Source organism: Umezawaea endophytica, from assembly GCF_025061645.1.
Lineage (GTDB): Bacteria > Actinomycetota > Actinomycetes > Mycobacteriales > Pseudonocardiaceae > Umezawaea > Umezawaea endophytica.
Genome location: NZ_JANYMP010000028.1, coordinates 1 through 55,928 on the forward strand (window position 1 = coordinate 1; position 55,928 = coordinate 55,928).

63 protein-coding genes (1 of these 63 running past the window's edge) are annotated in these 55,928 nt (G+C 69.8%); 12 read left to right on the plus strand and 51 right to left on the minus strand.

Going from position 1 to position 55,928, the window contains the following annotated elements; translation table 11 throughout:
- Positions 1-137: 137 nt before the first annotated feature.
- Together NZH93_RS39545 and NZH93_RS39550 are read right to left on the minus strand one after the other, a co-directional pair.
- A complete protein-coding gene (locus tag NZH93_RS39545; protein ID WP_308214295.1) occupies positions 138-395 on the minus strand; it encodes a DUF4229 domain-containing protein in 258 nt (85 codons plus the stop codon).
- 11 nt (positions 396-406) lie between these two features.
- Positions 407-883: an Lrp/AsnC family transcriptional regulator gene (locus NZH93_RS39550; protein ID WP_259628445.1), complete on the minus strand. Its 477-nt coding sequence runs from the start codon at positions 881-883 to the stop codon at positions 407-409.
- A 156-nt stretch (positions 884-1,039) separates the two neighbouring features.
- Between NZH93_RS39550 and NZH93_RS39555 the strand changes: the two genes are divergently transcribed.
- Positions 1,040-1,258: a BldC family transcriptional regulator gene (locus NZH93_RS39555; RefSeq protein WP_259628570.1), complete on the plus strand. Its 219-nt coding sequence runs from the start codon at positions 1,040-1,042 to the stop codon at positions 1,256-1,258.
- Between the two features lie 58 nt (positions 1,259-1,316).
- Positions 1,317-1,502 (plus strand): hypothetical protein, encoded by a 186-nt coding sequence (locus NZH93_RS39560; RefSeq protein ID WP_106187536.1) that lies wholly within the window; start codon positions 1,317-1,319, stop codon positions 1,500-1,502.
- Positions 1,503-1,562: 60 nt separating this feature from the next.
- Here the strand turns inward: NZH93_RS39560 and NZH93_RS39565 are convergent, their stop codons facing one another.
- From NZH93_RS39565 to NZH93_RS39580, 4 genes are all read right to left on the minus strand, one after another.
- Positions 1,563-2,912 carry a MinD/ParA family ATP-binding protein gene (locus NZH93_RS39565; RefSeq protein WP_259628446.1) on the minus strand — a complete coding sequence of 450 codons (1,350 nt, stop codon included), beginning with the start codon at positions 2,910-2,912 and terminating at the stop codon, positions 1,563-1,565.
- A gap of 199 nt (positions 2,913-3,111) precedes the next feature.
- Positions 3,112-4,074 carry a c-type cytochrome biogenesis protein CcsB gene (ccsB, locus tag NZH93_RS39570; protein ID WP_259628447.1) on the minus strand — a complete coding sequence of 321 codons (963 nt, stop codon included), beginning with the start codon at positions 4,072-4,074 and terminating at the stop codon, positions 3,112-3,114.
- On the minus strand, positions 4,074-5,624 hold the full coding sequence (gene resB, locus NZH93_RS39575; protein ID WP_259628448.1) for a cytochrome c biogenesis protein ResB: 1,551 nt from the start codon (positions 5,622-5,624) through the stop codon (positions 4,074-4,076). The genes ccsB and resB overlap by 1 nt, the downstream gene beginning before the upstream one ends.
- A complete protein-coding gene (locus NZH93_RS39580; RefSeq protein WP_259628449.1) occupies positions 5,625-6,404 on the minus strand; it encodes a cytochrome c biogenesis CcdA family protein in 780 nt (259 codons plus the stop codon).
- A gap of 169 nt (positions 6,405-6,573) precedes the next feature.
- Here NZH93_RS39580 and NZH93_RS39585 point away from each other — a divergent pair, with 169 nt between their 5' ends.
- Positions 6,574-7,563, plus strand: a complete 990-nt coding sequence (locus NZH93_RS39585; RefSeq protein ID WP_259628450.1) for a M64 family metallopeptidase — start codon at positions 6,574-6,576, stop codon at positions 7,561-7,563.
- A 47-nt stretch (positions 7,564-7,610) separates the two neighbouring features.
- On the opposite strand, the gene NZH93_RS39590 is transcribed toward NZH93_RS39585, so the two are convergent.
- From NZH93_RS39590 to NZH93_RS39685, 20 genes are all read right to left on the minus strand, one after another.
- The gene (locus NZH93_RS39590) at positions 7,611-8,183 is read right to left on the minus strand and encodes a TlpA family protein disulfide reductase (RefSeq protein ID WP_259628451.1); all 573 of its coding nucleotides are present in this window, start codon (positions 8,181-8,183) and stop codon (positions 7,611-7,613) included.
- Positions 8,180-8,809, minus strand: coding sequence for a histidine phosphatase family protein (locus NZH93_RS39595; RefSeq protein WP_259628452.1), 630 nt, complete (start codon positions 8,807-8,809; stop codon positions 8,180-8,182). Before NZH93_RS39595 ends, NZH93_RS39590 begins: the two co-directional genes overlap by 4 nt.
- Positions 8,806-10,122: a glutamate-1-semialdehyde 2,1-aminomutase gene (gene hemL / locus NZH93_RS39600; RefSeq protein WP_259628453.1), complete on the minus strand. Its 1,317-nt coding sequence runs from the start codon at positions 10,120-10,122 to the stop codon at positions 8,806-8,808. The genes NZH93_RS39595 and hemL overlap by 4 nt, the downstream gene beginning before the upstream one ends.
- Before the next feature lie 11 nt (positions 10,123-10,133).
- Entirely contained in the window at positions 10,134-10,478 is a 345-nt protein-coding gene (locus NZH93_RS39605) for a hypothetical protein (RefSeq protein WP_259628454.1), read from the minus strand.
- A 46-nt stretch (positions 10,479-10,524) separates the two neighbouring features.
- Positions 10,525-10,968: a transport-regulating membrane protein Mce1N gene (mce1N, locus tag NZH93_RS39610; protein ID WP_259628455.1), complete on the minus strand. Its 444-nt coding sequence runs from the start codon at positions 10,966-10,968 to the stop codon at positions 10,525-10,527.
- Complete coding sequence (locus NZH93_RS39615; protein WP_259628456.1) at positions 10,968-11,537, minus strand: hypothetical protein; 570 nt, start codon at positions 11,535-11,537, stop codon at positions 10,968-10,970. Before NZH93_RS39615 ends, mce1N begins: the two co-directional genes overlap by 1 nt.
- Positions 11,534-12,139 carry a hypothetical protein gene (locus tag NZH93_RS39620; RefSeq protein WP_259628457.1) on the minus strand — a complete coding sequence of 202 codons (606 nt, stop codon included), beginning with the start codon at positions 12,137-12,139 and terminating at the stop codon, positions 11,534-11,536. The genes NZH93_RS39615 and NZH93_RS39620 overlap by 4 nt, the downstream gene beginning before the upstream one ends.
- Positions 12,140-12,154: 15 nt before the next feature.
- A complete protein-coding gene (locus NZH93_RS39625; protein ID WP_259628458.1) occupies positions 12,155-12,556 on the minus strand; it encodes a hypothetical protein in 402 nt (133 codons plus the stop codon).
- Positions 12,553-13,137, minus strand: coding sequence for a hypothetical protein (locus NZH93_RS39630; RefSeq protein WP_259628459.1), 585 nt, complete (start codon positions 13,135-13,137; stop codon positions 12,553-12,555). The genes NZH93_RS39625 and NZH93_RS39630 overlap by 4 nt, the downstream gene beginning before the upstream one ends.
- Before the next feature lie 77 nt (positions 13,138-13,214).
- The gene (locus NZH93_RS39635) at positions 13,215-13,808 is read right to left on the minus strand and encodes a hypothetical protein (RefSeq protein WP_259628460.1); all 594 of its coding nucleotides are present in this window, start codon (positions 13,806-13,808) and stop codon (positions 13,215-13,217) included.
- Positions 13,809-13,861: 53 nt separating this feature from the next.
- Positions 13,862-14,392 carry a hypothetical protein gene (locus tag NZH93_RS39640; RefSeq protein WP_259628461.1) on the minus strand — a complete coding sequence of 177 codons (531 nt, stop codon included), beginning with the start codon at positions 14,390-14,392 and terminating at the stop codon, positions 13,862-13,864.
- Complete coding sequence (hemB, locus tag NZH93_RS39645) at positions 14,389-15,366, minus strand: porphobilinogen synthase (RefSeq protein ID WP_259628462.1); 978 nt, start codon at positions 15,364-15,366, stop codon at positions 14,389-14,391. The genes NZH93_RS39640 and hemB overlap by 4 nt, the downstream gene beginning before the upstream one ends.
- A 96-nt stretch (positions 15,367-15,462) precedes the next feature.
- Positions 15,463-16,995 (minus strand): bifunctional uroporphyrinogen-III C-methyltransferase/uroporphyrinogen-III synthase, encoded by a 1,533-nt coding sequence (locus NZH93_RS39650; RefSeq protein WP_106187000.1) that lies wholly within the window; start codon positions 16,993-16,995, stop codon positions 15,463-15,465.
- Positions 16,996-17,010: 15 nt separating this feature from the next.
- The gene (gene hemC, locus NZH93_RS39655) at positions 17,011-17,946 is read right to left on the minus strand and encodes a hydroxymethylbilane synthase (RefSeq protein ID WP_259628463.1); all 936 of its coding nucleotides are present in this window, start codon (positions 17,944-17,946) and stop codon (positions 17,011-17,013) included.
- Positions 17,943-19,328, minus strand: a complete 1,386-nt coding sequence (locus NZH93_RS39660) for a glutamyl-tRNA reductase (protein WP_259628464.1) — start codon at positions 19,326-19,328, stop codon at positions 17,943-17,945. The genes hemC and NZH93_RS39660 overlap by 4 nt, the downstream gene beginning before the upstream one ends.
- A 55-nt stretch (positions 19,329-19,383) precedes the next feature.
- Positions 19,384-20,145, minus strand: coding sequence for a redox-sensing transcriptional repressor Rex (locus NZH93_RS39665; protein WP_259628571.1), 762 nt, complete (start codon positions 20,143-20,145; stop codon positions 19,384-19,386).
- 502 nt (positions 20,146-20,647) lie between these two features.
- Positions 20,648-21,319 (minus strand): fasciclin domain-containing protein, encoded by a 672-nt coding sequence (locus NZH93_RS39670; protein ID WP_259628465.1) that lies wholly within the window; start codon positions 21,317-21,319, stop codon positions 20,648-20,650.
- Between the two features lie 90 nt (positions 21,320-21,409).
- A complete protein-coding gene (locus tag NZH93_RS39675) occupies positions 21,410-22,966 on the minus strand; it encodes a molybdopterin-dependent oxidoreductase (protein WP_259628466.1) in 1,557 nt (518 codons plus the stop codon).
- 84 nt (positions 22,967-23,050) lie between these two features.
- Positions 23,051-23,290 carry a glutaredoxin family protein gene (locus NZH93_RS39680; RefSeq protein ID WP_259628467.1) on the minus strand — a complete coding sequence of 80 codons (240 nt, stop codon included), beginning with the start codon at positions 23,288-23,290 and terminating at the stop codon, positions 23,051-23,053.
- 284 nt (positions 23,291-23,574) lie between these two features.
- Complete coding sequence (locus tag NZH93_RS39685; RefSeq protein ID WP_259628468.1) at positions 23,575-25,050, minus strand: AMP-binding protein; 1,476 nt, start codon at positions 25,048-25,050, stop codon at positions 23,575-23,577.
- A gap of 171 nt (positions 25,051-25,221) precedes the next feature.
- On the opposite strand from NZH93_RS39685, the gene NZH93_RS39690 reads away from it, so the two are divergent.
- From NZH93_RS39690 to NZH93_RS39700, 3 genes are all read left to right on the plus strand, one after another.
- On the plus strand, positions 25,222-25,875 hold the full coding sequence (locus NZH93_RS39690; RefSeq protein ID WP_259628469.1) for a sigma-70 family RNA polymerase sigma factor: 654 nt from the start codon (positions 25,222-25,224) through the stop codon (positions 25,873-25,875).
- A gap of 87 nt (positions 25,876-25,962) precedes the next feature.
- On the plus strand, positions 25,963-27,060 hold the full coding sequence (locus NZH93_RS39695) for a DUF5667 domain-containing protein (protein WP_259628470.1): 1,098 nt from the start codon (positions 25,963-25,965) through the stop codon (positions 27,058-27,060).
- Between the two features lie 48 nt (positions 27,061-27,108).
- Entirely contained in the window at positions 27,109-28,005 is an 897-nt protein-coding gene (locus NZH93_RS39700) for an HAD family hydrolase (RefSeq protein WP_259628471.1), read from the plus strand.
- A 279-nt stretch (positions 28,006-28,284) separates the two neighbouring features.
- Here NZH93_RS39700 and NZH93_RS39705 read toward each other — a convergent pair whose 3' ends face one another.
- The 5 genes from NZH93_RS39705 to proC form a co-directional block, all read right to left on the minus strand.
- On the minus strand, positions 28,285-29,298 hold the full coding sequence (locus tag NZH93_RS39705; protein WP_259628472.1) for a lysophospholipid acyltransferase family protein: 1,014 nt from the start codon (positions 29,296-29,298) through the stop codon (positions 28,285-28,287).
- Positions 29,299-29,317: 19 nt separating this feature from the next.
- Positions 29,318-30,355 (minus strand): NAD-dependent epimerase/dehydratase family protein, encoded by a 1,038-nt coding sequence (locus tag NZH93_RS39710; protein ID WP_259628473.1) that lies wholly within the window; start codon positions 30,353-30,355, stop codon positions 29,318-29,320.
- Between the two features lie 253 nt (positions 30,356-30,608).
- On the minus strand, positions 30,609-30,710 hold the full coding sequence (locus tag NZH93_RS39715) for a 30S ribosomal protein bS22 (RefSeq protein WP_015105422.1): 102 nt from the start codon (positions 30,708-30,710) through the stop codon (positions 30,609-30,611).
- Positions 30,711-30,855: 145 nt separating this feature from the next.
- Positions 30,856-31,068: a helix-turn-helix domain-containing protein gene (locus NZH93_RS39720; protein WP_259628474.1), complete on the minus strand. Its 213-nt coding sequence runs from the start codon at positions 31,066-31,068 to the stop codon at positions 30,856-30,858.
- Positions 31,069-31,199: 131 nt separating this feature from the next.
- Entirely contained in the window at positions 31,200-32,012 is an 813-nt protein-coding gene (gene proC / locus NZH93_RS39725; RefSeq protein ID WP_259628475.1) for a pyrroline-5-carboxylate reductase, read from the minus strand.
- Positions 32,013-32,110: 98 nt separating this feature from the next.
- On the opposite strand from proC, the gene NZH93_RS39730 reads away from it, so the two are divergent.
- Entirely contained in the window at positions 32,111-32,266 is a 156-nt protein-coding gene (locus NZH93_RS39730) for a hypothetical protein (protein WP_259628476.1), read from the plus strand.
- A gap of 90 nt (positions 32,267-32,356) precedes the next feature.
- On the opposite strand, the gene NZH93_RS39735 is transcribed toward NZH93_RS39730, so the two are convergent.
- The 8 genes from NZH93_RS39735 to NZH93_RS39770 form a co-directional block, all read right to left on the minus strand.
- Positions 32,357-33,166, minus strand: a complete 810-nt coding sequence (locus NZH93_RS39735) for a thioesterase family protein (RefSeq protein WP_372506977.1) — start codon at positions 33,164-33,166, stop codon at positions 32,357-32,359.
- A gap of 20 nt (positions 33,167-33,186) precedes the next feature.
- Complete coding sequence (locus NZH93_RS39740) at positions 33,187-34,107, minus strand: proline dehydrogenase family protein (RefSeq protein ID WP_259628478.1); 921 nt, start codon at positions 34,105-34,107, stop codon at positions 33,187-33,189.
- 28 nt (positions 34,108-34,135) lie between these two features.
- A complete protein-coding gene (locus NZH93_RS39745) occupies positions 34,136-34,942 on the minus strand; it encodes a sugar phosphate isomerase/epimerase family protein (protein WP_259628479.1) in 807 nt (268 codons plus the stop codon).
- A complete protein-coding gene (locus NZH93_RS39750; RefSeq protein WP_259628480.1) occupies positions 34,939-36,270 on the minus strand; it encodes an Rv0497 family membrane protein in 1,332 nt (443 codons plus the stop codon). The genes NZH93_RS39745 and NZH93_RS39750 overlap by 4 nt, the downstream gene beginning before the upstream one ends.
- Positions 36,270-37,280, minus strand: a complete 1,011-nt coding sequence (locus NZH93_RS39755; protein WP_259628481.1) for a Ppx/GppA phosphatase family protein — start codon at positions 37,278-37,280, stop codon at positions 36,270-36,272. Before NZH93_RS39755 ends, NZH93_RS39750 begins: the two co-directional genes overlap by 1 nt.
- Before the next feature lie 27 nt (positions 37,281-37,307).
- Positions 37,308-37,988, minus strand: coding sequence for a response regulator (locus NZH93_RS39760; RefSeq protein ID WP_259628482.1), 681 nt, complete (start codon positions 37,986-37,988; stop codon positions 37,308-37,310).
- The gene (locus tag NZH93_RS39765) at positions 37,985-39,160 is read right to left on the minus strand and encodes a sensor histidine kinase (protein WP_259628483.1); all 1,176 of its coding nucleotides are present in this window, start codon (positions 39,158-39,160) and stop codon (positions 37,985-37,987) included. The genes NZH93_RS39760 and NZH93_RS39765 overlap by 4 nt, the downstream gene beginning before the upstream one ends.
- Positions 39,161-39,293: 133 nt before the next feature.
- Positions 39,294-40,094: an oxidoreductase gene (locus NZH93_RS39770; protein ID WP_259628484.1), complete on the minus strand. Its 801-nt coding sequence runs from the start codon at positions 40,092-40,094 to the stop codon at positions 39,294-39,296.
- Between the two features lie 66 nt (positions 40,095-40,160).
- On the opposite strand from NZH93_RS39770, the gene NZH93_RS39775 reads away from it, so the two are divergent.
- Positions 40,161-40,787 (plus strand): helix-turn-helix transcriptional regulator, encoded by a 627-nt coding sequence (locus NZH93_RS39775; RefSeq protein WP_259628485.1) that lies wholly within the window; start codon positions 40,161-40,163, stop codon positions 40,785-40,787.
- 27 nt (positions 40,788-40,814) lie between these two features.
- Here NZH93_RS39775 and NZH93_RS39780 read toward each other — a convergent pair whose 3' ends face one another.
- Entirely contained in the window at positions 40,815-41,561 is a 747-nt protein-coding gene (locus NZH93_RS39780) for a phosphoglyceromutase (protein WP_259628486.1), read from the minus strand.
- A gap of 60 nt (positions 41,562-41,621) precedes the next feature.
- On the minus strand, positions 41,622-43,154 hold the full coding sequence (locus tag NZH93_RS39785; RefSeq protein ID WP_259628487.1) for an MDR family MFS transporter: 1,533 nt from the start codon (positions 43,152-43,154) through the stop codon (positions 41,622-41,624).
- 126 nt (positions 43,155-43,280) lie between these two features.
- Here NZH93_RS39785 and NZH93_RS39790 point away from each other — a divergent pair, with 126 nt between their 5' ends.
- On the plus strand, positions 43,281-43,907 hold the full coding sequence (locus NZH93_RS39790; protein WP_259628488.1) for a TetR/AcrR family transcriptional regulator: 627 nt from the start codon (positions 43,281-43,283) through the stop codon (positions 43,905-43,907).
- Between the two features lie 15 nt (positions 43,908-43,922).
- Here NZH93_RS39790 and NZH93_RS39795 read toward each other — a convergent pair whose 3' ends face one another.
- A complete protein-coding gene (locus NZH93_RS39795) occupies positions 43,923-44,744 on the minus strand; it encodes an NAD(P)H-binding protein (RefSeq protein ID WP_259628489.1) in 822 nt (273 codons plus the stop codon).
- Positions 44,745-44,856: 112 nt separating this feature from the next.
- Positions 44,857-45,840: a TIR domain-containing protein gene (locus NZH93_RS39800; protein WP_259628490.1), complete on the minus strand. Its 984-nt coding sequence runs from the start codon at positions 45,838-45,840 to the stop codon at positions 44,857-44,859.
- Between the two features lie 164 nt (positions 45,841-46,004).
- Here NZH93_RS39800 and NZH93_RS39805 point away from each other — a divergent pair, with 164 nt between their 5' ends.
- On the plus strand, positions 46,005-46,463 hold the full coding sequence (locus NZH93_RS39805) for an SRPBCC family protein (protein ID WP_259628491.1): 459 nt from the start codon (positions 46,005-46,007) through the stop codon (positions 46,461-46,463).
- On the opposite strand, the gene NZH93_RS39810 is transcribed toward NZH93_RS39805, so the two are convergent.
- Together NZH93_RS39810 and NZH93_RS39815 are read right to left on the minus strand one after the other, a co-directional pair.
- The gene (locus tag NZH93_RS39810) at positions 46,460-47,323 is read right to left on the minus strand and encodes an SDR family NAD(P)-dependent oxidoreductase (RefSeq protein WP_259628492.1); all 864 of its coding nucleotides are present in this window, start codon (positions 47,321-47,323) and stop codon (positions 46,460-46,462) included. The genes NZH93_RS39805 and NZH93_RS39810 overlap by 4 nt on opposite strands.
- Entirely contained in the window at positions 47,320-48,045 is a 726-nt protein-coding gene (locus tag NZH93_RS39815) for a dioxygenase family protein (RefSeq protein WP_259628493.1), read from the minus strand. The genes NZH93_RS39810 and NZH93_RS39815 overlap by 4 nt, the downstream gene beginning before the upstream one ends.
- Before the next feature lie 90 nt (positions 48,046-48,135).
- On the opposite strand from NZH93_RS39815, the gene NZH93_RS39820 reads away from it, so the two are divergent.
- Complete coding sequence (locus NZH93_RS39820) at positions 48,136-48,690, plus strand: TetR/AcrR family transcriptional regulator (RefSeq protein ID WP_259628494.1); 555 nt, start codon at positions 48,136-48,138, stop codon at positions 48,688-48,690.
- A 66-nt stretch (positions 48,691-48,756) separates the two neighbouring features.
- Here the strand turns inward: NZH93_RS39820 and NZH93_RS39825 are convergent, their stop codons facing one another.
- The 6 genes from NZH93_RS39825 to NZH93_RS39850 all read right to left on the minus strand — a co-directional run bounded on the left by NZH93_RS39825 (position 48,757) and on the right by NZH93_RS39850 (position 55,730).
- A complete protein-coding gene (locus tag NZH93_RS39825) occupies positions 48,757-50,334 on the minus strand; it encodes an AMP-binding protein (RefSeq protein ID WP_259628495.1) in 1,578 nt (525 codons plus the stop codon).
- Positions 50,335-50,731: 397 nt separating this feature from the next.
- Complete coding sequence (locus tag NZH93_RS39830; protein WP_259628496.1) at positions 50,732-51,598, minus strand: DUF4349 domain-containing protein; 867 nt, start codon at positions 51,596-51,598, stop codon at positions 50,732-50,734.
- Positions 51,599-51,679: 81 nt separating this feature from the next.
- Positions 51,680-52,159 carry a type III secretion system chaperone family protein gene (locus tag NZH93_RS39835; protein ID WP_259628497.1) on the minus strand — a complete coding sequence of 160 codons (480 nt, stop codon included), beginning with the start codon at positions 52,157-52,159 and terminating at the stop codon, positions 51,680-51,682.
- Positions 52,156-53,409 (minus strand): D-inositol-3-phosphate glycosyltransferase, encoded by a 1,254-nt coding sequence (mshA, locus tag NZH93_RS39840; protein WP_259628498.1) that lies wholly within the window; start codon positions 53,407-53,409, stop codon positions 52,156-52,158. Before mshA ends, NZH93_RS39835 begins: the two co-directional genes overlap by 4 nt.
- Positions 53,406-54,425, minus strand: coding sequence for an alpha/beta fold hydrolase (locus NZH93_RS39845; RefSeq protein WP_276024953.1), 1,020 nt, complete (start codon positions 54,423-54,425; stop codon positions 53,406-53,408). Before NZH93_RS39845 ends, mshA begins: the two co-directional genes overlap by 4 nt.
- Before the next feature lie 165 nt (positions 54,426-54,590).
- Complete coding sequence (locus tag NZH93_RS39850) at positions 54,591-55,730, minus strand: L,D-transpeptidase (protein ID WP_259628500.1); 1,140 nt, start codon at positions 55,728-55,730, stop codon at positions 54,591-54,593.
- A 107-nt stretch (positions 55,731-55,837) separates the two neighbouring features.
- Between NZH93_RS39850 and NZH93_RS39855 the strand changes: the two genes are divergently transcribed.
- Positions 55,838-55,928, plus strand: the 5' portion of a protein-coding gene (locus NZH93_RS39855) for an SDR family NAD(P)-dependent oxidoreductase (protein WP_259628501.1). Its footprint extends 698 nt past the window's final position; the window shows 91 of its 789 coding nt (coding positions 1-91); it begins with the start codon at positions 55,838-55,840; its stop codon lies beyond the right edge, outside the window.

Below are 55,928 nucleotides of genomic sequence, written 5' to 3' on the forward strand. Positions count from 1 at the left end.
GGCCACGGTTGCGTAGGGCGCGCTGGGTTTGCAGTGGGTCGGCTGTTACTGCTGCTTGTGGCGGGTCGGCTGTTCCGCTGTTTGCGGTGGGTCGGCTGTTGCTGCTGTTTGTGGCGCTGGTCCGGCGTGTTGCTGTTTTAAGCCGTTTCGCCTCTTAGTTGGGCGCGTAGGCGGTCGCGTTCTGCTTTTCGCGCTTCGCCGCGTTCGTTTAGGCCTGCTGCTACGCGTGCTCTCATGCCGCGGAACAGGAATAGTGACAGTGGTAGGGCTACGACCACGCCTACTGCCATGGCTACCAGCAGTGGGACGTTGACCAGCATGAGCAGTGCCATGACTGCCGCGACCATGCCCAGTCGCGCCAGCACGTACAGCGTCACATCTCTACCCAGGTGCACGGTTCCCCAGGTTACGCGCTTGGGTCTCCTGGTTCGAACGCCGCGTCCGAGGTGTTGGGGCGGCCCTCGAAGCGGGTGGAGAGGACCACGGTGGTTCTGGTCCTCGCTACGCCCGCGATGCGGCGTAGGCGGCCCAGGGCGCGTTCCAGGTCGTCTACGGTGGCTACGCGGACCTTCACTATGAACGACTCGTCGCCCGCTACGCGGTAGCAGGATTCGACCTCGATCAGTCCGGCCAGCTCCAGGGCGACGTCGTCGTCGTCCGCGGTGTCTGTTGGGTGGATGCCCACCAAGGCCGTTACGCCCAGGCCTACGGCGCTGGGGTCGACCACGGCGTGGTAGCCGACGATGACGCCGGTGGCTTCCAGCTTGCCGACTCGCTCGTGCACGGCCGACGCGGAGAGGCCTACCTTGCGGCCCAGGTCGGCGTACGTCGCCCGGCCGTTCTCGCGCAGGGCGGCGATGATTTGTCGATCAAGAGCGTCCACTGGACCAGGGTAGGCCCTACCTGCGTGATGTCCGAACCGCGAACTTCGTCCCTTACTCCCTCTTTACCATCACCCAAGTGTTCGAGTACCTGACGGGTGAGATGCCACGATGCGGGCGGTAAGTCTGATCTGAGGAGGACGATCGTGACCGCGTCCATGCAGGTAAGTCGTCAAAGCGGGCCGGAACGGCTGCTCACGCCGGGTGAAGTGGCCAACCTGTTCCGCGTCGACCCCAAAACGGTGACCCGCTGGGCCACCGCGGGCCGGATCGGGTCGATCCGCACGCCCGGTGGCCACCGGCGGTTCCGGGAGTCCGAGGTCCAGGCGTTGCTGTCCGAGCTCACCACCGAGGCCACCGAACCGGTGCGCCACTGAACGCGTCCCGTACGTACTCCTAGTCACGAGTAATGTCGTGGCAAAGGAGGTGGCGACCATGCTGTACGTGCTCGCGGCGATCGGTGCGCTCACCGTGTTCATGCTGCTCTGGAAGGCGTTCGGGCCCGGTCGGCTCGAAACCGCTCCTCGTGGTCGGGTCATCGCGCCCGATGACGACCCGGACTTCCTCCGGAAGCTCGGTGAGCAGACGAAACGCCGCCCTGAAGAGGGCAAAGACTCCTGAGACGAGTGCGGGCCCCCGACGGGAAGTCGTCGGGGGCCCGCACTCGTACTGGAATTCCTGCTAGCTGGGGAAGTCGTCCGCCACGGTGGCGGCGAGCTCCAGCAGCGCGAGTCGGGTGGCCGGCTCCAGTTTGTCGAGCTCGATTTCAGCACCCTCTTCGAGGTGCGGGTCGAACGGGATCATCACGACGGACCGGCAGCGGGACGCGAAGTGGGCCGCCAAGCGGTCCAGGTCGACCTTGCCCGAGCCCGGTCGGACCGAGTTGATGACCGCGATCGACCTGGCCACGAGGTCGCGGTAGCCGTGCGCGTCCAGCCAGTCGAGGGTGGCCGCCGAGGTCTGGGCGCCGTCGACCGAGCCGGACGAGACGAGGACCAGCGAGTCGGCCTGGTCGAGCACGCCCTTCATCGCCGAGTGCATGAGGCCGGTGCCGCAGTCGGTGAGCAGGATGTTGTAGAAGTGCTCCAGCAGCGCGACCGTGCGCAGGTAGTCCTGGTCGCTGAACGCCTCGGACACGGCCGGGTCCTGCTCGCTGGCGAGGACCTCCAGCCTGCTCGGGCTCTGCGACGTGTAGGCGCGGACGTCGCTGTACTTGGTGATCCTCGCCACATCGCGCAGCAGGTGCCGCACGGTCGCGGTGGTCTCCCTCGGCACCTTGAGCGCGAGTGTGCCCCGGTCCGGGTTGGCGTCGACCGCGATGACCCGGTCGCCGCGCAGCGACGAGAACGTCGAGCCGAGCGACGCGGTGGTCGTGGTCTTGCCGACGCCGCCCTTGAGGCTGAGCATCGCGATCTTGTAGCACCCGCGCAGCGGCTGGTTGATCCGCGTGATCAGCTCACGGCGCTTGATGTCCGCCGGGCTCTCGCCCAGGTTGACCAGGCCGCCGCTCATCGAGTGCACCGCCTTGCGCCAGCCGGACTGCGGTGGGCGCTTCTCCTGCTTGATGAGGCGCTGCGACGACATGTCGTGCGCGGACATCCGCTGGTTCTGCTGCTGCGGTGGCTGCTGCTGCGGCAGCGACTGGGGGAAGTTGTTCGGGAACGCGCCCTGGCCCTGGTACTGCTGCTGGGACGGGTCCACGTAGTGCGCGCCGGACTGGCCGCCGCCCACCTGGTACGGGCCCGAGGGGCCGCCGCCGACGGGGTAACGGCCGGACTGGCCGCCCTGCTGGACGGGGTGCTGGCCGGACGGGCCACCGCCGACGGAGTGCTGCCCGGAGGGGCCGCCGCCGACGGAGTGCTGGCCCGACGGACCGCCGCCGACCTGGTACGCGCCGGACGAGCCGCCACCCACCTGGTACGCGCCGGACTGGCCGCCGCCGACGGTGTGCTGACCCGAGGAGCCACCACCCACCTGCTGGGCCGGGTCGACGGGGTGTTGGCCCGACTGCGTCGGGTTGGTTTGGTTCATGTGGCCCTCCGCGCCCGTGGGCTGCGGCTGCCATGACACGTTGTGCCGCGGCTCAGGCTCCTCGTAGCGACCAGTCACCGCTGGGGTCCTCCCCTGAGCAAGCGGATCGAGACCTCCCCGACCCCCACTTGGGACGGTAGTCGGCGACAACAGGTTCCACTAACGGGGGTGGGCATCCCACCTGGGGTGATGCCGGGGGTCAGCCGACTCCCGCATAGGAATGCAACCCGGTCGTCACCAAGTTGATGAAGAAGAGGTTGAACACGGTCAGCAAGAACCCGACGGTGTTGATCCACGCGGCGTTCGCGCCGCGCCACCCGGCGGTCGCGCGGGCGTGCAGGTAGGCCGCGTAGACGACCCACGACACGAACGCGACGGTCTCCTTGGGGTCCCAGCCCCAGAAGCGGCCCCAGGCGGCCTCGGCCCAGATGGCGCCGAACATGATGCCGATGGTGAACAGCGGGAACGCCAGCACGGTGCTGCGGTACGCGAGCCGGTCCAGGGTGTCGGCCGACGGCAGCCTGCCCGCGAACTTCGCGAACTTCTCCGGCTTGCGGTCGTTGGCCGCCTTCACCAGGTAGAGCAGGCTCGCGACGCCGGGGACCAGCAGCATGCCGGTGGAGATCGAGATGACCGAGACGTGGATGACCAGCCAGTACGACTGGAGCGCGGGCTGGACGGGCGCGGCGGGCGCGTAGAGCGCGGTGCCGCCGAGGAACATCAGGATCACGACCGGGACCAGCACGAACCCGCCGAGCCTGCGGATCGGGAACGACCGCATCAGCACGACGAAGGTCACCACGGCCGCCAACGTCAGCAGCGCGCCGTACTCGTACATGTTGCCCCACGGGGCGCGGCCGGTCGCGACCCCGCGCAGGACCAGCGCGGCCACGTGGAACAGGACGCCCAGCAGCGTCAGCGCCACGGCCATGCGGCCGAACCGCTCGGCCCGCGACCGCTCCGGCTTGGTCGGCACGACCAGGCCGGGCTTCCACTGGTCGCCGGTGCCGCCCGCGACGACGAGGTCGCGTTCCTTGGCCTTGACCGGGGCACGGCCGAAGGCCTGCTCGTAGACGTAGAGGAACGTCGCGAGGAGGTAGACGCCGACCGCGCTGTTGTACATCCAGTCGCTGTAGGTCGCCAGAGTCGCGTTGACCGGCATCAGCTCTCCTTGTCCTGCTCGGCCGAGAGGAGGTCGCGGGACAACCCGGTGAACTCCCCGCCGTAGCCCGCCTGGTCGGTGCGGGCGAGCCCACCGACCTCGATGAAAGTACGCCCGTCCTGCTGAGGGACCGCCCGCACCCAGACGCGGCGGCGGCGGATCGCGAGCGAGACGCCCAGACCGGCCACCATCAGCATCGAGAACACCAGCACGTAGACCTGCGCCGGGTCGTGGGAGACCTGGAGCGACACCCAGTCGGTCACGCCGTCGAAGCGGATCACCGTGCCGTCGTCGAGCTTGATCTCCTGCCCCACCTCGAGGTTCTGCCGCGCGACCTTCGCCAGCCGCCCCTTGTCCACCATGGACTGGTCGATCGAGAAGATCGACTGGCCGCGGCCGGAGTCGGTGCCGAGGTCGCCGCGGAACACGTCGACAGCCACGGCGGGCTTGCGCGCCTCGGGGAAGTTGCTGCTCATCAGGGTGCCGTCGAACACCGCGCTCGGCGCCAGCAGGCCGGTGACGGCCAACTGGTTCTTGCGGCGCTCCTCGGAGTCGGTGATCTGCGGCGGGTCGAACTTCGTCGCGCCCTCGGAGAGCAGCGTGATCGGGTCGACGGGCCGCCACTGCACCTCGGCGGACCTGGTGGCGCCGTTGGGGAACGTGACGGTGAACTTGGGGGTGTAGCCGTGGCCCAGCAGGTAGAGCCGGTCGCCCGCGGTGCGCAGCGGGTGGTTGACCTCCAGCGGGTACGGCTTCCAGGTGCCGGTGTCGAGGTCCTCGCCGGACTGGTAGTCGATGTTCGCCAGGAAGCTCTCCGCCTGCCCGTTGTGCAGGTAGGTGGCGTGGAAGTCGTTGACCCGCACGCAGAACGGCGTGAGCTGGGTGCCGTCGACCCTCAGGCCCGGCCGGAACGAGTCGAAGTTGAAGACGCCGGAGTTGCAGAACTGCTTGCCGGTCGCCTGGACGATGACCTGGCCCTCGTAGCCGAACATCTTGCCAAGCGCGAACGCCACGAGCAGACCCAGCAGCGCGAAGTGGAAGACCAGGTTGCCGGTCTCGCGCAGGTAGCCGCGTTCGGCGCTGATCGTGCGGGCGCCGTCCGCCTCCTCGCGCTCGACCGTGCGCCAGCCCTTGAGCCGGGCGCGGGCGGCGGTGATGACGTCGTCCACGGCCCGGTCGGTGTGCGCTTCGGCGTGGTGCGGCATCCGGGCGAGGTTGCGCGGCGTCAGCACCGGCTTGGCGCGCATCTGGCTGAAGTACTCCCACAGCCGCGGCAGCAGGCAGCCGACCAGCGACACGAACAGCAGCACGTAGATCGCGGAGAACCAGAAGCTGCCGTAGACGGCGTAGAAGCCGCCCTTGTCCAGCAGTCGGCCCCACCAGCCGTTGTCGGTGATGAACTCGTCCACCTTCAGCGAGTTCAGCGACCGCTGCGGCAGCAGCGCGCCGGGCAGCGCGCCCAGCGCGAGCAGGAACAGCAGCGTGAGGGCCGTGCGCATGGCCGTGAGACCGCGCCACGTGTTGCGCAGGAAGGCGAGTGCGTTCTTCATCTACAGCGGCAGCTTCAGGTCGTTGACCGCGGTGACGCGCAGCCAGCCGACGAAGTCGCCCCACAGGCCCGTGACGAGCGCGATGCCGACCATGATCAGCAGCACGCCGCCGAAGACCTGCACGCCGCGCACGTGGGTGCGCAGCCAGCCGGTGACGCGGACCGCCCAGCGGGCGCCGATGGCGATCAGCACGAACGGCAGGCCGAGGCCGAGGCAGTAGGCGAGCACGAGGACCGCGCCGCGGGCCGTGGACGAGCCGACCTCCGTGCCGCGGGCGAGCGCGAGTACGCCGGCGAGCGTCGGGCCGATGCACGGGGTCCAGCCGAGCGCGAAGACGCCGCCGAGCAGCGGGGCGCCGATGAGGCCCGCGCGCGGGCGCTTGTGCAGCCGGACGTCGCGCTGGAGCGCGGGGACGAGGCCGATGAACACCAGGCCCATCGCGATGGTGATGACGCCGCCGATGCGCTGGAGCATGTCCTCGTTGAGCCACAACGTGTCCACGAGCCCGAGTACGGCGAACGAGGTCAGCGAGAACACGACGGTGAAGCCGAGGACGAACAGCAGCGCGGCTCCGGTGACGCGCCAGCGGCCCGCCTTCGGCGACTCGCCGTCCTGCACGGCCGGGGCTTCGGCGCCGACCAGGCCCGCGAGGTAAGCGAGGTAGCCGGGAACGAGCGGCACGACGCACGGGGACGCGAACGAGATCGCGCCCGCCAGGAGTGCGACACCGGTGGCCAGCAGCAGCGGCCCCGAGGTGGCCAGCTCCGTCCAGTGGTTCACGGGCTCCAGAGTAGGTACTGCCCCAGGTGGGGGCGGCACCGGAACCCATTAGCGGAGGCCCAGGTCACACCCATTCACCGTCACTTGGCATTACGAACAGTAATCACAAATGGGAAATAGTTGTGAAAGCACCCTTGTGGGTGACAACTGGGGTACTTAACGTTCCTCCATGCGCTCAACTCGGCTGATCTTGCCCGCGCTCACGATGGGTTTCGTGGTGGTCGCCGCCCCGCTGCCCCACAGCGCGGCACCCGCGGAGGCCGCGCCCGCCCCGGTCGCCTCCCAGATCGTCCGCGAGGTGTTCTCCCCCGACGGCACCATCGAGAAGGTCGTCGCGGCGAACCCCAAGACCCAGCGGACGAAGGCGAACCTGCGGGTCGCCGCGACCGTGGAGACGGTGCAGCAGACCGGGTCCACCGACGCCCGGTTCGACCTGGTGTTCGTCGGCGACGGGTACACCTCCGGCGAGCTGGGCCTCTTCCACGACCACGTGCTGAGCAAGTGGGCCGAGCTGTCGGCGGTCGAGCCGTTCAAGTCGTACAAGGACTACTTCAACGTGTGGCAGGTCAACGCCGTGTCGATCGACTCGGGGGTGGACGACAACCCCCAGGGCACCGACGAGAAGCGCACCGCGCTCGACATGGGCTTCTGGTGCAAGGGCACGACCCCGACCACCGAGCGGCTGCTGTGCTTGAACGAGCAGGAGGCGTACAAGTACGCCGCGCTCGCGCCCGCGTACGACCAGGTCATCGCGCTGGGCAACACCACGAAGTACGGCGGCGCGGGCGGCGGTGTCGCGACCGCGGCGGGCGGCAACGCGAAGGCGGGCCAGATCGTGGTGCACGAGCTGGGCCACTCGATCGGCCACCTCGCCGACGAGTACTTCTCGCCGGGCACCTACACCGGCGACGAGCCGACCGAGATCAACGCGTCCAAGCTCGCCGACGGCTCCAAGTGGGCGAGGTACCTCGGCCAGCCGACGCCGGACGGCGGGGTGGTCGGCGTGTTCGAGGGCTCGAAGTACTACGGCACCGGCCTCTACCGGCCGACCCAGAACTCGATCATGCGCACGCTGGGCAAGCAGTACAGCGTCATCGGCCGCGACGCGATGGTCGAGGCGTTCAAGGCGAAGATCCCGGAGCTCCAGGGCACCCCGTAGTCCTCGGCGCCTGACCGTCCACACCGGACGGTCAGGCGGTCGGGCCGTCAGGCCTCGGCGAGCAGCTCCTCGACCACCGGCGTCAGGTCGGAGGCGAGGACGCCCTCCAGGAAGATCGCGGCGACGCGGTGCCGCTTGTCCAGGATGATCGTCGACGGCACCGCGTTCGGCGGGTAGCCCTTGAACGCGAGCAGCGTGCGCCCCGAGTCGTCGTAGATCGACGGGTACGTCAGCTTCCGGTCCACCGCGAAGTCCCGCGCGGGCTCCGGCGAGTGCTCCTTGACGTCGATGCCGAGCACCTGCACGCCTGCCGGACCGGACTCGTCCTGCACCTTCTGCAACTCGGGCGCCTCGGTGCGGCACGGCGGGCACCACGAACCCCAGATGTTGACCACGAGGACCTTCCCCGCGAAGTCCTCGATGCTGATCGTCTTGCCGTCCTCGAGCAGGCTCGGCCCGGACAGCCCCTTCACGACCTTGCGCTCGTCGCCGCTGTAGCGGATCCGCACCTGGCCGTCCGGGGCGACGAACTGGAACTCCCCGCCCGTCGCGACCGCGTCCTTCCCCGTCGAGCACCCCGCGAGGACCAGGGCCGAAGCCAGCAGAGCCACCGCTTTCACGCCCCGGTCACCCTCGGGTTCGTCGCGCCGACCGGCTCGCTGTAGGACACCCGGACGAGCTGCTCGCCCTCGAAGACCAGGCTCGTCAGCGACGCCAGGGAGCACTCGCGCTTGCGCGGGTCGTGCCACATGCGCTTGCCCTCCAGGAACCGCCGCAGCGTCCAGATCGGCAACTGGTGGGACACGCACACGGCCTCGTGGCCCGACGCGACCACACGGGCGCGCTGAGCCGCCCCGAGCATGCGGTGCGCGATCTTCAGGTAAGGCTCGCCCCAGGACGGCGTGAACGGGTTGACCAGCTTCGGCCAGTGCGCGGGCTGGCGCAGCGCGCCGTCGCCCACCGACACCCGCAGGCCCTCGAACCTGTTGTCCGCCTCGATCAGCCGGTCGTCGGTCGCCAGCTCCAGCCGGTGCGAGTCCGCGATCGGCGCGGCGGTCTGCTGCGCGCGGGTCAGCGGGGACGCGACGACGTGCGCGATGTCGTGGTCCGCGAGGTGCTCGGCGACGGTCAGCGCCTGCCGTTGACCGGTGTCCGACAGCCGGAAACCGGGCAGCCGCCCGTAGAGGATCCCGTCCGGGTTGTGCACCTCGCCGTGCCGGAGGAAGTGCACCACGGTCCGAGTCACTTCTTGGCCTCCTTGGCAGCGGCCGCCGCGTGGGGCAGCGCGTCGGCGATGATCGAGAACTCGTCGTCGCCCATGGCGGCGTTGACGAACCACGCCTCGAACGCGCTGGGCGGCGCGTACACGCCGCGTTCGAGCAGTGCGTGGAAGAACGGCGGGAAGCGCCACGTCTCGGCGGCCTGCGCGCCCGCGTAGTCGACGACCTCGTCCTCGGTGAAGAAGACGCTCACCAGGTTGCCCGCGTACTGCACGCGGTGCGCCACCCCGGCTTCGGCCAGCGCGGAGGTGAACAGCGCGCCGAGGCGCGAGGCGTTGGCGTCCAGCGCGCGGTACACGGCGGCGTCGGCCGCCCGCAGCGTGGCGAGCCCGGAGGCGACCGCGACGGGGTTCCCGGACAGCGTGCCCGCCTGGTAGACGGGCCCCTGCGGGGCGAGCCTCGACATCACGTCGGACCGCCCGCCGAACGCCGCGGCGGGCAGCCCGCCGGACATGACCTTGCCGAACGTGTAGAGGTCGCCCTCGACGCCCTCCAGGCCGTACCAGCCCGCGCGGGACACGCGGAAGCCCGTCATGACCTCGTCCACGACCAGCAGCGCGCCGTCGGCGTGGCACAGCTCGCGCAGCGCGGCGTTGAAACCGGGGCGCGGGGCGACGGCGCCCATGTTGCCCGCGGCGGCCTCGGTGATCACGCAGGCGATCTCGCCGGGGTTCTCCGCGAACGCGGCCCGCACGGCTTCGACGTCGTTGTACGGCAGGACGATCGTGTCCGCGGCCTGCGCGCCCGTCACGCCGGGCGACGTCGGCAGGCCGAGCGTCGCGACACCGGAGCCCGCCTGGGCGAGCAGCGCGTCGACGTGGCCGTGGTAGCAGCCCGCGAACTTGACGACCTTGCGGCGCTCGGTGAACCCGCGGGCCAGCCGGATCGCGCTCATCGTGGCCTCGGTGCCGGAGTTGACCAGCCGCACCTGCCCGACCGGGTCGACGCGGGCGATGATCTCCTCGGCCAGGTCGATCTCGCCCTCGGTGGGCGTGCCGAACGAGAGCCCGTGCACGGCGGCCGAACGGACCGCCTCCACCACCGCGGGGTGCGCGTGGCCCAGGATCATCGGGCCCCACGAGGACACCAGGTCGACGTACCGGTTGCCGTCCGCGTCCCACAGGTGCGGCCCCTCGCCCCTGACCATGAACCTGGGGGTGCCGCCGACCGAGTGGAAGGCCCGCACCGGGGAGTTGACCCCGCCGGGCGTGACGGCCGCCGCTCGCGCGAACAGCTCCTGTGATCGGGTCGTGTCCGTAGCCGTGTTCCTCGTCGTCACGCGTCCCAGTCTCACACGAGCTCGTCAGTGGTCTGCGCCACGTCCTCCGGAGGCCTGCGGTCCCTGGTGCGGACGGCCAGGAGGGTCTGCCGGATCGCGTCCAGCAGCAGGATCCCGGCCACCGTGGCCAGCACGATCGAGCCGCCGATCCAGTTGCCGTGGTACCGCGTCGAGACCAGCGGCGGACGACCCTCGACCGGGTAGGAGAACGTCTGGATGCCGCGCTGCCAGCACCAGTGCGCGGCGAACGCCAGCAGCACGACCAGCACCACCTCGACCACGGCGATCAGCCCGCGCCTCGGCTGGTGCAGGGTCGGCGCGGAAGAGGGCTCGGCGGTCGGCGCTGGCGCGGTCACGGCGACGAGTTTGGCACGCGCGGGATCAGGATGCCGTGAACGCCGCTCAGGTGCGCGTGAGCAGGCGGTGCAGTGCCGCGCGGAGCGCGTCGGGGTCGCGGGCCCAGCCGAGCACCACGGTGCCGTCGAGCAGCCGGATGGGGACGGCGGTCGTGCCCTTGGGGATGGTCCACCCGGTCCCCAGCACGGTCGCGCCCGACCGGGGCTCGACGCCCTCGACGGCGGCCACGTCGGCCATCCGCAGGACATCCCGGCCCTCGCTCAGCGCGGCCGGGGTGAGGCGGACCGAGTACAGCCGCTGCCTGCCCTGCACCCACAGCGCCGTGGGGATCAGCAGTCCGAACGCGACCAGCGACCAGAAGAGCACGCTCACCGGGCCGGTGAGCAGTTCGACCCCGACCCCGAGGACGGCGAACACCGGCCCCCACAGCAGCGGCCACCAGGAGGCGCCCCGCTCCGCGTAGAGGACCGGGCCGGTGTCGTTGTCCACTAGCCGAGGTTAGCGGCGAAGTACTGGCGCGTTCCCGGCAGCAGGCTCACCACGACGGCGACCGGCGGCAGCACCAGCCTGGCCAGCACGACCAGCCAGGCGACCACCTCGGCCGCGCCGGAGTAGTCGGTCGAGCCGGAGAGCGACACCAGCCCGATGATCGCCATGACCTCGACGACCAGCGCGACCCCGCACAGCGCCAGCCGCGCGTGGTAGCTGCCGCGCAGGAACATGATCGCGCCGACCACGCCCGCGATGCCGAGGCACACCAGGAAGAACAGCCCCATCACGACGCCGAACCCGCCGATGGCGGTGCCCGCGACGAGTTCCCGCAGCAGCGTCCCCAGGGGCCACGACAGCGCGGCCACCAGCCACAGGACGAATCCCGCCGTGACCACGCCGGGCCGCGCGTAGACGGCGCTCGTGTTCTGGTCGACGCCGCGCATGGCGCCGGGGAACGGCCGCTGGGGCGGGAAGTTCACCGGTGGGGGCTGCTGCTGACCCGCGGCGGGGTAGTTCACCGGCTGGTACGGCGAGGACCCGTACGGGTCGGGCGGCGGCTGGGTCATCGTCGGCTCCAGCGCACGTAGTCGTTGGACGGGGGCAGGAACATCAGCACGGCCGCGGCGGCCATGGTGGCCAGGAACAGCGCGCCCCAGGCGTAGACCGGGCTCGGGCTGAGCCCCTCGGGGGCGTTCGCGACCACCACCATCGTGACGAGCCAGAACAGCAGGGCGGGGCCGCACAGGACGGCGAGCATGATCCGCGACCACTCCTTGCCGTTGCGGAGGTTGACCAACGCCACCACGTACGGGACGGCCAGCACCGCGAGCGCCAGGGCGAACATCCCCGCCATGGCGAGCGCCGTGGCGTTGGCCACGGCCTCGCTCACCGGCTCGCCGTCGGTCCGCGCCTCCATGACCTGCGCGAACTCCTGGTGCTGGAAGGCGAACACGGTGGGCAGGCCCACCACGGCCAGCACGGTCGCCGCCAGCCAGCACCAGAAGGAGGCGATCAGGGTCGCGGGCCGCCGGAACTCCGCGTCGCCCCACGGCGACGACGGCATGGGCGTGAGCACCGGCGACACCCAGTCCGGGGGCGGCTGCGCCTGCGGCTCACCCGGCAGCCTCACCTGGTGGTAGGGCGATGTGAACGGGTCGTGCTCGGCCATGGTCGTCCCCCCTGGTCACTCCTGTTCCCTCAACCAGTGTGAGGCAGAGGGGCGCCAGGTGAGAACAACCCCGACACCGAGGAGCACCGCGGAGATCAGGCTGGCCAGGCTCGCGCCCGGCAGCACCACCCACACCAGGTGCGCGAACGCGGTGACGGACAGCCCCGTGCGGGACCGGCGGACCCCTCGGCGGAACAGCCACGCGAACAGCCCGTAGCCGGCGGCGAAGATCACGGCGGCGACGGTGAGCGTTCCGAGGGTGCCCGCGACGGTGAGGTTCGGGGGCAGCGCCTCGCGCACCGCGTCCTGGTTGAGCCAGAGGAACGAGACGTTGAACAGGCCGAACACCGCCAGCGCGAGCCACACCCCCACCGCGGCCCGCACGGCGAGCGGCGGGGGCGCGGTCTCGGTCGTCATCTGGCGCGCTGGGCGTTGATGAAGTCGGACGACGGGCGCAGGTTCACCAGCACGATGCCGCCGATGATCAGCAGACCGGTCACGACACCGATGGGGTCGAACCGCGCCTCGAAGAGGAACACGACCGCGCCCAGGATCATCAGCGACGTCCGGGCCCAGCCCTTGCCCGCCCGCAGCTTGACCGCGAACAGCACCAGCAGCGCGGCGAACACGACGTAGATCAGCGAGAAGAAGGCGAGGACGGTCGTCACGCTGGTCTGCAACTGCTCCTCGGTGAGACCGGTGTTCGCCGTGCGCGCGACGTCGATGGCCGCGTCCCGCGAGGCGAACGCGAGCACGGCGGCGACGAGTTGCAGCACCGCCAGCGCGATCCACAGGAAGAACGCGATCCGCAGCTCCTGCGGGGCCTGGCCGACCGGCCCGCCCCCGCCCAGGTCGGCCGCGCTCAACGGCGGCGCGACCACGTTCGGCGGCACCTCGCCCTGGTGGGGGGTCGGCGGCGCCTGCTCGGGCGGCGGCGGTGGCGCGGAGGGGAACGGCGCGGGTTGCTGCCGGTCACCAGGGTCCTGTGGAGTGGTCACACAGCGGAACGCTAGAACCGACCGGGGTCGCTGTCCACCGCGACGAGCGGTGACGACGACCCCGGGGTCCGGATCAACTAGCTGGCCTTGAAGTACTGGTTCGACTCCGGCTTGAACATGAAGACGATGCCGCCGACGATCGCCGCGTAGCCGACCAGCGCGAGCAGGCCCTGGATGATGCCCAGGAAGCCGACGCTGAACAGCACGAAGACGCCGAGGATGCCGAACAGCACGCTGATGGCGCCCAGGACGGTCAGCAGGATGCGGGCCCAGTTGGCGCCCTTGCGCATCTGCATCACCACGACCACCCAGATGGCCGAGATGATCAGCGAGAAGATGATCCCGCCGTAGCTGGGGCCCTGCGCCTCGATCGCGGCGCGGAACTCCGGGCCCAGGTCACCGAGGGTTTGTTCGAGGATGGCCTGCGCCGTGAAGAAGCCGATGATGTTGGCCAGGATCGAGACCCCGGCCGCCACCAGCCACAGGAGGTAGGCGGTGTCGACAGCAGCGGGCTTCACGGCGGCGGCCGTGTCGCTGTGGCCCAGGGGCGGGGGCGGCGGGAAGCCGGGCTGTCCCTGCTGCGGGTAGCCGCCCTGCTGCGGGTACCCGCCAGGCTGCTGCCCCTGCGGGTAGCCGCCTTGCTGTGCGTAAGGATCATTCGGGTTGGTCATGACGCGCACGGTAAGGACCTGCGCATGTGTTTTTCAGGTGAAATCACAATCCGTTAGCTACTAGGGGTGGTGGTGCGCTGACCCACCGGAGCGCCACGGAAGTGACCTGCGACGGAAGGCAGGAACATCAGCACCAGAACCGCGCCGTCCATCGCCATCGTGACCAAGCTGAAAGCGAGGTTGACCGGGTCGACGGTCTGCTCGAAGGCCCCCGCCAGGCCCGACACGACGACCACGAGCCTCATCAGCCCGAAGATGATGCCGCCCGCGCCGATCACCGTGAGGACGATCCGGGCCCAGTTGCGGCCCGCGGCCATCTTGTTGGCGATCTTCGCGTGGACGAGCACCAGCACCACGCACGCCAGCAGGCTGACCATGATGGCGGCGGACATCGCGCCGTCCAGCTCGCTCTGGCCCAGGTTCGGGTCGCGCTTGCGCAGCTCGGTGAGGATCATGTCGCCGCTGGTCAGCTCCAGCAGGAAGGCGGCCGAACCCAGGACCGCGCTGCCGATCCACAGCCAACGCGCGAGGTCGATCAGCTTCGGCGGCGGCGGCCGTTCCGCCTTGGCGGCAGGGGTCGTCATTCCCGGTCCAGCCAGGCGGCGGCCTCGGTGGCCCAGTAGGTGAGCACGACGTCGGCGCCCGCGCGGCGGATCGACGTCAGCGTCTCCAGCACCGTGCGCTCGCGGTCGATCCAGCCGTTCGCGGCGGCGGCCTCGACCATCGCGTACTCGCCGGAGATCTGGTACGCCGCGACCGGCACGTCCACGGCCTCCTTCACCGAGCGCACCACGTCCAGGTAGATCCCGGCGGGCTTCACCATGACCATGTCCGCCCCCTCGGCGAGGTCCAGCGCGACCTCGCGCAGCGCTTCCCGACCGTTGCCGGGGTCCTGCTGGTAGGTCTTGCGGTCGCCCGTGAGCTGCGAGTCCACGGCCTCGCGGAACGGCCCGTACAGCGCGGAGGCGTACTTCGCGGAGTACGCGAGGATCCCGGTGTCGGTGAACCCGGCCTCGTCCAGCGCGGTGCGGATGAACCCGATCTGGCCGTCCATCATCCCGCTCGGCCCGACCAGGTGGGCGCCCGCCACGGCCTGGGCGACGGCCATCTCGCCGTACACCTCCAGCGTGGCGTCGTTGTCGACCGACCCGTCGACCGCCAGCACACCGCAGTGGCCGTGGTCGGTGAACTCGTCGAGGCAGCAGTCCGACATGAGCACGGTGCTGTCGCCCAACTCGGCGCGCAGGTCGTTCAGCGCCACGTTGAGGATGCCGTTCGGGTCGGTCGCACCGGACCCGACCGCGTCCCGCTCGGCCGGGACGCCGAAGATCATCAACCCGCCGACGCCTGCCTGCACGGCCTCCACGGCCGCCTTGACCAGCGATTCACGGGTGTGCTGGAAGACGCCCGGCATGCTGGAGATCGCGACGGGCTGCGCCGCGCCCTCCTTCACGAACATCGGCAGCACGAGCTGCCGCGGCCGGACGGTGGTCTCGCTGACCAGGCGGCGCATCGCGGCCGTGGTCCGCAGTCGGCGGGGGCGGTGTGCTGGGAACACTGGCGGTACTCCCTGGGGGGGTGGGGTTCGGAAACCACTGAGGCCATGTTCAGGACGTGTGTCCCGAGCATGGCCTCAGAGGTGCATCGGTCTGGCTCAGGAGCGGCGCAGGCGCTTGGTCTTGCGCGGCGGCGGCAGCGCGCCCTCGGCACGCAGGCGCGCGGCGTGCTGGGCCAGCGCGTCGACGAGCGCCGGGACGTTCGCCTCCTCCGGCTGCACGTCGACCCGGAGGCCGAACTCGCGGGCCGTCTCGGCGGTCTGCGGGCCGATGCAGGCCACCAGGGTCCGCGCGTGCGGCTTGCCCGCGATGCCGACCAGGTTCCGGACGGTGGACGACGAGGTGAAGCACACCGCGTCGAAACCGCCGGACTTGATCATCTCGCGGGTGTCGGCGGGCGGCGGGGCCGCCCGCACCGTGCGGTACGCCGTGACGTCGTCGATCTCCCAGCCGCGGTCGCGGAGACCGGCGGCGAGGGTTTCGGTGGCGATGTCGGCGCGCGGCAGCAGCACCCGGTCGACCGGGTCCAGGATGTCGTCGTACGGCGGGAAGTCGTTCAGCAGGCCTTCGCTGGACTGCTCCCCCGACGGCACCAGTTCGGGGATGATCCCGAACGAGCGGACCTTCGCGGCCGTGCTCTCGCCGACGCAGGCGATCTTCACGCCGGAGAACGCGCGGGCGTCCAGGCCGAACTCGCGGAACTTCTCCCACACCGCGCGGACGGCGTTGGTCGAGGTGAAGACGACCCACTGGTAGCGGCCGTCGACGAGACCCTTGACCGACCGCTCCATCTGCGCGGGGCTGCGGGGCGGCTCGACCGAGATGGTCGGGACCTCCACCGGGATGGCGCCGTGCGAGTGCAGCCGGTCGCTCATCGCGCCCGCCTGCTCCTTGGTGCGGGGCACCAGCACGCGCCAGCCGTACAGCGCGCGCGACTCCCACCAGGAGAGCCGGGCGCGACCCGCGACGGCCGCGCCGACCGTGACGACGAGCGGACCGGAGAGGTCACCCGCGTCCGAGGCCAGCGAGGCGAGCGTGGTGTCGATGGTGCGTTGGCCGAAGCCGGTGCCGTCGACGGTCACCGCGACCGGGGTCTGCGGTGCGACGCCGTGTTCCACCAGCGACGACGCCGCCTCGGCGAGGTGGCTGCCGCTGGCGTGCAGCACGAGCGTGCCGGGCGCGGCCGCGAGGCCCGCCCAGTCCACCGTGCCGCGGACGTCGACCTCGGTGTGCACGGCGCCGAGCGCGACACCCGCGTAGGCGGGCACCGCGGTGCCGGCGGGAACTCCCGGCACCACGTCGAACGCGATGCTGGTGCGGGAGACGGCCTGCGCCTCCTTCACCACCGAGTCGAGCGTGAGCGGGTCGCCCGCGACGAGCCGGACGACGGTGTGGCCGTTCTTCGCCTCGGCGACGAGGTCCTTCGCCACGTCCGCGGGCTCGCCCACGGCGGGCCTGACCTCGACGCCCTCTGGCACCAGCGCGACGATGTCGCTTGGCACATCGGGGTCCGCGACCACGAGTTCAGCCCTCGCGAGCAGGTCGTGGGCCCGGACGGTGAGCAGCCCGGTGTCGCCGGGGCCGGAGCCCACGAATGCGACTCGGCCGGGGGTCTTGCGTGCGCGGGTCATCAGGGCACTCCCCATCTACGCCTCTGGGCCGCTGAGCACCGCGGCCCCGAGGTCGAGCAACTCGGCGGCCAGCGCGCGGCCGAGTTCCTCTGCTGCGGTCAAGTCACCGGTGGCGGACGCTCGGAGCATGTCGTTCTCCGGAGTCGCCGCGACCCCGCGCAACGACAGGCGGTACACGACCGCGCCGTCATCGTCGAGGTCTTCCACCACATCGGCCAGTGCGCCGACCGGCGCGCTGCAACCAGCTTCGAGCGCGGCCAACATGGCGCGCTCCGCGGTTACCGCGGCCCTACTGGACGAGTCGTCCAACGTGGACTGGAGGAGGTGCTCGGTGTCGACGTCGTCGACCCGGCACTCCACTGCTAGAGCGCCCTGGGCGGGCGCGGGGAGCATCTGGATCGGCTCCAAGGTCTCGGTGATCTCGGCGGAGCGGCCGAGGCGCGCGATCCCCGCACGGGCCAGCACGACGGCGTCGAGCTCGCCGTCCACGACCTTGCGGATGCGGGTGTCGACGTTGCCGCGCAGCGGGACGATGGTGAGTCCCAGGCCGAGCGCTTCGAGCTGCGCGGCCCGCCGCGGCGAGCCGGTGCCGACGGTCGATCCGACGGGCAGCTCCCCGAGGGTGAGGCCGTCACGGGCGACGAGCGCGTCCCGCGGGTCTTCGCGGGGCGGCACGGCGGCGAGCACCAGACGCGGGTCCGGTGCGGTGGGCAGGTCCTTGTACGAGTGCACGGCGATGTCGATCTCGTCCGCCGCCAGCGCGTCGCGCAGCGCGGAGGTGAAGACACCGACGCCGATCTCCGCGATGGGGGCGGAGGAGCGGTCACCGGGGGTGGAGACCACGACGATCGCCACCTTCGCCCCGGCTTTCTCGAGTGCTTCGGCGACGTGGCCCGTCTGCGCGAGTGCCAGTGCACTCCCGCGGGTGCCGATCCTGAGGATGCGGTTCACCGCTTCTCACCTGTATTCGTGCGCGACCCCGCGAGCGGGTCTCCGGTGGCTTGCTCTGAACGGGACTGGCTGACGGCGGCAGGGGTGCTCGGGTCGAGCCCGAACAGCTCGCGCAGCGCTTCGGCGTACCCCGCGCCACCGGGGGCCGACGCCAGTTCCTTCACCCTCACGGTCGGGGTGTGCAGGAGCTTGTCGACGACGCGGCGGACCGTCTTGGCGAGCTCGCCGCGCACGGCGGCGTCCAGTTCCGGCAGCCGCGTGTCCAGGCGCAGCAGCTCGGCGTCGACCACCTCGGCGGCGCGCTTGCGCAGCGCTGTCACGGTCGGGGTCACCTCGGCGGAGCGCTGGCCCGCGAGGTACCCGCGGACCTCCTCGCCGATGATCTCGGTGGCGCGCGCGGCGTCCTGCCCGGTGGGGGCGTCGGTCAGCCTGCGCTGGAGCGTTTCGAGGTCGACCACGGTCACGCCCGCCAGGTCGGCGGCGGCGGGGTCGACGTCCTTGGGCAGACCGAGGTCGCAGATCACCAGCGGGCGGCTCGGGTCGCGGTCGAGCAGTGCGGCGGCCAGCAGGTCGACGCCGACGACGGTGTCCATCGAGCCGGTGCAGGCGAACACCACGTCCGCGTCGGCCAGCTCGGAGCGCAGCTCCACGAGGTCGACGGAGCTGGCGGGCACGCCCTCGGCGACCAGCGACTGGGCCAGCCGGGCGCCGTTGGCGGCCGTGCGGTTGGCGATGACGACCTCGCCGATGCCCGCGCGGCGCAGGTGGGCGGTGGCGAGACCGCCCATCGACCCGGCGCCGACGACCAGGGCGCGGCGGCCCGCGAGGCCCGCCGTGCCGGAGGAGCCGCTGAGCACGGCCTCGGCGTCGGAGAGGGCCTCGGAGACGACGGAGGCGCCCGCGTGGTCGATCCCGGTCTCGGTGTGCACGCGCTTGCCGACGCGCAGCGCGTTCTGCGCCAGCTCGTGCAGCGCGCGGCCGACCGTGCCCGCGGCGTCCGCCGTCGTGTACGACGAGCGGAGCTGGCCGAGGATCTGGGCCTCGCCGACGACCATCGAGTCCAGGCCGCCCGCGACGCGGAACACGTGCTCGACGGCCGCGGCGGCGTAGTGCACGTAGAGGTGCTCGAACAGCTCGGCGGGCTCGGCGCCCGCCTGGGCCGCGAGGACACCCACCACGTCGTTCATGCCGCCGTGGAACGTCTCGACGACGGCGTAGACCTCGACCCGGTTGCAGGTCGAGAGCAGCATCGCCTCGGAGACGCTCGGGCTGCGCAGCAGCTCTTCCAGGACCTTGCCCAGGTCCGGCTCGGAGACGGTGACCCGTTCGAGCACGGGGACGGGGGCGGTGCGGTGCGAGAGACCGACGACAAGCACACTCATGCCGTCACCACGTCTCCGCGAGCTGTTCGGCTCACGGTCGAGCCGATTCGCGCACTCACGGGCGAATCACCACCCTGTCCACGCCCACTCCGTTGATCAAGTCGTTCGCCGCCTGCTCGGCCGAGGCCTCGTCAGCCCGCCGCGCCACGTGGAACGACAGGATCTGCATCTCGACGGCCAGGTCGACCTTGCGCACCTCGACGTCGTCCGGGACCTGGAGGACGACCGGTGCGAAGTTCAGGATGCACTGGACGCCCGCCGATACCAAACGGTCGCAGACGGCCTGCGCGGCCTGCGGCGGTGTCGCGATGACGCCGATCGACACCTCGCGCTCGACGCAGACGGCCGTGATGTCGTCGATGTGGTTGACAGGTATGCCACCCACCGGCACCCCGGTCAGGTCCTCGTCGACGTCGAAGAGCGCGGCGACGGGGAAGCCGCGGCTCTGGAAGCCGCCGTAGTTGGCGAGCGCGTGACCAAGATTACCGATCCCGACCACCGCGACGCTGTGCTTGCGGGTCAGGCCGAGGATGCGCTCTATGTGGCTGACGAGCACCTCGACGTCGTAGCCGACGCCGCGCGTGCCGTACGAGCCGACGTACGAGAGGTCCTTGCGGAGCTTCGCCGAGTTGACCCCGGCGGCCGCGGACAGCTCCTCGCTGGAGATCGTCGTCACGCCCTGGTCGACCATGCCGGACAGCACCCGCAGGTACACCGCGAGGCGGGCGACGGCGGCCTCGGGGATCGCGCGGGCCCGTTCGCGGACGACGACCTCGTCCTGCTCGGGCACGATCGGCGCCCCTTGGACGGCGGGCATCCCCGTGGCGGTGGTCACGACCTCGTCACCCTCGCCCCGCTGAGCCACCACGCTGGAACTCCTCACAACACACGAAAGTCGACGCACGGACCCGTCGGCATCGAGCGGTGAAACCGCTCCGGCATCTGACGGTGTGACACCACCACCGTACCGCTTGTGAAGGCGTGCACAAAGTCGGCGATCTTCGCGTCACGGCGGCAAGCCGCTGGTCACAGGCCGTCACCTGCGGGTCGGACCACGAATCGGGTGACTCTCGTCGCCCTTCCGGCACGGGTGGGAGGGCCTCTACCGATTCAGTTCACGACCGGACGTCCTGTGGTCGGATGAATTCGACACTTTCGCGTGTAAAGAGCGAAACGCACAGCACAGGTCACGCCATTCCGCACAACGAGAACCGCCCGGTCCGCGAAATGCTCGCGGCCGGGCGGAAGAACAGCGGAGCGGTGCCGCACCGGCGATTGTTCGCCGGGCGGCACCGCCCCGTCGTGGAGAATTCGGAGAATTACGCGGCGGGCGGGCTGAGCACCTTGCCGATGACGAACACGGTGGCGTTCTTGGTGGGGATGTTGCCGCACAGCACCGGGGCGCCGTTGACGGTCATCGTGTCGCCGGTGCCCGCGATCGTCAGCTTCTGGCCGGTGAGCGAGTCGACCGTCTTGGCGGCCTCGAGGCCCTTGGCGTCGTAGCGCTTGCCGACGACGTGGTACTGGAGGATCTTGCCGAGGGTCGCCGGGTCGGCGGCCAGCTCCGCGAACTTGGCGTCGCCCAGCTCGGCGAACGCGGGGTCGTACGGCGCGAACACGGTGATCGCGGCCTGCGAGTTCAGGGTGTCGCCGAGGTTGGCCGCGCCGACGGCCGCCACCAGCTTCGTGAGCAGCGGGTTGTTGCTCGCGGCGGTGGCGACCGGGTCGGACACCATGCCCTGGAGCGAGCCCTTGTTCGCCGGGTCCTGCGGGACGGACGCACAGCCCGCGCCGAAGACGTCCGTGGTCTGGGTGACGCCGTCAGCCGCACCGGCCATGGCCGACGAGCTGGTGGGCGCTGCGGTCGTGGTGGTCGCGGCACCGGCGGTGGACGAGCTACCGGAGGAGGCGGTGTCGCCGCTGCCGCAGGCCGCGATCGACAGGGTGGCGGCGGCGATCGCACCGACGATGGCGAGCTGGGTCTTCCTCACGCGGATCACTCCTTGTTGATTTTCTGCTTCGCTAGTCATGGGGACATTCGAAGCGCTCGGCGATCCGGTTCGGCTTTCACCCGATGGAGTTTATTTTTCTACCGTGAAGAAGGCTGAATGCCACCCGGTGGCCCCGTCCGGGATGGGTGCGACACGCGCCTGAGGCTGCACGAATCCCGATTTGTCGGTGGCCCGGCACTCGACCTGGTGACCCCCGGCGGGGAGGTCGAGCTCGACCTTCCACATCCGCCACGAGCTGTCGTTGACGTCCGCGGACAACGTCGCGTCCTGCCACGCCCCGCCGTCGACCCGCACCTCGACCTTCGCGACCCCCTTCGGCTGCGCCCAGGCGACACCCGACACGGTCGTCTTGCCGCCACCGGTCAGCCTGCTCAGGCCCTTCGGCGTGTCGATCCGCGACATCGGCTTGATCGGCCCGAGCCGCCCCCAGCCGCGGTCGATCCAGTACGACTGCTTCGCGTCGAACGTCGTCAGCTCCAGGTCGACCAGCCACTTGGTGGCCGAGATGTACCCGTACAGGCCGGGCACGACCATCCGCACCGGGAACCCGTGCTCCACCGGCAGCGGCTCCCCGTTCATGCCCAGCGCCAGCAGCGCCCCGCGCTCGGCCTCCATGACGACGTCGACCGGCGTCCCAGCGGTCCACCCGTCGGAACTCGTGCCGAAGAGCTGATCGGCACCGGGCTTCACCCCGGCCTCCATCAGCACGTCCCGCAACAGCACCCCGGTGAAGTTCGACGTGGACACGTACGGCCCACCGACCTCGTTGGACACGCACGTCATCGTGATCGTCCGCTCCACCAGTTCCCGCGACCGCAGGTCCTCGTAGCTGAGCGTCAACTCCTTGTCGACCATCCCGTGGATCCGCAACGACCAGTCCTCGGCCCGCAACCGCGGCACGCTCAACGCGGTGTCCACCCGGTAGAAGTCCCCGTTCGGCGTGATGAACGACGGCGTGCCCTGCCCGGAGAAGTCCGCACCAACCGGAATCTCCGGCGCAGGCTTCGAGGGCTTGATCGCCCCAACAGCCGCCCGCGACCCCTCCACGTCGATCCGATTCCCCAGGAACTGCCCCAACACCCCGGCAACCCCGGCCCCGACAGCGGTGGCCCCGAGCGCGATCAACAACTTCCGCCGCCCACCCTCCTGCGGCACCTCCCGCACGGAGAGAGCAGCCCGGTGCAACCACCGGAACACCGCGATCCCAGCGACCAGACTCGCGATCGGCGCCAACACGCTCAACTGCCCGCTGTCAGGCCGCGCCAACACAGCAGCCACCCCGAGCAACCCCAGCGCACCAGCAAGGATCGACCCAGGCAACGAACTACGCCGAGACAACACCCCGGCCACCACAGCCGCACCAAGCAACACCAACGCCATGCCACCCAACAGCACGAGCTTGTCGTAGGTGCCGAACGTGCGAACCGCGAAATCCTTGAGCTGAAGAGGCGTCAGATCGATCGCCGTGTTGCCAACAGCGAGGAACGGCGAAGCCGACGGCCCCACAACCCCAGCGACGAGATGCCCGACAGCAAGCGCCACGGCAACCGCCAACACCCCGATCAACGCCGCGACAGGCACAGCAAGACGAGGCGCTCCAGGCGCCGGCTCTGCGGAAGACTCCATGCTGCACATTCGACGCCCACAGCAAGCCGGTTCGCCGGCGGGGTAGACGGACGTAAGCAGACGGTAACCAGCCGACGAGACCAATCACCCGGTCAACGCAGCCCGAAGCCGCTCCTCCTCCACCTCCCAGTACCCGTGCTCCTCACCATCAACAAGGATCACCGGCACCCGATCCCCATACTCAGCCCGCAACGAACGATCAGAATCAACATCAGAAACCGACCAGCGAACATTCAACTCGCCACAGATACGCGAAACATCAACAACGGCCCGCTCACAAGCATGGCAATCAACACGAGTCAACAACGTCACGTAATGAGTCACACCACCACCATCTCCCACCACCACAAACCCGCACCAACAGCACCCAACCACCAACAAACCGGTGCCACAGCACCCAACCACCTACGACCCGCAACGCCGCCTACGCAGCGTGGCCGATTTTACTTGGGGGATTTGCCCCTTAAACTTGCGTCGGACGGCAGCTTCACCTCTGCCCTTTATTGTCCGACGAAGGGGCAAATCTAGGGGCCCCAAGTCAAATCGGCCACCCCACCAACAGCACCCCCGGTACGCAACCGCACCCACCCGAAAGCCCCCGGCCCCCATCAAACCAACGGAATCCTCAACCGCGACCGAGCCAACTTCCCCGTGGCCGAATGCGGCAACTCCCCCACGAACTCCACCACCACAGGCACCTTGAACTTCGCCAACCGAGCCGCACAATGCCTCACCACGGCATCCTCATCCACCTCAACACCCTCCCGCAGCACCAGAACGGCCTTCACCGCCTCCCCGGTCCGCTCATCGGGCACCCCCACAGCAGCCGCCTCAGCGACCCCTTCCAACTCCCCCAACACCCTCTCCACCTCATGCGGGTAAACATTGAACCCGTTCACAATGATCAGGTCCCCAGCCCGATCCACCAGGTGCAAATCCCCTTCAGCGTCCAAATACCCGACATCCCCGGTCCGGAACCACCCCTCGGCATCCGGCCCATGCCCCCCATCGGGCCAATACCCGCTGAACAAATTAGCCCCGCGCACCGAAACCAACCCGGTCCCCGGCTCATCCTCATCCTGGTCCAACACCCGCCCATCGGTGTCGACCAACCGCAATTCCACCCCAGGCAACGGCCGCCCAACAGACCCGGGCTTCGGATAACCCCCCACCAACGTGGAGGTCAAAACCGGCCCGGTCTCGGTAAGCCCGTACCCCTCATAAACAGGCAGCCCAACAGCACTGCGCATCGCGTCCAGAATCCCCTTGGACAACGGCGCCGCACCGGACGTGAACAACCGCACCGTCGACAGGCTCTCCCCCAACCTCTCCACGGGAAGCGCCAACACCGCCTGGTACATCGGCGGCACACCCACCACGGTCGTGATCCGGTGCTCCCGAACCGCGTCCAACGCAGCCTCGGCGTCAAACCGCTCCAACAGCACCGCGGTAGCCCCGGCCCCGGCCACCTGGAACAACCCCGGCCCCAGCCCGTAGACGTGGAACAACGGCAACGCCAGCAACACCCGGTCCCCGGCGGTCACCGGCGCGGGTCGAAGATCGGCGCACTGCCCCACGTTCGCCAACAGCGCCCGATGGGACAACATCGCGCCGCGGGGCACACCGGACGTGCCGGACGTGTACCCGAGCACGGCCACGTCCTCGCCCCCGCCGACGGGCGCGAACTCCGGCTCGTCGGCGACGACCAGCGCGGGCGGGCCCATCACCGGGATCTCCGCGCCGCCGCCGTCACCCAGGAGCAGGCGGGCGCCGCTGTCGGAGACCAGGCGTTCGAGTTCCCGTAGCGGCTGACCGGGCCCGGCGGGGACGACGACCCCGCCCGCCCTCAGCACGCCGAACACGGCGACGCAGAACTCCGGGCCGGTGGGCAGGCGCACGACGACCCGGTCACCGGGTGCGACACCGGCGTCCACCAGCGCTCGGGCCTGCGCGTTCACCGCCGCGTCCACCTGGCCCCAGGTGTACTGCGCACCGCTCGCCACGTCGATCAACGCCGTGTGCTGCGATCCGCGCAGCGCCGAAGCGCTGACCAGGTCGGCGACGTTGCGGGCAGACTCGGTCAAGGTGACCTCCTGATGAACGCTCTTCACGCTCGTCGCAGTCTGTCACGCATGGCTCCCGTCATGTAGGCATGGCTCGTACGTCGTGAAACCGTGACGACCCACCGCTACCTACTAAGGAGTAACAACACGTATGCTCTCGCCACGGCGATCCTGTGGAGGAGCCGCTACCCGATGATCCCCAGGGGACGCGCGAACAACGCCCGGTCCATCAGGACGTTCCGCTCCGGGCGGAGCGCAGGAGGGCAGTCCACCACGGCCGAGGAGTCCGACATCGACACGGCGCAGACGCCGTGGGACCTGGTCCGCGCCGCCCAGGAGGGCGACACGGCCGCGTTCGGTGTGCTCTACGACCGGTACGTGGACGTCGTCTACCGCTACGTGCTGTTCCGCGTCGGCGACCGCGACCTGGCCGAGGACGTGACGAGCGAGACGTTCCTCCGGGCCCTGCGGAGCATCGGGTCGGTGAGCTACCAGGGCCGCGACGTGGGCGCGTGGTTCGTCACGATCGCCAGGAACATCGTCTACGACCACGTGAAGTCGAGCCGGTACCGCCTGGAGATCACCACCGCCGAGCTCGCGGACAACCGCGAGGTCGCGAGCGGCCCTGAGCAGGAGGTCCTCACCGACGCGACCAACACCGAGCTGCTGCGGTGCGTGGGCCAGCTCGGCGAGGACCAGCGGGAGTGCATCACCCTGAGGTTCATCCAGGGGTTGTCGGTGGCCGAGACGGCCGCCAGGATGGGGCGCAACGAGGGCGCGATCAAGGCGCTTCAGCACCGCGCGGTGCGGCGGTTGGCCACGTTGCTGCCCGCCTGGTTGCGGTGATCACCATCGCAGAGGCCCCGTTCGCGTAACCCCCGCGCACTCCTCGTCGTTGTGCGGGTCAGGTCGTCGAAGTCGAGATGGTGCGGGATGGTGGGCAGAGGTATCACGCCGCTTGGGCGTCGCAGGCAGCACGAGCGGTTCGCTCGTGCCGTCGAGTCGCGCCCGGAGAGCGTCGATCCCGAGCTGGCAGGTGAACTCGCGGTGGTCGACGTGCTGCGGAGGGCCGCCGAGACCAGCGGTCCCGACGCCGCGGCCCGCGAGCGGATGCGCAGGCGGATCCTCGACGCCGACCGCCCCACCGCCGCCGTCACGATCCTCGAGCCCCGCAGGTCGAGCGCTCGCGGCCGGTTAGCCGTCGCTGCGGCGGCAGCGCTCTGCCTGGTGCTCTCGCTGGCCGGGATGAGCCTGCTGCTGAGCCGTGACGCGCTGCCCGGCGACACCCTGTACGGGATGAAGCGGACCGCCGAGTCCGCGTCGCTCGGGTTCACGTTCGGCGACGAGTCGAAGGCGCTGAAGCGGCTGGAGTTCGCCGCCGCGCGGCTCGCCGAGCTGGAGACGCTGGCGGACAAGTACGCCGACGACGGACCGCTCGGCGCGTACCTGACGGCGTTGACGGACTTCGACGCCGACGCCGCGGCGGGCTCGCGGGAACTGGCCGCGATCGGGACGAACTCGGACGAGCGGGTGCTGGCGACGCTGGACGAGTGGACGCGGGTCCAGTACGCCCGGCTGACGGACCTGCGGACACGGCTTCCCGAAGCCGCCGTGACCCGATCGGCTACTTCGCTGAACCTCCTGGCCCGGATCTCGCAGCGGACAGCGGACCTGCGGGCGCGCACCGGCTGCTCCCCGGTGACGTCCGGGACCGCGGACGACGTCGGGCCGCTGCCCGCCACCTCGCCGTGCTCCTCCACCACGCCCGTTCCGGCGCCGCCGTCGTCGTCGACCCCGTCCGTGCTGGTCAGCGCACCCGCGGCCACCGTGACGTCCGCTCCGCTGCCGCCCGCGGCGCCGGTGCCGACCGGGGTTCCCGCCCCGAACCCGACGGTGCCGACGACCGGGTCGGGCCTGCTGCCGCCGATCACGTCGGTGCTCCCGACCGTTCCGTCGATCGGGCTGCCGACGATCACCGTTCCGTTGCCTTTGCCACTCCCTGGACTGCCAGGCGTTGCGTTCGGATCCTGATCGCTACGCTGGTGCGGGAGCTCGCAGGTTGACCAGGAGGCGCTGGCTGTGTCATGGAGGCGTGTAGAGAGCTCGGCCGATCGTGAACGGGCGGCCGCGCTGGCCGGAGAGGCCTCGGCAGAGGCCGCCCTCGCCGCCGCGCTGCCCATGGACGACCCGGCCGAACGGGCCACGGACCTGACCGCCGCCGCGTTCTTCGACGTCGACAACACCATGATGATGGGTGCGTCGATGTTCCACTTCGCGCGGGGGTTGGCCGCTCGGGACTACTTCAACACCTCGGACCTCGCCGGGTTCGTGTGGCAGCAGTTGAAGTTCCGGGTCGGGGGGCGGGAGGACCCGCAGAGCGTGAAGGCGATGCGCGAGCAGGCTTTGTCGTTCGTGGCTGGGCGGTCGGTGGCCGAGCTGATCTCGCTGGGTGAGGAGATCTACGACGAGTTGATGGTGGATCGGATCTGGACCGGTACTCAGGCTTTGGCGCAGAAGCACCTGGATGCTGGGCAGCGGGTTTGGCTTGTTACGGCCACGCCGGTGGAGTTGGCTCAGATCATCGCTCGGCGGTTGGGGTTGACCGGGGCGTTGGGGACCGTGGCCGAGTCGGAGAATTTTGTTTATACCGGGCGGCTTGTGGGGGATTTGCTGCATGGGAAGGCTAAGGCTCAGGCTGTTCGGGCTTTGGCGGCCAAGGAAGGGTTGAACCTTCGGCGGTGTACGGCTTATTCGGATTCGGCTAATGATGTGCCGATGTTGTCTGTTGTGGGGAATGCTGTGGCGGTCAACCCGGATTCCGGGTTGAGGGAGACTGCTCGGCGGCGGGGGTGGGAGGTTCGGGATTTCCGGACTGGGAGGAAGGCGGCGAAAATAGGGGTGCCGTCTGTGTTGGGGGCTGGGGTTTTGGCTGGAGCCGTTGCCGCTGGGGTGGCTTATCGGCGTCGGCATGCTTGAGGGTTGAGGTGGGTGGCGGCTTGTCGCGTTCCAGCGTGGTCGCCGGGTGGTAAGTGCAGGTCCCAGCGTGGTCGGCTGTGGGCGCTGGTTGCAGCGGTGGTGTGGCCGATTTGACTTGGGGCCCCTAGATTTGCCCCTTCGTCGGACAATAAAGGGCAGAGGTGAAGCTGCCGTCCGACGCAAGTTTAAGGGGCAAATCCCCCAAGTAAAATCGGCCACGGTTTTGTGGGGCGTGTTGCGTTTGGTGGGGGCTGGTTTTTAGCCCAGGAAGACGTTTTTTTAGCCCAGGAAGACGTTTCTGCGTTGCGTCAGAAGTCTGTACAGGGTTTGTTGGATGGTTTCTCTCACCTGGTCAGTCAGGTTGAAGACGAGCATCGGGTCGTCTGCTGCGTTTTCGCCGAAGTTGTTGGTGTGGATTGGTTCGCCGAATTCTATGTACCACTTCGACGGTAGTGGAATGGCGCCCAGTGGGCCCAGTAGTGGGAAGGTTGGGGTGATGGGGAAGTAGGGGAAGCCGAAGAGTCTTGCCAGTGCTTTGATGTCGCCGATCATGGGGTAGATCTCTTCGGCTCCTACTATGGAGACGGGGATGATGGGGACGCCGGTGTTCAATGCTGCTGAGACGAAGCCGCCTCTGCCGAATCGTTGTAGCTTGTAGCGGTCTTTGAAGGGTTTGCCGATGCCCTTGAAGCCTTCTGGCCAGACGCCTACTACCTCGCCTGAGCTGAGCAGGCGTTCTGCGTCTGGGTTGCAGGCCAGGGTTTGGCCGGATTTTCTGGCCAGTGCGCCCAACAACGGAGTCTTGAAGACCAGGTCTGCGCCCAGCATGCGCAGGTGGCGTTTGCTGGGGTGTTCGTTTGCTACCGCGTAGGCGGTCATGGTGGCGTCCAGGGGGAGGGTGCCCGAGTGGTTTGCCACCAGGAGGGCGCCGCCCTCTGCTGGGATGTTGTGGATGCCGATGGTTTCCACGCGGAACCACTTCTCGTACAGCGGTTTCAGCGGGGGCATGATGATGTTGTCGGTGAGGTCCGCGTCGAAGCCGAACTCGTCCACCTCGTAGTCGCCCGCCATGCGTCTGCGGACGAAGTCCAGCAGGCCGCCCAGGCGCTGTTCCCAGTCCGAAGGCCTTTCCTGCTGTTCCTGCGGTTCCGGTGCCACGGTCAGCGGGGGGTCCTCTGCCGGGGTCTGGTGGTGCGGGACCGGCCTTGGCCTGCGGGGCCTGGCGGTCGGGGATGCCTGGTTGCGGTCAGCACCGTGCAACGGGATCACGCGTGCTCCTGCCACGGGGTCCATCTCCTCACTCGAAGTGTGACTAGCGGAGCTTGGCGGCCGCGTCGAGGAGTCCGCGCTCGATCGCCTCCACCCGCTCCGTGCCGATGAGCGGGCGCAGATCGCGGCCGCTCACGTAGTCGTCGAAGGCCTGGCGCGTCGTCCAGCGGGGGGTGAAGCCGAACTCGCGCTTGAGCAGGCTGGTGTCGACCACCCGACCCCAGTTGAGGAATCGCATCTGGTCGGGTGAGAAGTCGACCAGTCGGGCGCTGCGGAAGAAGCGGCCGACGCTCGGCACGGCACCGCTCGGGACGGGCAGGGTCAGCCTGCCCGCGCGGCGGATGGCCTGCGAGAGGAGCAGCACGCCTTCGCCGCCGGCGTTGAACACGCCGGGGAGGTCGTGCATCGTGGCGCGCTCCAGGATCGCCAGTGCGTCCTCGGAGTGCAGGAGTTGGACGCGCGCGTCGTAGCCGAGCACCGTGGGCACCACCGGCAGGGCGAAGTACCGGGTGAGCACGGTGTCGATGCGCGGGCCGATGAAGTTGGTGAACCGGAGCGTGGTGACGTCCACGTCCGGGCGGCGGCGGGAGAAGCCGCGGACGTAGCCCTCGACCTCGACGGCGTCCTTGGCGTAGCCGCTGGAGGGCAGGTCCTTGGGGCTCATGCCCTCGGCGAACACGGCGGGGTCGCGGGGGCTGGAGCCGTAGACGGCGCTGGTCGACTTGACGACCAGCTTGCGCACGTGCGGCGACTTCTGGCACGCGGCCAGGAGCTGCATCGTGCCGATGACGTTCATCTCCTTCATGACCGTCCGACCGGTCGGGCCCGCCGGGTTGGCGGTGACCGACGCGTGGACGACCGTGTCGACACCCGCCGTGGCGATGACCTTGGCGATCAGCGGGTTGCGGATGTCGGCGCGCACGAACTCCGCGCGGCCCATCCGGCGCAGCAGGTCCCGCGGGGGCGGCTCGGTGTCGACACCGAGCACGCGCTCGATGTCGGGGTTCGCGGCGAACCGCGCGGCGAGGTTGCCGCCGAGGAAGCGGCTCACTCCGGTGACGAGAACGACCTTCGGCGCCATGCGACTCCATGTCCAGGTGCTGGAACTGGTCAAAGGCTACAAGCAATCGGGGTAACGGCAGTCCGTGTGAACGTTCTCTTGACGCAGGTCACGCAGGCTTTACCGACTAATCACCCGATCGGACCGAGTCCATCTCGTCAGGGTATGTCCTGCTCCCACGCGTTGGGACGTGGGCGGTGCGAACACAACTGCCGCCGACCCCGGAGACCGGGATCGGCGGCAGTCGAGCGCTGATGAAGAACCCGCGCGTGGGCTACTTGCCGCGCTTGCGACGCTGAACGCGAGTCTTGCGAAGCAACTTGCGGTGCTTCTTCTTCGACATGCGCTTGCGGCGCTTCTTGATGACCGAGCCCATGCGGGTTCCTTAGCTACTAGACGTTGGTGGTTCTCCATGCTCCGGTGCAACCTACGGACGTGCGCCCGTCAAGCAGGCGCGCCGACACCAGGCACGAACGGCTGCCCAGTTTACCCCGCGCCGCACACCGGTCTTGACCGGGAGGTCACCCGGCGTCGAAATACGCGTTCTGGAGGTACGCGTGCACGGCCTTCTCGGGCACCCTGAACGACTTGCCCACGCGGACCGCGGGCAGCTCGCCGGAGTGCACCAACCGGTACACCGTCATCTTCGAGACACGCATCATGGAGGCCACCTCGGCCACGGTCAGGAACTGGACCTGAACGAGGCTCGATCGATCGTTCTCCTTCGCAGGCATGGTTATCACCGCGTCCTTCGACACGTGTCGTGCCGTCGGCTTCCCCACCGACGGTTCGACACGCACGTGCTGCTCCCGAGAGTAGCGGGACAGGTGGGGCTACTGCGACGTGCAAAGTCCCCGATCCGCGGTCACCCGTCCTCGTGCGCCCGGCCCAGTTCGGCCGAACGGTCGCGCGCCGCCTCGATGGCCGCGAGGAACGCCGCGCGCACCCCGTGCTTCTCCAGCTCGCGGATGGCCATGATCGTCGTGCCCGCGGGCGAGGTGACGGCCTCGCGCAGGATCACCGGGTGCTGGTCGCCCTGCGCCAGCATCGTCGCCGCCCCGACCGCGGACTGGATGATCAACTGGCCTGCGAGGTCGCGCGGGATGCCGAGCAGGATGCCCGCGTCGATCATCGCCTCGACGAGGTAGAAGAAGTACGCGGGCCCGGAGCCCGACAGCGCCGTCACGGCGTCCTGCTGCGCCTCGGGGACGCGGGCCACCCGGCCGACGGTGGACAGCAGCTCCTCGACCAGGTCGAGGTGCTCGGGCCCCGCGTGCGCACCCGCGGAGATGGCGCTCATCGCCTCTCCGACGAGCATCGGCGTGTTGGGCATGACCCGGACCACGGCGGTGCCTTCGGGCAGCCTGCGTTCGTACAGGGCTGTCGGAAGGCCCGCGCAGAGCGAGACGACCAGCGCGCCGGGCCGGACCACCGGCGCCAGCTCGTCCAGCAGCGGCTCGATGTCCTGCGGCTTCACCGCGACCACGAGCACGTCCGCCCGCGCGGCGGCCTGCGCCACGTCCACAGCGTCCGTGCCGTACTGCTTAGCCAGCTCCTCGGCGCGCAGCGGGTGCTTCTCGGTGAACAGCAGCTCGTGGGGATCCCGGCCACCCTGGAGGAGGCCGGACAGCAGGGCCTCCCCGATCTTGCCCGCGCCCAGCACGGCGATCGTCGTCATGGCGACAAGGGTGCCATGGGGGTGCGAGCGGATTCGGTGAGCGGGCCGGGGCGGCTCAGCCCGGAGCGGGCGCCCGCACGACCGGGTACGTCGGCAGGGTGATCGCGTCGGCCGGCGGGGTGGAGAACCTCGACGCGAGGTCGCCGAAGCGGGTGGCGAGCGGGCCGCGGACGTCGATGTTCTGGCCGTCCTCGCGCGGCTCGTCGAAGCGCTCGACGACGGTGGTCCGCCACCCCCTGGCGTTGAGCCAGTAGGCCAGTGCCGGGCCCTCGATGCTCGCCCCGGAGATCAGGGCGGTGGGTGCGCGCGAGGTCGTGCCCTTCGACTCGGTCGACCAGCGGGCCCTACCCGGCGGGTGTCAGCGCCAACTGGCGCGACTGGCACACCAGGCGCCCGGTCGCGTCGATCACGACGGTGTCCTCGTCGAACCACTGCCCGTGCACCGCGCTGCACGACACCTGCACCCGCAGCCAGCCCGGCGCCGGGTTCGCGCGCGTCAACGCGGTGAGCTGGACCGTCGGCGACCACCCGAACCGGCCGAGGTTGAACGTCACCGGCATCGAGATGTCGCCCGCGACCAGCGCGAAGTACGGGTCGGGGCGTTCGCCCTTCGGCCGGACCCACAGGCGCAGCACGAGCGGGTCGCCGGTGCGGCCCGTCAGGAAGCCCGCGCCCTGCTGGTCGAGCCGCACGTCGCACACGGCGCCGAGCTTGTAGACGCCGCCCGACTCCATCGTGCTGAGGTCGATCGCGTCGGCGGGCGGCTCGGCGGGGATGGTCGGCAGGTTCGAGTAGTCCGGGGCCTGCTCGGGGATGCGGCCGACCGTCACCACCGACTCGACGCAGCTCCGGCCGCGCTGCTCGATGGTCGTCGAGACGACCGTCGCGGTCCGACCGGACTTCCGGATCTCCGTGCGCAGCAGCACGGGACCGACTTCGGGGGCCCGAAGGAACTGCGAGCTGACGGCGAGGGGCGCCAGGCCCTCGGTGCCGGGAACCGCGTCGGTCGCGGTCCTCACGGCGGCTCGGGCGGCGAGCACCAGGAGGAAGCCGCCGTGCGGTTTCGGACCGATGGTCCACTCCGCGGGCAGGCTTGCCGTGTAGGTGCCGTCTCCGAGCGAACGCACTGCACTGGCGGCCGTGAACGTGGGCACCGAGCTCCTCGTACGAGTTGTCATGAGCGGCTGACCAGCGACCGCAGGAAGAAGGTGACGTTGGCCGGGCGTTCCGCCAGCCTCCGCACCAGGTACCCGTACCACTGCTCGCCGTACGGCACGTACACACGGACCACGTTCCCCTCCGAGGCTAGCCGTCGCTGCTCGGCGGGCCGGATCCCGTACAGCATCTGGTACTCGAAACTACCGGGCTTTCGGTCGTGCCAACGCGCCCGTTCGCCGATCACGTCCACCAGTCTCGGGTCGTGGGTGGCGAACATGGGGAACCCGTCGCCCGCGAGGAGGACGTTCACGCACCGGACGTAGTTCAGGTCGACCTCGTGCGGGTCGGTGTAGGCGACGGCGTCCGGCTCGGCGTACGCGCCCTTGCAGAGGCGGACGCGGCTGCCGGAGAGCTCTCGGCAGTCGTCCAGCGTGCGGCGCAGGTACGCCTGGAGGACGGCGCCCACCCACGGCCAGCTCCGGCGCAGCTCGGCGAGCACGCGCATCGTGGAGTCCGTGGTGGTGTGGTCCTCCATGTCGAGCGTGACGGTCGTGCCGCACTGCTCGGCCGCGGCGCAGATGCGCGACGCGTTGGTGAGCGCGAGGTTCTCGCCGAGCGACTGGCCGACGGCGGAGAGCTTGACGCTGACCTCGGCCTTGTCGGCGAGGCCCGTGGCGTGCAGCCGGTCGAGCAGCTCCAGGTAGGCGCGGACGGTGCGCTCGGCCTGCGTGCGGTTGGTGGTGCCCTCGCCGAGGTGGTCGAGGGTGGCGGTGAGCCCGTCGGCCGCGAGCGAGCGGGTGACCTCGACGGCCTCCGCCGTCGACTCGCCCGCGACGAACCGGCGCACGACGTCTCGACTGACGGGGGCGGACGCCACGAGCCCGCGAACGGCGTCGTTGCCCGCCGCCGCGAGGATCAAGGAGCGCAACGGGTTCACGCGACTGACCTTACGGGGTCGGCGGCGTTCAGCGCGCGGCTTGCCAGTCCAGGTGCAGGCGGGCGAACAGCAGGGACTCCGCGAGCATCCGCGACCGTTCGGCGGCGCCCTTGGCGCGCCTGGTGTTGATCTCCAGCACGACCTGGCCCGAGAAGCCGCCGCGGGCGAGGTTCTCGCACACGGTGGCGCACGGCTGGCTGCCGTGGCCGGGCACCATGTGCTCGTCCTTGGCCGCGCCGCTGCCGTCGGCGAGGTGGATGTGGGTGAGGCCGTCGCCCATCCGCTTGGCCAGCTCGACGGCGTCGACGCCCGCCGCGGCGGTGTGCGACAGGTCGAGCGTGTAGTGCCGGTGGCCGACGTCCGTGGGGTCGATGGACGGGGCGAACGCCGTCACCTGCACGGACCGGCCGCGGCCGAGCGCGCGGCGGACGGGGAACATGTTCTCCACCGCGACGTCGACGCCGCTGGAGTCCTCCAGCGACTCGACGAGGTCGGCGAAGCCGTCGGCGTAGCGGCGCTGCCAGCGGAACGGCGGGTGCACCACGACGGTGCGCGCGTCGAGGTCGCCCGCGGCCTCGACGCTGCGGCGCAGCCGTTCGACCGGGTCCGGCGACCAGACCCGCTGGGTGATCAGCAGGCACGGCGCGTGGACGGCCAGCACGGGCACGCCGGTGCGCTGGCTCAGCCGCTCCAGCGCCCGCACGTCCTGGCTGGTCGGGTCGGCCCAGACCATGACCTCGACGCCGTCGTAGCCCAGTTCGGCCGCCAGCTCGAACGCGGCGCCCGCGGGCTGCGGCCAGACCGATGCCGTGGAGAGCCCTACCGGGATGGTCAAGACTTCACCAGCAGCATCGCCGCTGGTGAGACCGTCACGATCAACCCGACGAGCACGGCGAGCAGCGTGGTCTGGAGGTCGTCCGCCTTGCGGATCTTGCGGACCAGCAGCACCAGCCCGACGGTCACGCCGAGCGCGAGCACCAGCGCCGCCGCCGGGATGGCGCGCCACAGGAAGTTGAAGCCGAGCCACAGCGCGGCGCCGCCGAGCACGCCGACCGCGAGCTGGCCGATCATGACCAGCCACTCCTTGACCGGGGAGCGCTCGACGTCGTCGTCGACCTCCTCGGCCAGTTCCTCGACCTCGTCCTCGTCGAGGTCGGCGAGGCCGGCCGGGGCCCTGGCGCTGAAGCGGTCGACGGAGTAGTCGTCCGAGTAGTCGTCCACGAACGGGCCGGGGTGGGCCGCGGTGTGCTCCTGCTCGGAGAACTCCGGGTCGTCGTCGCCGAACCACTCCTCCGGACGGGCGTCCGGGAGCGGGTCGGGCAGCTTCCGCGGCGCGGGCGGCAGTAGCGGGACGGCCTGGGTGATCTGGGTGTCGTCCGGGCCCGCGTCGCCGGGGACGCGCGGGATGACCTCGGTCATCGCCTCGCGGACCGGCGGCGGCGGGGGCACCGGCGGGCGGACGACGCTCGTCCGCGACGGGTCCGGCTTGGGCAGGTTGGCCCGCGACGACTGCTCGGGCTTCGGCAGGTTCGCGCGCGACGACTGCTCCGGCTTGGGCAGGTTCGCCCGCGAGGACTGCTCCGGCTTCGGCAGGTTCGGCCGGGACGGGTGCTCGGGCAGCCCGCCGGGCTTGGGGATCGACGGCAGCGAGTACTCGTCGACGATCGGCGGCACCTGCCGCGTCTCCTCGGCCGGGTCGACCGGGGGCACCGCGCGGCGGGGCTCCGGACGGCGCGGTTCGGGCCGCGCCTTGTCGACCCTCGGCGGCTCCGGGCGCACCGGGGCCGCTCGCGGCGGCTCGACGCGCGGCGGCGGACCGGCCTTCGGCGGCTCCACCCTGGGGGGCGGGCCCGCCTTCGGCGGTTCGGCGCGCGCGGGTTCCGGCCGGACCGGGGCCGCGTACTGGGTGCGGTCCGGGTCCACGTCCGGCTTCGCGCGCCTGCCCGTGCGGGTCGCGGGTGGCTCGACCGACGGGTCGATCACCTTCATCTCGCCGCTGTCCGAGTTGATCCGCTCGATGATCGCCTGCGGAGCCGTGTCGGTCGGGTCCTCCGCACGCCGACGTCGACGCCGCGGCGGGGCGTCGCCCGCGCTGGCGCCGTACTGGGCAAGAAGCTCAGCGACCGTCCGCTGAGTCTGCTCGGACTCGCTCTCTCGACTCATCAACTCCACCGTGCTCCGTGCTGGGCTGAACGTCCAGTGTCACCCGGCTGCTGGCCTGGAGCCGTCGGGGCGGTCTGTTCCGAGCCGTTAGTGTGGTCCAACCGGCGGAGGATGACACCTTCTCGCAGGGCCCAGGGGCAAATTTCGAGCTGCGTGAGTGACAGCGCTCGCATCGTGGCGTCGGCCACGAGTGCCCCCGCGACCAGTTGGTGTGACCTGCTGGAGCTCACGCCCTCCAGCTCGGCGAGGTCGTTCGCGGACATCCGCGAGACGAAGGCGATCAACTGCCGAAGCCCCGCGTCGGTGAGGACGCGGTGCGCCCTCGGACCGGCGGAGGACGGCGCGGCACCCGTCAGGCGGGCGAGCGTGCGGAAGGTCTTCGACGTGGCGACCACACGATCAGGTGTACCCGAACGGCGTAGCTTCTTCGCCACCGAGGCCAGTTGTCCGTCCAGCCATTCGGTGGTATCGCGGATCTCGGAGCGGCTCGGCGGGTCCTTGCGGAACCTCGTCCTGGTGAGCCTGCCCGCGCCGAGCGGGACGGAGAACGCCTCCTCGGGCTCCTCGTCCACGCCCACGGCCAGCTCCAGCGAGCCGCCGCCGATGTCCAGGCACAGGAGCCTGCCCGCCGACCACCCGTACCAGCGGCGGACCGCCAGGAACGTGTAGCGGGCCTCGTCCTCGCCGGTGAGCACCCTCAGGTCGACGCCGGTCTCGTTGCGCACCCGGTCCAGCACCTCGGGGGCGTTGCCCGCCTCGCGCACGGCGGACGTGGCGAAGGCCATCAGGTCCTCGCAGTCCAGCCGCTCGGCCGTGGCCTTCGAGGCCGCGATGGTCCGGACCAGGTGGTCCGCGCCCGCCCTGGTGAGCTGCCCGGTGTCGTCGAGCTGCTCGGCCAGGCGGAGCACGGACTTCTCCGAACTCATCGGCGTCGGGTGGGCACCCCGATGGGCGTCCACCACGAGCAGGTGGACGGTGTTCGACCCCACATCGAGGACCCCGAGGCGCACGCGGTGCACCGTACCCGGTCGGCCGGGTCAGGACTCGAACTTGTAACCGAGACCCCGGACGGTGACGAGGTGCTTGGGGATCGACGGATCGGGTTCGATCTTGGACCGCAGGCGTTTGACGTGCACGTCCAGCGTCTTGGTGTCGCCGACGTAGTCCGCGCCCCACACCCGGTCGATCAACTGGCCCCTGGTGAGCACCCGGCCCACGTTGCGGAGCAGGTACTCCAGGAGGTCGAACTCCTTCAGCGGCAGGCTCACCTCGGCGCCGTCGACCGTGACGACGTGCCGCTCGACGTCCATCCGGACCGGCCCCGCCTCCAGCACCTGCGGCAACAGCTCCTCGGCCTCGCCGCCGCGGCGGAGCACCGCGCGGATCCGGGCGATGAGCTCACGGGCCGAGTAGGGCTTGGTGACGTAGTCGTCGGCGCCCAGTTCGAGGCCGACGACCTTGTCGATCTCGCTGTCCCGCGCAGTGACCATGATCACCGGGACGGCGGACCTCAGGCGCAACTGCTTGCACACGTCCGTGCCGCTCATGCCGGGCAGCATCAGGTCGAGCAGGACGATGTCGGCGCCGTTGCGGTCGAACTCCTCCAGCGCCTCCTGCCCGGTCGCGGCGAGGGCGGCGGTGAAGCCCTCCTTGCGGAGCAGGAAGGCGAGCGGATCGGCGAAGGACTCCTCGTCCTCCACGATGAGCACCCTGGTCACAGCTCTCCTCCGTGCGTTGTGGCGAGTTCCTGCTCTGGCAGGGTCAGTACCCCGTCCACCTGGTCGAGGTGGACGGGGATGCGGAGGGTGAACGTCGAACCGGTGCCCGGCAGGCTCCACAGCTTCACGTCGCCGCCGTGGTTCAGCGCGACGTGCTTGACGATGGCCAGGCCGAGCCCGGTGCCGCCGGTGGCCCGCGAACGGGCCCGGTCGACGCGGTAGAAGCGTTCGAAGACGCGGGTCTGCTGGTCCTCGGCGATGCCGATGCCGCGGTCGGTCACGGCGATCTCCACGAACCCGTCCACGAGCCTGCGGCTGATCGACACCGGACTGCCCGGCGGCGAGTAGGCGACAGCGTTGTCAAGGAGGTTGCTCAACGCCGTGACCAGCAGCATCCGGTCGCCCTCGACGACCAGACCGGCCGGTTCGTCGCTGCTGATCGCGATGCCCGCCGACTCGGCGCCCAGCCGCGAGCGGCCCAGCGCCTCGGACACGACGGTGTCGACCTCCACGGCGGTCAGCTCGGGCAGCTTCTCGGCACCCTGGAGCCGGGACAGCGCGATCAGCTCGGTCACCAGCGTGCCCAGCCTGGTCGCCTCCTGCATGATCTTCGCGCTGAACTTCCGGACCTGCTCCTCGTCGTCCACGGCGTCCAGGACGGCCTCGGCGAGCAGCGCGAGCGCCCCGACGGGCGTCTTCAGCTCGTGGCTGACGTTCGCCACGAAGTCGCGCCGCGTCGCCTCCAGCCGCACCGCCTCCGACTCGTCGGAGGCGTCCACGACGGTGAAGCCCTCGGTCAGCACCATCACCCGCGCGTGGACGGCCTGGGCCTGCCGGCCCCCCTTGACCTCCAACTGCGACAGGTCGACGTGCACGACCTCACCGGTCCGGCGGACGATCTCGGACGCCCTCCTGGCCCGGTCGTCGGCGCGGTTGTTGCGCACGACCCCCAGTTCCTCGGCGCGGGCGTTGTTCAACACCACGTCGCCGAAGCCGTTGAGGACGACGATGCCGTCGTGGGACGACTGGACGACCATCGCCATGAGGTCGGCGACGGTCAGTCCGGTCGTGGCCGAGCTCGTCCTGCGGACCGTGGCGCGGCCGGTGAAGAAGGCCGCGCCGCCGATCAGCACGAGGCCGACCACCAGTGCGAGGTAACCCGTTGCGGTCACGTTCGAAGTGTAGGCAGGTCAGGGTGGTCGCGGCCTAGAGCGGAACGGCCAACCGTGACTCCCGCGACACCCGCTGGACGGCTTGTTCTTCGCCCGGCCAACCCGTGTTCACCCAGTCGTGTCCATCCGGCGTTCAGAACTCGGCGAGGTCCTCTTCGGACAGCCGCAACCCGCCCGCGGCCAGGTTCTCCTCCAGGTGGGCCGGGGAGGACGTGCCGGGGATGAGCAGGATGTTCGGCGAGCGGTGCAGCAGCCACGCCAGAGCCACCTGGCGGGGGGTCGCGCCGTGCCGCTTCGCCACCGTCTCGAGGTGCTCCAGGTCGAGCGGCTGGAACCCGCCGAGCGGGAAGAACGGCACGTAGGCGATGTCCTGGGCGGCGCACTCGTCCACCAGCGCCTCGTCGTCGCGGTGGGCGAGGTTGTAGTGGTTCTGCACGCACACCACCGGCGCGATGGCCCGCGCCTCGGCGAGCTGGCCGATCGTCGCGTTGCTGACGCCCAGGTGCTTGATCAGCCCCTCGCGCTGGAGGTCGGCGAGCGCGGAGAAGCCCTCCCGGACGGACGAGCCCCCGTCCATCACCCGGTAGTTGACGACGTCGATGGCGTCGACCCGGAGCCTGCGCAGGTTGTCGTGCACGGCCGAGCGCAGCTCGTCCGGCGACAGCGCGGGCAACCACGCCCCCGTGTCGTCGCGCTTGGCGCCGACCTTCGTGACCAGCACGAGGTCCTCGGGGTACGGGTGCAGCGCCTCGCGGATGAGGTCGTTCACGACGTGCGGTCCGTAGTAGTCGCTGGTGTCGATGTGGTCGACACCCAGCTCGACCGCGCGGCGCAGCACCGCGCGGGCCTGGTCCGCGTCCTTCGGCGGCCCGAACACCCCCGGTCCCGCGAGCTGCATGGCGCCGTACCCGATCCGCTTCACCTTCAAGTCCATGCCACCAGGGTGGACGGAACCTGCCACCACCCGCACCTCGTGGCCACAAGCTGCCATGCTCGGGGCATGGACCTGATCGAGGTGGTGCACGGCGAGCGCGAGCTGTTCGCGAGGGCGGGTCACCTGTTCGACGTCGACGAGCTGGCGTGCGCGGCGAACACGCTGTTCACCTGGTGGAGGACGAACCCGGAGCCGCAGCCGAACCCGAGGAGGCTCAAGCGGCTGCGCAAGATGTTCCGGCTCAGCGCGATGCTCGACCCGTCGTGGTCGCAGCAGGCGCACGTGATGGCCGAGCACGGCGCGGAGGTCCGGGTCACCGCCGACGAGCTGAACGAGACGCTGCTGCTCGGCCACCGGTTCGTGATCATGGCGGGCGACATGTCGCGCGGCGAGCGGTCCTACAGCGTCATCTCCGCCCCGGAGGCCGTGCAGGGCATCCACGCGCTCTACGAGGCCGCGTGGCGGGCCGCCAGCCCCCTGGAGGTGCACGACGCGTCGATGGTCGAGCTGCGGCCGCTGACGCCCGGAATCCTGACGGCGTTGAACGACGGCCTGACGGACGAAGCGGCGGCACGCGCGCTGGGGCTGTCCCTGCGCACGTACCGCCGCCGCGTGGCCGAGCTGATGGCCGCCATGGGCGCCACGTCCCGCTTCCAGGCGGGATCGCGCGCCCGTGAGCTGGGGTTGGTCTGATCCGGGTTGGTCTGATCCGGGGTTGGTCTAGCGCCCCTGGTTGGCGACGGCCTTGATGGCGTCCGCGGCCGCGTCGGGGTCGAGGTAGAGGCCGCCCCTGGTGATCGGCTGGAGCGCCTCGTCCAGGTCGTAGCGCAGCGGGATGCCGGTCGGGATGTTGAGGCCCGCGATGTCGTCGTCGGAGATGCCGTCGAGGTGCTTCACCAGCGCGCGCAGCGAGTTGCCGTGCGCCGTGACCAGCACCGTCTTGCCCGCGCGCAGGTCCGGCACGATCGCCGACTCCCAGTACGGGAGCATCCGCTTCACGACGTCGAGCAGGCACTCGGTCAGCGGCAGGTCGGGGCCGAGGTCCGCGTAGCGCGCGTCGGCGTCCTGGCTGAACTCGGTGCCGGGCTCGATGGGCGGCGGCGGGGTGTCGTACGACCGACGCCAGAGCATGAACTGCTCCTCGCCGAACTCGTCCAGGGTCTGCTTCTTGTTCTTGCCCTGCAACGCCCCGTAGTGCCGCTCGTTGAGGCGCCAGTCCCGCTTCACCGGGATCCAGTGCCGGTCGGCGGCGTCGAGCGCCAGGTTCGCCGTCGAGATCGCGCGGCGCAGCAACGAGGTGTGCAGCACCTCCGGCAGCACCCCCGCCGCCTTGAGCAGCTCACCTCCGCGCTTGGCCTCGGCGACCCCCTTCTCCGACAGGGGCACGTCCACCCAGCCGGTGAACAGGTTCTCGGCGTTCCACACGCTCTCGCCGTGGCGGAGCAGGACCAGGGTTCCCACAGACATGCGGCCAGCCTAAGGGGTGGCGCCGCACCCGCGAACGGGGCGAGTGCGGCCCCACACCCGTCACACCTCGGCCGCGACCACGTCCTCCGCCGTCACCCGGCCGCGCAGCGGCACCTGCTTGACGAACCACGCCACCACGACGCCCACGGCGGCGACGCAGGCCGCGACGGTGAACAGGGTCGTGACGCCGTCGGTCACCGCGGCCTGGAACATCCGCTGCGCGGCCTCCGGCAGCGACTTCAGGATCGCGGGCGTCATCTGGTTGGCCTCGCCCGGCAGGGACGAGCCCGCGGCCAGCGAGTCCGTGAGCGAGCTGGTGTAGAGCGCGCCCAGCAGGGAGACGCCCAGCGAGCTGCCCATGTTGCGGAGGAACGTCGACGCGCCCGTGCCGGCGCCCATGTCGCGGAGCTCGATGCTGTTCTGCGCGATGAGCGTGGAGGTCTGCATCAGGCAGCCCATGCCCGCGCCGAGCAGGACCATGTAGAGGGCGGTGGTGGTCTTGCCGGTGTCGACGTCGATGGTGGCGAACAGGCCGAGCGCGAGGACGATCAGCGCGGTGCCGACGATCGGGAACGCCTTGTAGTGGCCCGTCTTGCCGATGATGGCGCCGCTGGCGAGCGACACGGTCATGGCGGCGATCATCATCGGCATCAGCAGCAGGCCGCTGTTGGTGGCCGACGAGCCCTGGACGAACTGCTGGAACTGCGGCAGGAACGTCACGGCGCCGAACATCGCGAACCCGGAGATGAACGCCAGCGCCCCGGCCAGGGTGAAGTTGAGGTTGCCGAACACCCGCAGCGGCATGATCGGCTCGGCCACCCGGCGCTGCACGGCCACGAACGCGACGAACGTCACCAGCGTCAGCGCGATCAGGCCGAGGATCGTCGGCGAGGACCACTCGTACTCCGTGCCGCCCCAGCTCGTGATCAGGACCAGCGACGTGATCCACACGGTCAGCAGGCCCGCGCCGAGCCAGTCGATCTTGGCCCTGCCGGTGCCGCGGGGCAGCTTGGCGAGGGTGAACCAGCAGACCACCAGCGCGATGGCGCCCAGCGGCAGGTTCACGTAGAACGCCCAGCGCCAGGAGAAGTTGTCGGTGATGAACCCGCCAGCGAGCGGTCCGCCGATCATCGCGACCGGCATCACGGCCATCATCAGGCCCATGTACTTGCTGCGTTCCCGCGGCGGGATCATCTCGCCGACGATCGACAGCACGCCGACCATGAGGCCGCCCGCGCCGAGGCCCTGGATGGCGCGGAACGCGATCAGCTCGCCCATGTTCTGCGACATCCCGGCGAGCGCGGAGCCGCCGAGGAAGACGACCACCGACGAGATGAACGTGATCCGGCGGCCGAACAGGTCGCCGAGCTTGCCCCAGATCGGCGTGGACGCCGTCGAGGCCAGCACGTAGCCGGTGGTCACCCAGGCGAGGTGGCTCAGGCCGCCGAGGTCACCGACGATCGTGGGCAGGGCGGGCGCCACGATCATGTTGTCCAGCATCGCCAGCAGCAGCGCGATGACCAGGCCGCTCATGGTGACCATGATCTGCCGGTGGGTGAACTGGGCGGGCGCCTCCGCCACTTCTGTCGTCATCTCGCGCTTCCTTCACGAAGAGCACAACTTACTTACCGGTCGGTTGGGAGAGTACCTACTGACCGGCCGGTAAGCAACGCTATAGTTCGGGGAGAACGGCAAAACGGACGGAAGGGAGGGCAACGCGTGACCCAGCGACGCAAGACGGGCGACGACCGCCGAGCCGAGATCCGACGCGTGGCCCTGGAGCTCTTCACGGCCCACGGGTACGAATCCACGTCGATGCGCGAGATCGCCGAACGGCTGGGCATCACCAAGGCCGCGCTCTACTACCACTTCGACAGCAAGGAAGCGATCGTCCGCAGCCTGTTCGAGGAGCGCGTGGCCACGTTGGACGCGCTGATCGAGTGGGCCGAGGCCCAACCGCACACCCCCGAACGCGCCGCCGAGGTGGCCGCCGGGTGGTTCGGCCTGGTCGTCGAGGGCGGCCTCAGCTTCGCCAGGTTCGCCATGGCCAACCAGGCCTCGCTGCGCGACCTCGTGCCCCATAAGGGCGGGGGCGGCCTGGACCGCATGCAGCGCGTCTCCGCGCTGCTGGTCGACCCCGACACGCCCCCGCTGGAGCTGCTGAGGATCCGCATGGCCCTGATGACGGCCAACCTCGCCGTCATGGGCTCGCAGGGCCTCGACCTCACCGACGAGGAGATCATCACCGCCGCGGCCGACGCCGCCAGCCTGCTGGTCCCCGGCTTCGCCGACGCCATCGCCGCGCGGGCGGCGGCCGCCAAGGTGAAGGCCGCCGCGACCGCGTGAGTCCGCTGTGGACGGTCAGCGGAACTCGTCCACGTGGTCGTCCACCCACTCGGCGAACGACGCGGGCGGCCGTCCCAGCACCCGCTCGGCCGTCGCGGTGGCCGGGGAACCGCCCGCCCTCGCGGCGGCGATGAACTCCAGGACGGCGTCGAACGCGGCCGACCCGCCGAACCGCGCCCGCGCCTGGTCCGGCGGCAGTTCCTCGATCCGCACGTCCGCACCGACGGCCTCGCCGATCAGCTCCACCTGCCGTTCCTGCGACAGGAGTTCGGGCCCGGTGAGCAACTCGCTCACGTGCTCGCCGCCGCCAAGGAGCGCCGCGACCGCCACCGCGGCGATGTCCCGCTCGTGCACCGGCGCCGTGACCGCGTCGGCGTGCACCAGCCGGACGACCCGCTCGTCACGCACCGACCCGGCCCAGTTCAGGGCGTTGTTCGCCAGCACCAGCGGCCGGATCGGCGTCCACCTCAGCCCGGACTCGGCCAACTCCCGCTCGACCGCCCGGTGCTCCTCCGCGATCAGGTTGCCGACAGCGGCCGGCAGTAGCACGCTGCCCGACGACAGCAGCACGACGTGCTCCACACCCGCCGCCTTGGCCGCACCGACGAACCCGGCCGCGCCTTCCGTTGGGGCGTAGAGGAAAACCGCCGAAACACCGTCCAACGCACCCCTCAGGGTGTCGGGCTTCGTGAGATCGGCGACGACCACGTCCGCCGAATCGCCTGCCGCGAGCTTCCGCACCGACCCCCGAACCCGCCGCCCCGCGGCCACGAGCTGCTCGACAACATGCCGCCCGACACCACCACGGGCACCGATCACCAGGATCCGACCGTCCACAACGCACTCCTCGCGCTCCGAAAACACGGGCGCGCCAAGGGAGTGGTGACACACGGAGCGTTCCGACGCAGCACACCGTGCACCACGACCCTAGCACCGGCGAACGCCGTCGTCAGTCGAGCTCCCGGAGAGCGGCCGTGACCATGTCGATCAACTCGTCGGCGACGTTCGTGACACCTTGAGCGCCACGGTCCAGAGCCTCCCTTCGATGCCGCGGCGAATCGGAACCCGAATACAGGAAGAAAGGCGTGACGTTCCCGCGGTCGCGAATCTTCTCCAACAACTCGTAACCCGCCCTCGGACTTTCCGGTCGTCCCATGTCCGAGATCACCGCCGCGAACCTCTCACCCTCGAGAACCTCGACCGCCTCGTCCGTGGAGGAAGCCAGGGCGAACTCGATGCCGAAGGATTCGAAGGCTCCGCGCTCGTGCCTGTTGTTGAGAGGCCGGTCGTCGACCCACAACACCCTCCGCTTCCAGTCCTCGCTCTCCCCCTCGGAAATCCTGCTGGTCACCTCGGCACCGCGAAGAATGCGACCCGCCACGTCGGAGGCGATGGACGTGAGGTCACGGTCGTCGCCCCGAGAGCCGGACTCATTCCCGACCTGGGCCTCCACCAGGGAGAAGGCCCCCACCACGAACTTCTGGAACTGCTGGACCGTCATGCTGGAGATCCGAGCGGTCGGGGACAGCCCGGCGCCCTCGTCCGCGACCTGCGCCTGCTTCACCAACTCCGCGGCCCTGAAGGCGACGCGGGAGAGCCTCCTCTCCCACAGGTCCCCCTGGAGGATCTGGGGCAGCAGGTCATCCGACATCTGCGGATCCGCCACGTACACGATGATCGGAATACCAGCGCCCCAGAACGCCCCCAACTCCGCACCGCACCAGCTCGACTCGACGGATTTCCGAGTGGCGACGAAAACGCAGACGCTGCACAACTGCACGGCCGAACGCAGTTGCTCGCGAAGGGAACCCCCGGACTTCATCTCGGTCGGCCGCCAGTACGGCACTCCGAGGTGTTCCAACCAGTCGACCACGTTCTCGAACTCGAGCTCGTTGTCGAACGAATGGCTGATGAAAACCTTCAGGGCCTCCACCTCCGATCACGAAACCCGCGCCCACCGGATCGGCGGGCGACCAAGCGGATCGCCCTCCTCCGCCGCGGTCGCACCAGCGCAACACTCCACGGCTCCCGATCGTCCGCACATTTGCGGACGATTGCTGAAAGGGCAGCCAAGGAAGCCCGCTCTACCATCGACCTGTGCCGCACTTCGAGGTCACCACGAGCATCGCCGCGCCGCCTCGCCGCGTCTTCGACGTCTCGCTCGACGTGGACGTGCACACCGCGTCGATGGCCGACGCCGGGGAACGGGCGGTCGACGGCGTCACCTCCGGTGGGCTCGTGCTCGGGGACACCGTGACCTGGCAGGCGAGGCACTTCGGGGTGCTCTGGCGAATGACGTGTCGGATCAGCGCGTTCGAGCCGCCCGCGCGCTTCGTCGACGACCAGGTCGACGGCCCGTTCCGGCACTGGCGACACGAACACCGCTTCGCGCCGGACGGGCGCGGTGGCACCGTGGTGCGCGACGTGGTCGACTTCGCCGCCCCGCTCCGCCCGTTCGGCACGATCGCCGAGCTGGCGGTGCTCAACCGGTACCTGCCCAGGCTGATCCGCGACCGCAACCGCCACGTCAAGGCCGTCGCCGAGGCACCGGCCTAGGACCCGAGCGGCGCGACGCCCACCTCCTCCGCCGTGCGCCGGTAGACCTTCGCGGCGAGCACCGCGTCGCGGGCCTGCTCCGACGGCGTGGCGGGGGCGGCCTTCGCGAAGTACCCGCCGTTCGGCCGCGGCGGGGACGTGCTGACCGCCAGGTGCACCGGCGTCCGCGCCCCCTCGTCGGGCGTCGACGAGAACAGGCCCGCCAGCTTGCCGAACGCCTTCATGCCACCACCGGCGTTCGAGGTGAAGCCCGTCCTGACCACGCCGGGCGAGGCGCTGTACGCGCTCATCCCCTCGGGCAGCCGCCGCGCCAGTTCGGCCGTCGCGAGCACGTTCAGCAGCTTCGCCGTCCCGTACACCGGCATCTGGCCGAACCGGTCCCGCCACGAGGTCCCGAGGACGTCGAGGTGCTCCCGGTCGAGCCTGCCCCGCTTCTCCAGGTCGCTGGAGACGTTGACGATCCGCGCGCCCGGAGCGAGAACCCCTTGGGAGAGCAGGAGGTGCGTCAGCAGGAACGGGGCGTGGTGGTTGACGGCGTGTGTGCGTTCGGCGCCGTCGGGCGTCTCGGCGTAGCCGGGGAAGGCCGCGCCCGCGTTGTTGACGAGGACGTCGACCGGCTCGCCGCGCGCCGCGAGTTCCTCCGCCAGCGCCCGGACGTCATCGCGGACGAGCAGGCTCCCGTGGTGCGATCCGGCCAGCAGCTCACCGCCCGGCACCCGACGAAGTCCTTCGGTGGCCGTGCGAGCGCTGGCCGCGTCACGGGTCAGCACGACCACGCGCACCCCCGCGCCCAGCAACTGCCGCGCGACGGCCGTCCCGAGCCCACCCGCCGCCCCGGTGATCACCGCGGTCCTGGTCATCCTCGTCCTCCCGCACGCCGGACCTTCACCGTGATGGCACCCACCACGCCGTCGGCCGTTTCGCTGATGTCGAGCCAACTCCCCGCCGACCCCTTGGCCAGGCGGATCTCGATGTCGTTGTCGTTGGTGAACGGGCTGCGCCCGCGCCGGTCGTACGGCGGCGTCGCCTGTACCCGTGCCGAGAACTCGTCCGGGAAGTAGAACTCGGTCGTCACCAGGTCCACCCCGTCGAGGAACGCCCGGTAGTGGATGTGCAGCGTGCGCGGCGTGTACCAACCGGGCACGACCGTCCGGAACTCCACCACCCCGTCGCCGTCCGCGACCTGCCGCCCGCGCAGGAACGTCGTCGCGTCCGTCGGCCGGTAGCGGCGCAGCACCATCAACGGCATGTTCGGGAACTTGTCCGGGTCGTACGCCTGGTACCCCGAGTACGTCCCGAACGCGTCGCAGTGCCAGATCTCCACGCTGGCCCCCGCCACGGGCTCACCCGTGTCGACGTCCACCGTCCGGACCCGCAGCAGCAGCGGAAGCCCTTCGCGGTCCTCCCGCACGTCGGTCCGCACCGGCGGATCAGCGATGTAGTACGGCCCAGGACTGGACGCCGCCGTGGCGTGCCCCGCACCGCTCTCGCGCGGGTACCGCCGGTTGTCGATCCTCCCCAACACCGTCGACAACACCCGTTTCCGCAGGTGGTCACGCCTGGTCGGCTGCTCGACTGACACCCCAACCCCTCATCTATGAGTCAACTTGTCTCACAGTGAGCCTCCCATCGCGCCCAACTCTGAGTCAAGTTGTCTCACTACACTGCTGACGTGACCGATCCCCGCAGCACCCGCAGCCGAACCGCGATCCTCACCGCGGCCCGCGCCCTGCTGCTCAAGGAGGGCCCGGCAGCGGTCACCCACCAACGGGTCGCGCAGGAGGCGGGCATCGGCCGCGCCACCGTGTACCGCCACTGGGCCCAGCCGGAACAACTGCTGCTGGCCGCCATGTCGGGCAGCGACCTGCCGTACTTCCGCGACCCGACGCCTCCAGTCCGCCCGTGGCTGCGCGACCAACTGCGCGCGATGGCCACCGAGATGGCGCTGCCGGAGGTGGTCGCGGTCACCCTCACCCTCATGCAGGGCGCCGTCTGGAGCCCCCAGATCGCCGACCAGCGGAACCACGCGATCGCGGCGATCACCGACAGGCTGCGAGCCGCCCTGGAGATCGCCGCCACCACAGGGGAACTGACCGCCGACGTGTCCCCGGACGACGCGGCGTCACTCCTGATCGGCCCACTCGTCTACCGCACCGCCATGCAGGCGGGCACCGTGCCGGACGCCCTGATCGACAGGCTCCTCGACGGCATCGGCCTCTCCCGCTGACCAACGGCCCACGCGCACGAAAAAGGCCCCCGGCCACGATCTCGCCGGGGGCCCCTTGTCGGAGTGCTACGAACCAGCCTTCTCCCGCGCCCGCAGGTCCTTGCGCAGGATCTTCCCCGCGGCCGACTTCGGGATGGCCTCGATGAACTCCACGACCCGCACCTTCTTGTGCGGTGCCACGCGTTCCGCGACGAAGCCCATCACCCCGGCGTCGTCGAGGTCGTCCGCGCCCGCCTGCCGGACGACGAAGGCCTTCGGGACCTCCTCGCCCTCGGCGTCGAGAACGCCGACCACGGCGGCGTCGGCGATCTGCGGGTGGGTCAGCAGGACGGCTTCCAACTCGGCCGGCGGGACCTGGTAGCCCTTGTACTTGATGAGCTCCTTGACCCGGTCGACGATGGTGACGATGCCGTCGGCGTCGATGACGGCCACGTCGCCCGTGTGCAGGTAGCCGTCCGCGTCCAGGGTCGCCTCGGTGGCCTCGGCGTTGTTCAGGTAGCCCTTCATGACGTTCGGGCCGCGGCACCAGAGTTCACCGCGTTCGCCCACGCCCACGTCCTCGCCGGTGGCGGGGTCGACGAAGCGGTTCTCCATGTTCGGGTAGATGACGCCCACGGTGCCGACGGAGATGTCGTCGCGGCCCTCGGGGATGGCGTGGCTGACGGGGCTCATCTCGGTCATGCCGTAGCCCTGCAACACCTTGCAGCCCAAGCGCTTGCGGACGGCCGCGGCCAGGTCGACGTCGAGGGGGGCCGCGCCGGAGAAGATCGTGTCGATGGCGGACAGGTCGAACTGGTCGACGAGCGGGTGCTTCGCCAGCGCGACGGCGACCGGGGGCGCGATGTAGACGCGGTCGGTGCGGTGCTCGGCGATGACGCGCAGGAACTCCGGCAGGTCGAACCTCGGCATGGTGACGACGGTGGCGCCGACGTAGAGGCCGTTGTTCATCAGGACCTGCATGCCGTAGATGTGGAAGAACGGCAGCACGGCGAGGATGCGGGTGTGGCCGCCGATGCGGATGATCGGGTCGCTCTGCACGATGTTGGCGACGAGGTTGCGGTGCGTGAGCATCACGCCCTTGGCCTTGCCGGTGGTGCCCGAGGAGTACGGCAGCACGGCGACGTCCTCGGCCGGGTCGATCACCACCTCCGGCACGGGGCCGGTGCTCGCGAGCAGGTGCGGCAGCGCGGGGTGGCCCTCGGCGCCGTCCAGGACGACCACGTCGTCGGCGGCGAGGCCCACCTGCTGCGCCGCGGGCCAGCCGTTCGGCAGGAGCACGGAGACGGTGAAGAGCATCTTGGCGCCCGCGTCGGCCAGTTGGCTGGCGACCTCGTTCGCGGTGTAGAGCGCGTTGATCGTCGTGGCGGTGGCGCCCGCGCGCAGGATGCCGTGGAAGACGACCGCGTAGTACGGCGTGTTGGGGCTGAGGATGCCCACGACGTCGCCCTTGCCGATCCCCCTCTCCGCGAGTGCGGCGGCGACCCTGTCGATCGCACCGACGAGCTGCGCGTAGGTCATCTCGGCGCCGGACGCGCCATCGATGAGCGCTACCTGGTCGGCGCGCTCGGCGACGTTCGCGAAGAGCAACTCGTGCAAGGAGACGTCTGGAACCACGACGTCGGGGAACGGACTGCGGAAGACCATGCGGCTGCCTCATTCGATCGGCGGTCGGCCCTGATCGCGTCATCGTGAGTCACGCCACAGCCGAGGTCAAGGTGTACCGAGACGTTACGTTCTCAGATCAATAACACTCGAATGGAGTAGCGGATGACCTTGTGGTGCGGCTGCCCGATCTGCGAAGTTGGCATGGCCTGCGCGGCTCGGCTCCCACGCACTCCACGAGCCACGCGGGGAACCTCGCGGTTCGCATTCCCCCCGTCGGACCGCGGCCCGCTGGACTTCCGGGCTCCCCCCGCCCGATGTCCGCTTTAGCGGGGAATCAACGCGGGGTGGTCCGAGTTGTGACTCCCCCTCTCTCCCGGACCGCCCCGCGCTTCCCCCTCGCGTTGCTCTGAGTAGCTTTTCCCTCAGGAAACGTGACTCAATTGGATGACGGCGCGGGTGTGATCTTCACCGTGCGGCGCCGCCTGCGGAGCACCCAGAGCACTCCGACGGGGACCAGGACGATCGCGAACGGCAGCACCGCGCCGATCACCACGGCCACCACCCGGAAGGCCTCCAGGAGCGCGTGCCAGCCCGATTCCAGGGCACCGAGGAAGCCCAGCTTCTCCTCCGCGGCGACCGGAGCCGCCCCCTGCCGGATGGACACGGTGATCGTCGACTGGGCCACCTGGCCCTTGAGCGAGTCGTACCGCCGTTGGAGCGACTCCAGCTCGGACTGCCGCTTGGTCAGCTCACCCTCGATGTCGACGATCTCGGCGGTCGTCGTGGCCCGCTCCAGCAGCGCCCGGACGCGGTCCACGCTGGCCCGCTGGGTGGCGAGCCGGGCCTCGACGTCCACGACCTGCTCGGTCACGTCCTCCGACTTCGTCTCGCGCCGCGCGACAGTGGTGCCCTCGACCTCTCCCAGGCCCTTCAGCACGGCGTCCATCCGGTCCACCGGCACCCGCAGCGTCACGGAACCCATGCTGGCCGTCGAGTTCTCCTGGCCGACGAACCCGCCCTCCCGCGCGACGAGGTCCTTGACCTTCACCAGCGCGCCGCTCACGTCGTCGCCGCGCAGGTCGACCTGCGCCGTCCGCACCAGTTGCCGGTTCTGCGCGACGGAGTCCGGCTGCTTCGCCTCGGCGTTCGCCGTGCCCGCGCTGTCCTTCGCGACGCCCGGCGCGACGCCCTGCGCGGGCGGTGCCGCCATCTCGGCCGCCCCACCCGAACTCGCGTTCTGCGCCGAACAGCCCGCCAACGCCACCAAGGCCAGCGCGGCCACCGCCAGTACCCGTCTGCTCATCGTCGGTTCCCCTCCTGTCACCCCGTGGTCAGGGAGTAGACGGAAGGAGTCCGGCGGGCAGTTGCGCCCGCCGGATCACGATCAGGCCTCGTTCACCAGGTGCCGGAAGGCCTGGAGGTTCGCCAGCGACTCGCCGCGCGACACCCGCCAGTCCCACTCGCGCTGGATCGCGCCGGCGAAGCCGATCTCCAGCAGCGTGTTGAAGTCGCCGTCCGCGGCCTCCACGACCTGGCCGAGCACCCGGTCCAGCTCGTCCGGCGTCACGGCGTGCAGCCCGATCCGGCCGACCAGGTAGATGTCGCCCTCGGTGTCGACGGTGTAGTGCACGCCGTACAGCTTCGCGTTGCGGCGCAGCAGGAACCGGTACACGGCCTCGTGCGCCTCGTCCGGTTTGCGGCAGACGAACGCCTCCACCAGCACGGCGTGGCGGCCGACGACGAGCCAGCAGTTGGTCTGGAGCTTCTTGGTGCCCGGCAGGGTCACGAAGAACTTGCCGGGCTCCTTGTGCTCGTAGGCGAGTTCCCGTTCGTCCAGGGTGGACTGGATGACCTCGTCGATCACCGGTGGACCTCCCGCTGGAACGCGTTGCGCGCATCGGAGTACGCGGCCAACAGCGTGTCGGTCGTGCGTTCCCAGGAGAATCGTCGCGCGTGCGCGACCGCGTTGCCCGCCAGCTCCTCGCGGCGACCGGGGTCGAGCGCGACGTGACCGAGCACCCGCGCCCACTCGGCGGGGTCGTGACCGTTGACCAGGCACCCGGACACCCCGTGCCGCACGGCCACCGGCAGCCCGCCGACGGCCGCCGCCACGACGGGCGTCCCGCACGCCTGCGCCTCCAGCGCGACCAGCCCGAACGACTCGTTGTAGCTCGGCACCGCCACCACGTCCGCCGCCCGGTACAGCCCGGCCAGCGCGTCACCGGCCAACGGCGGCAGGAACCGCACCACGTCGCCGATCCCCAGCTCCTCAGCCAGCAACTGGAGCGCACGGGGCTGTTCGAGCCCACTGCCGGACGGCCCCCCGACCACCAGCACCACCAGCCGGGACCGCAACGACGGATCCCGCACCAGCAACTCCGCCGCGGCCCGCAGCAGCACGTCCGGCGCCTTCAACGGCTGGATCCGCCCGACGAACGCCAACGCCACCTGGTCCGGCCGCAACCCCAGCGCCGCACGAGCCGCACCCCGGTCACCGGGCGTGAACCGCTCCAGGTCGACACCGGGCGGGATCGTCAACACCTTCTCCGGCGCCGCGTCGTACAGCTTCACCAGCTCGGCAGCCTCGACGTCCGTGTTCGCGACCAGCCGATCGGCCTCCTCGACCACCTGCTCCTCACCGATGACCCGCATCCGCGGCTCCGGCGCGTCCCCGTCCGCCAACGCCGCGTTCTTCACCTTCGCCAACGTGTGCGCGGTGTGCACCAACGGCACCCCCCACCGCTCCCGAGCCAGCCACCCCACCTGCCCGGACAGCCAGTAGTGCGAGTGGATCGCGTCGTAGTACCCCGGCTCGTGCCGCGCCTCGGCCCGCAACACCCCGGCCGTGAACGCGCACAACTGCCCCGGCAGTTCTTCCTTGCCCAACCCCTCGAACGGCCCCGCCACCACGTGCCGCACCTTGATGCCGGGCGCCATCTCCACCACCGGCGCCAACCCCGACGCCGTCGCCCTGGTGAAGATCTCCACCTCGACCCCCAACGCCGCCATCCGCGTCGCGGTCTGCACGATGTAGACGTTCATCCCACCGGCGTCACCGGTACCGGGCTGCTCCAACGGCGACGTGTGCACCGAGAGCACCGCGACCCGCTTCACCGAGCCACCCCGGCAAGCGCCGCGGCGAACTCGACGGGCCGCTCCAGGAACGGCAGGTGCCCGGTATCGGGGAAGAGCACCAACTCGGCTCCGGGAATCGCCGCGGCGTTGTACCGAGCAGCCGCGACATCAACCACCTGGTCGTCGACACCGTGCACCACCAACGCAGGCACATCCACAGCACCCAACACAGCCGCACTACCCACGTCCCTGGCAAACATCTCCGCCCGCACCCTGGGTGGAACCCCCAGCGCAGCAGCGGTCAGCTCACGAACGACCTCAGACGGCAAGGACGGCGCCATCCGCGCACAGAACAAGGCCATCGCAGCGTCATCATCAAGCGCAGCAGGCAACGCCTCACGCATCACAGCCCCGATCACACCCCCACCCCGCCCACGCCCGATCTCAGTGATCGCCCCCACAAAAACCAAGGACACAACCGACCCAGTGCCGTAGACCCGCAGGTAGTCCGCCACCACCAACCCCCCGTAGGACCACCCCACAACAGTCGCGGGCCGCCCAACAAACGCCAGCACAGCAGCCAAATCCTCAGCCCAAACAGCAGAGTCCCGATACCCCCCACCAGGCACCTCGGACAACCCATGCCCACGCAAATCAACCGCGTAGGTCCGAAACCCCTCCAACGCCCCCCACACAGCCCCCGACTGCGCCCACCCGTGCACCAACACCACAGCAGGCCCCCCAACCGGCCCAGCAACACGAACAGCCAGCCGCACACCACCGGAAGTCAGGACAGTTCTCTGCACGACTAGACCAACACCAAATCCGGTAGAACACTTCCCACCCACCCGAACAAACCCCCACCCCCCGTCCCACCCCTCAGGACAGCCACCCCCAGACCCCCACCAGCGGCCCCCGGACCCACCGCCGCCCACCGGGCCCCCGGACCCCACCGGACCCCCACCCCAACCGGACCTCACACGGGCCCCCGGCCCCAACCGGCCCCCCGGACCCACCGCCGCCTCACACGGGCCCCCGGCCCAACCGGACCACATCCCAAGTCTGGCGACCTTTTGCCCTTCCAAACCCTCCCCCGGCCGCACCCCGATGCCCAAAAACCATCGTGGCCCCTCGGCTTTGTCAAGGCATCTTTCCCGCCTTGACAAAGCCGAGGGGCCACGAGACACTCAAAAAATCGGGGTTTCGCCCCCCACCATCCCTCAAATAGCAGACATCGTCTGCCACTGAGCCCACGGAACCTGCCAGTCATACCAGTCATACTTAGCAGGCAACGTAGTAATAGACCCGACAACCTCCACCGGATCCCCAATCATAGCCGTATCATAATAAGCCTTGGCATCAGCCTCAACCAAATTAGCACAACCATGCGACGTATTGTTATTCCCAATATTAGCCGCATTATCATTATTCTCATGGATAAACTCACCATGATTAGAAAACCGAACAGCCCACTTCTTCAAAACATTAGTATACCCATACTGCGGATTATCAAAGCTCCACTGCTCATCCTTCTGCATAACCACAAAAGTCCCATTGGGCGTGGTCAACTCAGGATCAGCATCCCGCCCAAAACTAGCAGGATACGAAGCCACAGTCTGCCCATCCCGCTGCACCACCAACTGATGCGTAGGCGTATCGATCTTCACCACCTGATTCCGCCCAATGGTGAAATCCGAAGTAACATCAGCCGCCCCATAGGCCCCGCCCCCATAAGCGACCCCATACAACTTCGCCTCAACATGAATCTTGGTATTAGCCGGCCAGTACGCCTCAGGCCGATAATGAACCTCTTGATCACTCAGCCAAGCCCAAGCACCCTTGACATTCTGATCATTGGTAACAGTCAAAGCCTTCTGAACAGCCGCCCGATCCGCAACAGGAGCATCGAACTTCACCATGATCGGCACAGCCACCCCCACCTGCTGCCCATCAACAGGAAAGAGCGTCCCCCGAACCTGAGCCGCAGGAGCAAGAGTGGTGAACCCACCCTTCAGCTCGATCTTCTTCCCATCAGTCCCCGTCGCCTTACCGCTGTACGAGTAAACCTTCCCGTACCCCAGCACCTCAGTAGTAGCCCAAGACTTCTTGTCATCGGCCAACTTCCCGGCAACAGGCGCACCCTCGGGATTGGAAACGGCCACCTCGTCGATCGTCCCGTCGGACACCGTGACGTTCACCGGCACGTTCACCGGCACGTCCACAGCGTCAACAGCCGGCACCGCGGTGAACTTCGCGACGGCGGGTGCGTCCGGCGACCCCGCGCTCGCTCTGCTCGCCTTGCCCGCCTCCGTGCTGGAGCACCCGGCCAGCAGGGCCGCGCCCAGCAGCAACGCGGTCACGGCTCGAAGCTTCGTCCGCACGATCGACCTCCAGAGCCCTCGCTGTTCGTGTCCCCCACTTGTCAAAGACGTCCCGGCGGCGTCCAAGTGCCCAACGATCGGGAGTGATGCTTCTCATAGCCGCTGCGCCGGTCGGACCAGCACGGCACGATCGCACCGTGACAAACGACCGTCGAACCGCCGTTGTGACCGGAGCGA

Excerpts from the sequence above, each read along its gene's own strand:
- NZH93_RS39555 (WP_259628570.1), top strand. The coding sequence starts at position 1,040 with ATGCAGGTAAGTCGTCAAAGCGGGCCGGAACGGCTGCTCACGCCGGGT.
- NZH93_RS39560 (WP_106187536.1), top strand. The coding sequence starts at position 1,317 with ATGCTGTACGTGCTCGCGGCGATCGGTGCGCTCACCGTGTTCATGCTG.
- NZH93_RS39565 (WP_259628446.1), bottom strand. The coding sequence starts at position 2,912 with ATGAACCAAACCAACCCGACGCAGTCGGGCCAACACCCCGTCGACCCG.
- ccsB (WP_259628447.1), bottom strand. The coding sequence starts at position 4,074 with ATGCCGGTCAACGCGACTCTGGCGACCTACAGCGACTGGATGTACAAC.
- resB (WP_259628448.1), bottom strand. The coding sequence starts at position 5,624 with ATGAAGAACGCACTCGCCTTCCTGCGCAACACGTGGCGCGGTCTCACG.
- NZH93_RS39585 (WP_259628450.1), top strand. The coding sequence starts at position 6,574 with ATGCGCTCAACTCGGCTGATCTTGCCCGCGCTCACGATGGGTTTCGTG.
- NZH93_RS39615 (WP_259628456.1), bottom strand. The coding sequence starts at position 11,537 with ATGACCCAGCCGCCGCCCGACCCGTACGGGTCCTCGCCGTACCAGCCG.
- NZH93_RS39620 (WP_259628457.1), bottom strand. The coding sequence starts at position 12,139 with ATGGCCGAGCACGACCCGTTCACATCGCCCTACCACCAGGTGAGGCTG.
- NZH93_RS39625 (WP_259628458.1), bottom strand. The coding sequence starts at position 12,556 with ATGACGACCGAGACCGCGCCCCCGCCGCTCGCCGTGCGGGCCGCGGTG.
- NZH93_RS39635 (WP_259628460.1), bottom strand. The coding sequence starts at position 13,808 with ATGACCAACCCGAATGATCCTTACGCACAGCAAGGCGGCTACCCGCAG.
- NZH93_RS39640 (WP_259628461.1), bottom strand. The coding sequence starts at position 14,392 with ATGACGACCCCTGCCGCCAAGGCGGAACGGCCGCCGCCGCCGAAGCTG.
- NZH93_RS39650 (WP_106187000.1), bottom strand. The coding sequence starts at position 16,995 with ATGACCCGCGCACGCAAGACCCCCGGCCGAGTCGCATTCGTGGGCTCC.
- NZH93_RS39660 (WP_259628464.1), bottom strand. The coding sequence starts at position 19,328 with ATGAGTGTGCTTGTCGTCGGTCTCTCGCACCGCACCGCCCCCGTCCCC.
- NZH93_RS39665 (WP_259628571.1), bottom strand. The coding sequence starts at position 20,145 with ATGCCCGCCGTCCAAGGGGCGCCGATCGTGCCCGAGCAGGACGAGGTC.
- NZH93_RS39675 (WP_259628466.1), bottom strand. The coding sequence starts at position 22,966 with ATGGAGTCTTCCGCAGAGCCGGCGCCTGGAGCGCCTCGTCTTGCTGTG.
- NZH93_RS39690 (WP_259628469.1), top strand. The coding sequence starts at position 25,222 with ATGATCCCCAGGGGACGCGCGAACAACGCCCGGTCCATCAGGACGTTC.
- NZH93_RS39695 (WP_259628470.1), top strand. The coding sequence starts at position 25,963 with ATGGTGGGCAGAGGTATCACGCCGCTTGGGCGTCGCAGGCAGCACGAG.
- NZH93_RS39705 (WP_259628472.1), bottom strand. The coding sequence starts at position 29,298 with ATGGACCCCGTGGCAGGAGCACGCGTGATCCCGTTGCACGGTGCTGAC.
- NZH93_RS39710 (WP_259628473.1), bottom strand. The coding sequence starts at position 30,355 with ATGGCGCCGAAGGTCGTTCTCGTCACCGGAGTGAGCCGCTTCCTCGGC.
- NZH93_RS39715 (WP_015105422.1), bottom strand. The coding sequence starts at position 30,710 with ATGGGCTCGGTCATCAAGAAGCGCCGCAAGCGCATGTCGAAGAAGAAG.
- NZH93_RS39720 (WP_259628474.1), bottom strand. The coding sequence starts at position 31,068 with ATGCCTGCGAAGGAGAACGATCGATCGAGCCTCGTTCAGGTCCAGTTC.
- proC (WP_259628475.1), bottom strand. The coding sequence starts at position 32,012 with ATGACGACGATCGCCGTGCTGGGCGCGGGCAAGATCGGGGAGGCCCTG.
- NZH93_RS39750 (WP_259628480.1), bottom strand. The coding sequence starts at position 36,270 with ATGAGTCGAGAGAGCGAGTCCGAGCAGACTCAGCGGACGGTCGCTGAG.
- NZH93_RS39770 (WP_259628484.1), bottom strand. The coding sequence starts at position 40,094 with ATGGACTTGAAGGTGAAGCGGATCGGGTACGGCGCCATGCAGCTCGCG.
- NZH93_RS39775 (WP_259628485.1), top strand. The coding sequence starts at position 40,161 with ATGGACCTGATCGAGGTGGTGCACGGCGAGCGCGAGCTGTTCGCGAGG.
- NZH93_RS39780 (WP_259628486.1), bottom strand. The coding sequence starts at position 41,561 with ATGTCTGTGGGAACCCTGGTCCTGCTCCGCCACGGCGAGAGCGTGTGG.
- NZH93_RS39785 (WP_259628487.1), bottom strand. The coding sequence starts at position 43,154 with ATGACGACAGAAGTGGCGGAGGCGCCCGCCCAGTTCACCCACCGGCAG.
- NZH93_RS39810 (WP_259628492.1), bottom strand. The coding sequence starts at position 47,323 with ATGACCAGGACCGCGGTGATCACCGGGGCGGCGGGTGGGCTCGGGACG.
- NZH93_RS39825 (WP_259628495.1), bottom strand. The coding sequence starts at position 50,334 with ATGGTCTTCCGCAGTCCGTTCCCCGACGTCGTGGTTCCAGACGTCTCC.
- NZH93_RS39830 (WP_259628496.1), bottom strand. The coding sequence starts at position 51,598 with ATGAGCAGACGGGTACTGGCGGTGGCCGCGCTGGCCTTGGTGGCGTTG.
- NZH93_RS39845 (WP_276024953.1), bottom strand. The coding sequence starts at position 54,425 with ATGTGGTCCGGTTGGGCCGGGGGCCCGTGTGAGGCGGCGGTGGGTCCG.